The sequence below is a fragment of the Arsenophonus nasoniae genome, assembly GCF_004768525.1.
GTDB lineage: Bacteria > Pseudomonadota > Gammaproteobacteria > Enterobacterales > Enterobacteriaceae > Arsenophonus > Arsenophonus nasoniae.
The window spans coordinates 3,797,131-3,854,801 of sequence record NZ_CP038613.1 but is presented as its reverse complement, the minus strand read 5'-3'; the positions used below and the strand labels follow the sequence as shown (position 1 = coordinate 3,854,801).

The following is a 57,671-nucleotide window of genomic DNA, read 5'->3' as shown; positions in this document are numbered from 1 at the left end:
GAGGCATTAGAAAGCAAGATATTTGCTATGATGAATGGAATAAAAATGTTGCTCCCTCGAATAATTTAAGAAAATGATATTCATAAATATACAGCAAATTTTGAACAGTTTAAGCGACTTTATTTTGCAGAATTAGAAAATAATCCTAATAGTTGGCAACATTTATTGCTTAAAACAAAATCAGACTGTTTGGTGCTTCTTTTTTTCAGCAAAGATAAAGATCATAATAATGCCGTAGGATTAAAATCATTATTTGGAAAATAAACTTAATAAAGTTTGATTATTATATTTTAGCTATCTAGTTAATTTTCTAATAGATAGTCCAGTTATTTTTAATTTTAAATATCCTATTAAAGCAATGTCATCATTCAGCTATCCAATTTATTCTGTTTACTATCGTTTTTATTTGCTTTTTTATTATTATTGTGGATTATATATTCATAATTGATTTATATTAATAAAAATAACAATAAAGAAGTTTATGAAACCAATACGCTACATAAACGTAGGTACTGGTTTATAAAATATTAACGCGTACCGTAAACGACAATGGTTTTACCGTGAGCAGAAATCAGATTTTGATCTTCTAGCATTTTTAAAATACGCCCCACTGTTTCGCGTGAGCATCCCACTATTTGACCTATCTCTTGACGAGTGATTTTAATTTGCATTCCATCTGGATGCGTCATCGCATCAGGTTGTTTGGCTAAATTTAATAATGTTTGTGCGATGCGGCCTGTGACATCTAAAAAAGCTAGATTACCGACTTTCTCAGAAGTTGTTTGTAAGCGTTTAGCCATTTGCGCTGATAACCGCATTAAGATATCTGGATTTACCTGTATTAATTGGCGGAATTTTTTATAAGAGATTTCAGCGACTTCACAGGCGCTTTTAGCTCTAACCCAAGCTGTTCGTTCTTGCCCTTCCTCAAATAATCCAAGTTCACCAATAAAGTCCCCTTGATTCAGGTAGGAAAGGATCATTTCTTTTCCTTCTTCATCTTTAATCAAAACAGCAACAGAACCTTTTACAATATAATAAAGCGTTTCTGCTTTTTCGCCCTGATGAATAAGAGTGCTTTTGGATGGATATTTGTGAATATGGCAGTGTGACAAAAACCATTCAAGAGTAGGGTCTGTGTGTGGTTTGCCGAAAAGCATTCGCGTAATCCTCTAATGTTATTGCAGCCTGAATACCAAAATACGAGTCTTCACAAGGCTGGCTTATCTTATAAAGTTCTAACATAGCATACTAACTTGTTTAGTTTGGAAACGTTAATATTAACTATAGGGTATATTGATTCGGAATTTTTGGTATTGATCTTAACCATACTATAAATGTGCTTTTGCTTTGTAGCATAATAAAAGCATCCTGTCTCTACTGTCTCGATTCAGCAATATTGTTTAAGCCAAAAAATTCATATTTTAGCAATAAGTTGATTAGTTTTATTGTATTTATTAATAAGTATCACTAAGTAAATATTACAATTAAAAATTAAACTCGAATAATAATATATTATTTCATAAGTTATCAAATTATAGCAAAATAAATATTAACACTATAAAATAATTACTTAATAAAATAATTAACAGGTAAACATTAACGTTATTATTATGATATACATAAAAGATAATTTTATGTATAGTTTGAATCTTAAAATGGTTGTAAGAATAAAAAATTGATATAAGTAAAAATATAATGCTGTATTGTTAACTTCTTTTATGGATAATTTTTTTATTAGTGACGAGCTTTTTTACTAATGGAGTCATAATTAACTCCAATGCTAAACCTAGCTTTCCACCTGGAACAACTAAAGTATTCATTGATGATATGAATGAATTATGTAGCATGGATAAAAGATAGGGAAAATCAATCTGGGTCAGACCATTAAATCGGATTACTATAAAACTTTCATCGGGAGAAGGAATCGCTTTAGCGGAAAAAGGATTAGAGGTATCAACGGTTGGAACACGTTGAAAGTTGATATGGGTGCGAGAAAATTGTGGGGTGATGTATTTAATGTAATCTCCCATTGAACGGATAACGGAATCCATCACGGCTTCTCTTGAATGCCCCCGTTCTGATGTATCACGAATTAGCTTTTGGATCCATTCAAGATTAACAATAGGCACAACGCCGACTAATAAGTCTACATGTTTAGCAACATTGTATTTTGATGTTACAATACCACCATGTAACCCTTCATAAAATAATATATCGGTATTTTTAGGTAAGGGTTCCCATGGCGTAAAAGTTCCAGGTTGAAGATTGTAGGGAACGGCTTCATCGTAGGTGTGTAAATAATGTCGACGTTTTCCTGTCCCTTTTTCGCCATACTCGATTAAACTTTGTTCTAACAAACCAAAATCATTGGATTCAGGCCCAAAATAACTAATATGACGGCTCTGTTCTTTAGCTTTACGAATAGCAACATCCATTTCAGGGCGAGTATAACGATGAAAGCTATCACCTTCAATGGTTGCTGCCGAAAGCTTTAATTGGGTAAAGATTTTTTGAAATGCAAGGCTAGTAGTGCTGGTGCCCGCACCACTGGAACCTGTTACTGCAATGATCGGATGATTAACTGACATATAAGTGGCTTCCATTACTCATTCAGATAATACAATGTTTTAACACATTAATTACAATGACGTAAAAATTTCTTTTTAGTTAGTGATGCATACAGTTATTTAAGGATGTAATTGTGTTTTTGGCAAAATATTTATCGTTTCATGTAATTCAGACCAGACAAGCACAACACTTCCTAAACGCAATTGCTGCTTAATGTCGTCAACTTTTTCATCCAGCGTTTTTTCATCTTTACCGTAATCCGTTCCTTCTCGTAAAACAAAGCTTTCAATCAAATTATTTAACGTATCCGCTGTTAGCTGTTGCCATGGAATAATCATAAATTACGGCTCCAGATGTGGGGTTAACCAATCAGGTATGCGTTCCTCAAGCCACATTTTAGGCTGTTTTAATGTGCCACTAACAAACCCAACATGACCACCATGTTCTGTCATTTGATACTCTATATTAGCGGGTAATTGATTGATATCCGGTACAACTTCAGGCGCCATAAAAGGATCATCTTTTGCATGAATGATCAGTGTTGGCACACGAATATTCGGTAACCGGGGCAGAGCACTACATTGATGATAATAATCCGCCGCATCTTTAAAACCGTGTATTCTTGCCGTGACGACATTATCAAAATCACGTAGCCGTTTTAGTTTTTTTAGTTGTAGCAAATTAAGTGGTAATGAACCTGGGTAGCGAATGAGTTTGCGTGTTGCATTACGTTTTAGGCCATTGAGTAAATAACGTTCATAAAATTGTGAAATCCCTTTTTCTAAACGAATTGAACAAGGTTCTAACATTAAAGGAGCGGAAACAATCACTCCGGCATTAACATCAGCATATTGTCCGGTTTCTGCTAAATAGCAAGCTAACATATTACCACCCAGGGAGTAGCCAACAGCGGCAATGGGTACTTGACCGTAAATTGTTTTCTGCCATTTGAGGAAGTAACGGGCATCGGTAATTTCACCGGAATGATAAATACGTTTTTGCCGATTTGGTTCTCCACTACAGCCACGAAAATGCATAATGACACCGAGCCACCCTCTTTTTTTCGTCGCTTCCAACATGCCATGGGCATATGGACTTCTAAAGCTGCCTTCTAAGCCGTGAAAGATGACCAGTCGAGGTTTATGCTTTGCATATTTGGGATCTTCACTCCAAGCGAGATCAATAAAATCGCCATCAGGCAATTCGAGGCGTTGCCACAGTGGTTTGATTTGCGGCTTTTTCCTCACAATACGGGGCAATAGTGTTTGTAAATGAGGGTTTTTAGCCCAATTTATTGGTTGAAAATTTTTACTCATAATTGTAAATCTAAATAATTAATTTTACATATATTCTGATAATATATTGTTATTTTTAATGTGAAAAAAGATTAATCATAGTTAATCAAAGGATCTTAAATGAGTCATGGGCTGATTTTTGCACTATTTACTTTTTTATTTATTGTGGCGATTACGCCTGGTCCAAATAATTTATTATTTACGTCATCAGGTGCTCAGTATGGTTTACGGCGTTCAATACCTTTAATGTTCGGCGTAATATTTGGTATCCAAAGTATTCTATTTATTTCTGCTGGTGGCCTTGCTGTTCTTTTACTGGTTTCGCCGGTGTTACAAATTATAATGAAACTCGTTGGAAGTTTTTATTTATTATGGCTTGCTTGGAAACTCGCTACATCCCACCATGTGCAACTTAATACAGAGTCTCAAGTTGCTAAATCAATTAAATGGTATCAAGGGAGCTTATTACAATTCTTGAATCCCAAGGCATGGATGATGGGGCTTGGGGCGGTTAGTAGTTATAGTGTGGCTGATAACTACGTTAACTCGATTTTGATCATAAGTTTTGTTATGTTGATTGTCAATTTAATCGGTGGTTTTGTCTGGGTCGGCTTTGGTTCGTTAATTGGCACCCTGCTTCGTGGGCGTAATGCTTGGTTTATTTTTAATATTACAATGAGTATTTTTACTCTCGCTTGTATTCCTTTTATTTGGTTGCAATAGCGATGCAAAAAAGGGAATCCCCTTTTTTGCATTAATTTAGATCGATATTTTTACTAGCGAACAAATAAGTAAAAATAAAACCAAATAAATAGGAAATCAGTAAGCCAGCAATATAAATAAGTATTCCGTTAAAAATACCGGTTGTCGATGTCATCAATGGAATAGCAATTAATCCGGATGGGCCGAAAACTGAATTGAGTCCAATTGGTTGACCTAACCAGGCAACTAATCCAATAAAAAAGCCACCAGCGGCTCCCCCTAAACAAGCGGTTATAAAAGGTTTAATGCGCGGTAGCGTCACACCATAGATTAAAGGCTCAGCAATACCTAATATACCTGGGATTATTGCCCCACGTATCTGATTACGTAAGCTAGAATCTTTAGCTGATTTGATATAGAGCGCAAATGCTGCACCAATCTGACCGCCGCCAGCCATAGCCAGGATTGGGAAAAGAGGATTGAAACCTTGTGTCTCCATTAATGCGAAATAAACCGGTATAAAACCTTGATGAACGCCAAAAACAACCGCGATCAAAAATAGACCAGCTAATATAGCAGTACCAAATGGATTGCCATTTAAGTGTATAAATAACCAGGACATACCAGTAAACAAATAACTGCCAATTGGCATAATAATGGTATAGGTAATGGCGCCAACAATAAGTAATGTGATTGCTGAAGTCAGTATCATATCTAAGTTGGCAGGAATGATTTTCCTGATTTGTTGTTCAACCCAGGCACCACAGATACAAGCGAGTAAAATACCAATAATGTTACCCCGAGGATCAATGGTATAATTGAAAAAGGTACTCATATTGGAGAAAAAGCCTGTTGTTGCGTGTGGATCGTAGCCTAGAATAAAAAGTGACGCAATAATGGCACCATTAACACCTGAACCGCCGAAAACTTTTTGCGTATTGTAACCAATTAGGATCCCTAGAAAAGCATAAAGCCCTTTGCTAAAGACAGACATATAGAGTATTAAGTGAACAAGAAAAGTCTGTTGTGCTGCTTCAGTTGGCAGACCCGCTGGATAGTATACTTGTTTGGCCAATGTTGCGAAGCCAAGTAATAAACCAACAGCAATGAAACCCGGTATCAGTGGGGTAAAGATGGTGGCAAAAGTGGATAAAAATTTATGAACGACACTAGTTTGTTTAGTTTTTAATTGTTTTTTGTTGTCGGCAGCAATTTTTTGCAAATCATTGCGAGTGGGTAATATTGTTTCTGTCTCAGTGCTGTTTGCTAATAATTGTTTCATCATATTATTAGCTGTTTGCGCATTACCTGGACCTAATACAATTTGTAGTTGTTTATCACTTTCAATAATTCCTAATACGCCAGGAATTTGTTTGAGGCGATTTTTATCAACTAATTGTATGTCATGCAACGTTATGCGTAAGCGTGTCATACAGTTGCCGTATTGAATAATATTTTTAGCACCGCCAATAGTTATCAGTATTTCTTTTAGCATTTCATTAGTTATTTTTGCCATGGTACTTTTCCTTTAAAACGATTATTGATGGCCAGTATGCTGTTTTAAGGCGGCACGAATAAAACCATGATTATCAGCTAGTGTTTGTTTAGCTTGTTGGGCATTAAAGCCGGTAAGGATCATAACGATAGCGGTTTTACAATGATTATTACATTCAATAAGAGCATGTTCTGCTGTTGCTCGGTCACACTCCGTTGCAGCCATGACAATCTGTTTTTGTCGTTCAATAAGTTTAGCATTGGTTGCTTCTACATCTACCATTAGGTTACCGTATACTTTTCCAATCCGTATCATGGCACCTGTAGTGATCATATTAAGAACTAGCTTTTGCGCTGTACCGGCTTTCATTCGTGAAGAGCCAGTAATCACTTCTGGTCCGACAATTGGTGTTATTGCAATATCTGCTATGTTGACCATTTCACTGTTGGGGTTACAACTAATACAAGCAACGGTTGCTCCTGTCGTTTTAGCATAGTTCATTGCACCTAGCACATAGGGTGTGCGGCCACTTGCAGCGATGCCAACTAAAACATCTTTTTGATTGAAATTAAAAGCTTTAAGATCATCAGCACCAAGCTGTGGATTATCTTCAGCATTTTCTACCGCTTGAAGAATCGCCAGGTGTCCACCTGCGATTAGGCCGACTACCATGTCACGAGGGGTGCCATAGGTTGGTGGACACTCACTTGCATCTAAAATGCCTAAACGGCCTGAAGTGCCAGCACCACTGTAAAACAGTCTACCACTATGCTGAAAAGCATAGGCAACTTTGTCAATAACAAGCGCAATTTCAGTGAGCGTTTGTTCAACAGCAATCGGCACTTTCTTATCTTCCTGGTTAATGATTTTTAATATATCTAAGGTTGATAATGTATCAATGTTATTGCTAATAGGGTTACGACTTTCTGTTACCATTTTGTTTAGATCTAATGTCATTTGATGTTTCCTATATGCCAATTTTAAGAAATATTAAGGAATTATTTATTCTTTATATGTGTTATTGATCACAAAGCGATCTATTCTTATTTAATGGTAATAAGGGAATAAGAGAAAAATGAAAATAATATTTTGCTAGCTAATTTATTGTTTAAACAGCCATTAATTGATTAGAATAATGAATAATAAAATAGGAATAATTTATCATAATTATTTTAATCGGTGATCCTGATATTATGAATAATCTTAAGTATAGCATGGCGATATTGAGTAAAATTTCATGGTTGTTACCTCAGTTAGCGTTAAATCAGCAGAAAATCGCAACCTTTATTCTTGAACAACCACAAACGGTATTACTACTTTCATCACAACAAATCGCTGAACAAATAGGTGTCAGTCAATCCGCTATTGTTAAATTTAGTCAGAAAGTTGGTGTCAAGGGATTCCCGGCTTTAAAGCTGGCTATTAGTGAAGAGTTAGGGCGTAAGCAAGTACTCACTGAGCGATCACATAACGTTATTCATAATCAGATAGCTAGCAATGATAGTTTGATGGTTATTGCACAGAAACTGGCACAAGAAAAAATTGATTCTGTCATGGAAACAACACGACAAATTAATTATCCGATTTTTAATAAAGTTGCTACATTGGTTAATAATGCACAAAGAGTACAGATTGTTGGCATTGGTGGGTCAGGCTTAGTAGCCAAAGATCTCTATTATAAATTGCAAAAAATAGGTATTACTACGCTAGTTGATTTAGATCACCATGTTCAGATAACGACAGCGCTAACCCTTACTGCAAAAGATATTCAGATTGCTATTTCATTTAGTGGGAAGCGAAAAAATATTTGTGAGGCAGCAGCAATTGCTAAGCAGCATGGAGCTAAGGTGATTGCTATTGTTGGTAATAAACAACAAAAACCATTAGTGAAATTAGCTGATTATGTATTGGAAAGTGTTGCAGGTGAAAATGAATGGCGTAGTTCATCAATTTCTTCTCGTGCTGCACAAAATACGCTGACCGATTTATTATTCCTAGCGCTATTACAAAAAAGGGAGGAAAAAGCCCGATCGTTAATCATAAATGCCCGTTTAATGATCAATAAATTAGATGAGTAGTGACTGATGGCACTAACCTCATTCAAGTTTCTCTTAATCATACTTTATTGATTATATAAAAAAGAGCAGCGTTGAATTGAGTTATGCCTGATATTCGAACTCTTTTATCATATTTTCCAGTGTTTCTTGCCGTGCTAGCCACTCGGTTTCGACTTCCTCTAATGTTAATTTTGTTTCAGTTTGCTGTCTGAGGTAATTGCTAAGCTCAGATTTACGATTATGGTTATAAATATCACTGTCAGCCAGTTTTTGTTCAATTTGAACTAATTGATTAGATAAACTTGTTACCTTTTGTTCTAACATTGATAACTGTTTTCTGATTGGTTGCGTGCGTTGGCGGAATTCTGCTTCACGTCGTTTTTGTTCTTTACGATCTTGGGCAGTTAAGTTACCTGATAGCATCTTATCTTGTAACTGTTCCTGACGAATTTGTTGGTGCTGTTGTTTATTCTGGTCTATTAACCATTTTTGATAATCCGCCAGATCACCGTCAAAAGGTTCAACCTGACCTTGATGAATGCGGTAAAACTCATCGGTTGTTGAGCGTAGTAAATGGCGATCATGAGACACAACAATTAAGGCACCATCAAATGCAATCAATGCTTCTGTTAATGCCTGTCGCATATCCAAATCTAAATGGTTAGTTGGTTCATCAAGTAGCAGAAGATTGGGCCGCTGCCAGACAATCAAGGCTAATACTAATCTTGCTTTTTCCCCGCCGGAAAAATGTATACAAGGCTCATTTACCTTGTCGCCTTTAAAGCCAAAGCCACCAAGATAGTCGCGCATATATTGTTCAGTTTCTTGCACAGCAAGGCGACTAAGGTGTTGTAAAGGCGATTCATCTATGCGCAAATAATCTAATTGATGTTGCGCAAAATACCCGAGCTTAATGCCTTTAGCTAAGGAAATTTCCCCCTGTTGAGGTAATAGATCACCAGAAAGTAACTTGATTAAAGTTGATTTACCCGCCCCGTTACGGCCGAGTAAACCAATTCTTGAGCCAGGAACCAGATTAAGTTTAATCGATTTTAAGATCACTTTGTTGCCATAACCAGCGCTAACTTTTTCCATTTTAAGCAAAGGATTAGGCAAACAATCGGGTGCTCGAAACGAAAAATGAAATGGATTATCAACATGAGCAGGGGCAACTAACTCCATACGCTCTAGCATTTTAATCCGGCTTTGTGCTTGTTTAGCTTTTGACGCTTTATAACGAAAGCGATCAATATATTTTTTTAAGTGAGTCACTTTTTCCTGTTGATTGTCGTAAAGCGCTTGTTGTTGCGCTAATTTAGTCGCTCTTTGTTGCTCAAAGGAAGTATAATTACCCGTATATTCAAATAAATTTTCTTGCTCGATATGCAGCACTTTCTCAATGATAGGATCGAGAAAATCTCTATCGTGGGAAATCAGAATTAACGTACCGGGATAATTTTTAAGCCATTTTTCTAACCAAATAACCGCATCTAAATCTAAATGGTTAGTTGGTTCATCCAGTAACAAAAGATCAGAACGGCAAATTAACGCTTGCGCTAGATTTAGTCGCATCCGCCATCCGCCGGAAAAGGCACTAACAGGTTCTTCTATTTGTAATTGGGAAAAACCTAAACCGTGTAATAAACTAGCGGCACGAGCATGAATGGTCCAGGCATTGATCGCATCCAATTGACCATGTATTAATGCAATAGCATGACCATCATTTTCATCATTTGCTTGTTGCAATCGTTTTTCTAGTTTGCGGTATTCATAATCGCCATCAATGACATATTCAATGGCAGATTTTTTTAGGGCAGGTGTTTCTTGATTTACCCAAGCGAGAGCCCAAGTTGCTGGAAAAGTAATGCTTCCTGCTTCAGGTTGCATTTCACCTTTGATTGCAGAAAATAAAGTCGATTTTCCACAGCCGTTTTTGCCAATTAAACCTACTTTTTGGCCTGGTGTGATGGAAGCTGTTGCATTATTTAATAAAACCCGAATACCGCAGCGTATTTGTAGTGAAGAAAATACAATCATATAAACCGTATCTTGATAATATATTAAATCATTTATAATTTTAAAGAATATAAATGGCCTTTGGTGTGTATATTAACTAAAAATTGTGCTTCTGGCACGCTTTTGAGGAGCTAATTATGTCGCTACCACCCAAGATTCTCATTATCTATGCACATCCTGAACCTACTGAATCTGTGGCGAATAAAATGCTCATTGAATATGTGCAGGATTTAGACAATGTGGTAATACATGATTTATATGGCACTTATCCAGACTACTTTATTAATGCAAATTATGAACGAAATTTACTTTGTCAGCACGAAATTATCATTTTTCAGCATCCGCTTTATACCTATAGTTGTCCCTCTCTTTTGAAAGAGTGGTTTGATAGAGTATTAACGCGAAATTTTGTTTGTGAGCAAAGTAAACAATTGAAAGGGAAATATTGGCGCTCAGTTATTACCACTGGAGAGCCCCAGGAAGCTTATCAATATGGTGGTTATAACCGTTTTCCATTAACTGAATTGCTACGTCCTTTTGAACTTATTGCTTTAATGTGTGAAATGCAGTGGTTATCGCCAGTAATTATTTATATGGCAAGAAGACAGTCTCTTGAAGATATGCAGGAGTGTGCCAAAGCCTATCGTGATTGGCTAAAATCACCCTTAGAGCATGGAGGTTTATAATTGTGGAAGAATTTAGTTTATTCCGTTCTATTATGATATTCCTGCTCGCGGGTGTCATTATGGTTCCTATTGCTCAAAAAATTCGTCTAGGGGCGGTATTAGGATATCTATTAACGGGTATTGTCATTGGGCCATTTGTACTCGGTTTTATAAGAAATGTTGATGAAATTATGCATTTCGCTGAACTTGGTGTCGTTTTTTTGATGTTTTTAATTGGCCTGGAGCTTAATCCAACTAAATTATGGACATTAAGGCGTTCAATTTTTGTTATTGGCACTGCTCAAGTGATCATAACAGCAGCATTAATTACTGGTTTGCTTATTATTATTCATTTTTCTTGGCAAGCCGCAGTTGTAGGTGGGCTGGGCCTAGCCATGTCATCAACAGCAATTGCCTTACAGATTATGCATGAAAGGAACATGAATAATACCGAAAGTGGGCGGTTAGGTTTTTCTGTTTTACTTTTTCAAGATATGGCAGTGATCCCTATATTGGCACTTATTCCATTTCTTGCCAGTGGAACAGCAGATAACGATTGGTATCAAATTGGGTTGAAAGTGGTTGCCTTTGTTGGTTTGTGGATTGGAGGGCGCTATTTATTACGGCCATTATTTCATTTGGTTGCTAAGTCCGGTATTCATGAAATATTTACTGCCGCTTCTTTACTTGTCGTATTAGGGGCGGCATTTTTTATGGAAAAACTGGGTTTTTCTATGGCGCTGGGCACATTTATGGCTGGTGTATTACTGGCTGATACAGAATTTCGTCATGAGTTAGAGATCGCCATAGAGCCTTTTAAAGGATTACTGTTAGGTTTATTTTTTATTTCTGTTGGCATGTCACTTAATTTAGCGATCCTTTGGTCACATTTATTAGAAATAGTTGTCGGTGTTGTGATCTTGGTAATATTAAAATTTGCTATTCTCTATATTTTAGGTTGGTTAGTGCAGGTACGTCGCTCTTCACGTCTACTTTTTGCTGGGGTGTTGAGTCAGGCCGGTGAATTTGCATTTATTATCTTTTCTACGGCGATTAATGTCAAAGTAATGAATAATGAACAGATGTCATTGCTATTAGTTATTGTTACATTATCTATGATGACAACGCCACCATTAATGCAGCTAATCAGCAAATTACTAACTCACTGGTATAATGTGCGTAATGAGCCGATTGAAAAACCTTTTGTTGAGGATACCGATCCGCAAGTTATTTTGGTAGGGTTTGGGCGCGTTGGTCAAGTTGTTGGTCGTTTATTAATGGCCAATAAAATTCGTATTACGGTATTAGAACAAAATGTTAGTGCAATTCATACGATGCGACGCTATGGCTATAAAGTTTATTATGGTGATGCGCAAGATTTGCAATTATTGCGATCGGCGGGTGCGGCAAAAGCCAGTGTGATTGTTATTACCAGCGATAACCCAGAAGAAGTGCTGGGGATCGTTCATTTATGTCAGGCTAATTTTCCTAATCTTCATATTATAGCCAGAGCACGAGGGCGTTTTGAAGCGCATCAATTACGAGAAAATGGGGTGACAGATTTTTGCCGAGAGACGTTTGTCAGTGCTCTTGAGATGGGTGAAAGGACATTGATAAATCTAGGTATACATCCTCATCAGGCTCATCGAGCAAAACAGCATTTTCGTCGACTAGATGTTAAAATATTTAAAGAAAACTCCCCCAAAGCGGGTGAGGGAGAAATTGGTCAAGCGACTCGAATCAAAGAGGCGCGTAGAGAGCTTGAATAATTGTTTGAAATAGAAATAACGCAAGAGCGGGGTCAACCCAAAAGTTGGGATTAACATAAGATTAATTAGTGAGATAGTGGATGTCTGTAATACGTAAAAGATTTATTGCTGGCGCTGTTTGTCCTCAGTGCCAATCTCAAGATACGCTGATGCTTTGGCAAAAAAATGCATTTGATTACGTTGAATGTAAAAAGTGTCATTATAAACAATCTCAAACGGTAGATGGCATGGATAGTCATAGCAAAGATAAAAATCTGCGAATAGATATTCTTACTTTGTAATAAAAATAACGTTTTTTATAAGTTTCAATACAGTTGTACTTTTTTTTTGTACAATCGGAAAAATTTTTATCCACGGCGTTGTAGGAGATGTAATGAAAAAAATAGCGAAAGATTTAGTGGTGAGCCTGGCTTATCAAGTGAGAACAGAAGATGATGTATTAGTTGATGAGTCATTGGCCAGTGCGCCACTTGATTATTTGCATGGTCGTGGTTCTTTGATTTCAGGTTTAGAAAAGGCACTTGAAGGACGCAGTGTTGGTGAACAGTTCGATATTGAGATCCAAGCTGATGACGCTTATGGTCAATATGATGATAATTTAGTTCAGCGTGTACCAAAAGATGTTTTTGTGGGTGTCGATGAGTTACAAGTGGGTATGCGTTTTTTAGCTGATACCGATATGGGATCAGTACCCGTAGAAATTACGGGTATTGAAGGTGATGAGGTTATCGTGGATGGTAATCACATGTTAGCTGGGCAGAATTTAAAATTTAATGTTGAAATTATCGCCATCCGAGAAGCAACTGAGGAAGAATTAGCACATGGGCATGTCCATAGTGAAGATGGACATGAGGGTGGTTGTTGTAATGGTGAACATCATGGTGAGAAAGAGTGTTCTCATGGGGATGGTGGTTGTGGTTGTCATTAAGTTGACATAATAATCCCGTAGATTGAAATAGATCAGCGAGAAAATAAGCTCGCTGATTTTCTGACTGATTAATAGTGTGGTGGTGGAGTTTCTTCAGTAATTGGCGCTAACGGTGATGATTGTGTGGCTTTCAATCGTTCAGTCACCAGTTGCATATGTTCTTTTAACTTAACCATTTCAAGTTGTTGTTCGACAACCACTTGATTAAGTGCTTCAATGGTGATCTCTTGAAAAGATAATTTACTTTCCAAATCTTCTAGTCTTTCTTCATATTTTTTAAGTAAATCCATTTGAACCTCCTGTCGGGAGTGAAATACATAGATTGGATATTCGTTATAATGCCTATAGATAAAGCCTTAGAGAAGTTTTTTCTATAATGATTTACCATGTAACTACTTTTTATTGGCGTGGTTTAACTATATTTAATCCCCTAACTTATTGTATTATCTCGCAGTTGATTAGCTAACACACTTTACTATGACTTGATTGAAATAAATAAAATTAATTGGAGAACTGAATGAAATCACTATTTAAAACGACGCTGTTAGTGACAACTTTGTCTATGGTACTAAATACGTCGCAAGTATTCGCTGCTGAGGCAAATAAAAAATTTGATAATGAAGAGCAGCGTAGCGCTTATGCATTAGGAGCATCACTTGGTCGTTACATGGATAATTCTTTAATGCAGCAAAAATCTATCGGTATTAATCTTGATAGGCAACAGCTTTTAGCGGGTGTACAGGATGCATTTGTTAATAAAAGTAAACTTAGTGATCAAGAAATAGAAACAACATTAAAAGCATTTGAACAAAAGGTACGTGCTGCTGCTCAGGCAAAAATGGAAGAAGAGAGTAAAAAGAATGGTAAATTGGGTGATGAGTATCGCGCCAAATATCTCAAAGAAGAAAAAAGTGCAGTAAAAACAAAAAGTGGATTAATTTATAAAATTGAAAAACCAGGCGAAGGAGCAAAACCAACTGATAAAGATACTATAGTAGTAAATTACGAAGGTCGCTTAATTGATGGCTCGGTATTTGATAGTTCTTATAAACGTAATGAACCGTTAACAATTGCATTGGACTCAGTGATCCCTGGATGGACAGAAGGTTTGCAACAATTGAAAAAAGGCGGCAAAATCCAACTTATTATTCCACCAGAACTGGGTTATGGTAAATCTGCAGCAGCCGCAATTCCAGCAAATTCAACGTTGATCTTTAATGTTGAATTATTAGATATCAAACCGACTAACAAATAATTGAGTGGAAAAAGAGGCAGAGTTAGACTCTGTCTTTAGCATTTTATTATATTAAAAAATAATAGTTACGGTTTATTTATATAATTTATAATGAGTGACAATATGAGTGCGGTAATAGAAATTGCGCATTATCAATAAATATCTCGAATATAATTTAATGCATTTCTATAAATGTTAATATTATTTAATTTACTTAAAATAGTATCAACAGGTTTTTTTGTGATTTTTGTCTAAATTAAATGATTAAGTTACTTTTTTGTTGATGTCCTGTGAGACAGGCCAAAGGTCTGACACAAGATCCCTTGACGATCGGTCTTTGTGGTTTTAACGTCTTAGATTCTTTTTACCGTAAGTCTAGCGTATTAATGATTGCTAAATAAATTGCACATTAATAATAAGATCGGTGTTTACTCACATAATCGTTTAATAAAGTTTCGTCAATATGTGGAGGATGGAGTCTGAATGTCTAACCTATTATATTCTAATGATAGCTGTGATAATGATTTACTGGATGCTCAACCGTTTGATGGTGTAGATTATGCGATTTTGAAATCTTATGAATCTATGGTTGATGGTTTGGCTATGTTAATTGGTGGGCATTGTGAAATTGTTCTTCATTCACTTGAAGATTTAAAATGTTCAGCGGTCAGAATAGCTAATGGCGAACATACAGGCCGAATGATTGGTTCGCCAATTACCGATTTAGCTTTACGTATGCTTCATGATATGACCGATATTGATTCCAGTGTCTCGAAAGCTTATTTTACGCGTGCAAAAAGTGGCGCTTTAATGAAATCAGTCACTATTGCCATCCGTAATCCCAGGCGGCGGGTTATTGGTTTACTCTGTATTAATATGAATCTAGATGTGCCATTTTCGGAGATAGTCAAAACATTTGTGCCGGAAAAAAACCATGAAGTTGCTTCTAACGTAAATTTTGCCTCTTGTGTTGATGATCTTGTTGCTCAGGCATTGGAATTTACCATAGAAGAAGTTAATGTTGATCGCAATGTACCCAATAATATGAAAAACAGACAAGTCGTACTCAATTTATATGAAAAAGGAATTTTTGATATTAAAGATGCAATTAATCAGGTTGCTGATCGTTTGAATATTTCTAAGCATACTGTTTATCTTTATATACGGCAGTTTAAAAGTGGTGAGTAAATAAATGTGTGCTTCTACTTTGAATAAGTCTTTGACTTATTGCCTATTAGTGACAGGGCCTGCTTATGGAACTCAGCAGGCCACCAATGCTTGGCGATTCGCGAATGCTTTGATTATGGAAGGGCATATATTGAAAACCGTTTTTTTCTATCGAGAGGGTGTTTATAACGGTAATCAATTAATTTCTCCGGCTAGTGATGAATTTAATTTACTTATGGGTTGGAAAACATTAGCACAGCAGACAGGATGTCAATTGAATATCTGTGTTGCCGCTGCTTTGCGACGTGGTATTATTGATGAAACTGAGGCCAAAAATAGTGGCTTACCCTGCGCTAATTTAGATAAAGATTTTGTCTTGAGTGGGTTAGGTAGTTTGGCTGAGGCCATGCTCATCTGTGATCGCACAGTCCAATTTTGAGATAAATATGAAAAAAATAGCATTTGTATTTATGAAAACACCTCATGGAACTTCGAGTGGTCGTGAAGGATTAGATGCTTTACTTGCGACTTCTGCATTAACTCAAAATATTGGTGTTTTCTTTATTTCTGATGGCGTCTGTCAATTATTGGCAAAACAAAATCCTAATAAACTTTTGGCGCGTGATTATATTGCAACCTATAAATTACTACCATTATATGATATTAATGCTTGCTATATCTGTCAGGAAGATCTAGAAACAAGAGGATTTTCTTCTGACAGTTGTTTTATCCTACCAGCAACAGTTATTTCTGCTGATAGACTTAGGCGTAACTTAGCAGATTATGATGTAATTCTGACTTTCTAGTTAAATAGAAGGCTAACATGCTATATACCATTTCGACTTCCCCTTATTATAGTGACTTTAATTCATTAATTAACCTATTAACGGAGCAGGATGAGGTACTATTACTCCAGGATGGTGTTTTGTTAGGACATAAAATAGTATCGAGTAATAAAGATAATAATTATTTAATACAATTAAAGGATAAAGGGATTCGTGTTTTTGCTTTACAAGATGATGTAGAAGCAAGGGGCTTAATGCCATATATGTCATCTTATGTCCGTCAAATATCTTATGTTGATTTTGTGCAATTAACGGTAAAACATCCACAATATTTTGCTTGTTAATGGATGATCCTTTGTATATTTCTTGACACCTGTCTCTGTCAGCAATAAAATTTCGCGTCCTCGTGTTTTATCATGACGATAAACGAGGAAAATATCCGTGTTTACGAAGCAAAAAACCAGGAGCTTTTTTAATGGCAACAATTAATCAGCTGGTTCGCAAACCACGTAGCTCGACAGTTGTGAAAAGCAACGTTCCAGCACTGGAAGCTTGCCCGCAAAAACGTGGTGTATGTACTCGCGTATATACTACCACCCCTAAAAAACCTAACTCAGCATTGCGTAAAGTATGCCGTGTTCGTTTAACTAATGGTTATGAAGTGTCTTCTTATATTGGTGGTGAAGGCCACAACTTGCAGGAGCACTCAGTAATCTTGATTCGTGGTGGTCGTGTCAAAGACTTACCAGGTGTGCGTTATCACACTGTTCGCGGTGCACTGGACTGTTCTGGTGTAAAAGATCGCAAACAAGGTCGTTCTAAATACGGCGCTAAGAAGCCGAAAGCTTAATGGTTCTCCGTTAAGTAAGGCCAAACATTTAATTTTTAATGTCAAAATAAACTCATAGAGTTTTGGACAACCCTGAATTTAACAACGGAGTATATCCATGCCACGTCGTCGTGTAATTGGTCAACGTAAAATTCTGCCAGATCCAAAGTTTGGGTCAGAATTATTGGCTAAATTTATTAATATTTTGATGGTAGATGGTAAAAAATCTACTGCAGAAGCAATTGTATATAGTGCGCTTGAGGCCCTGGCTCAACGTGCTGGAAAAGATCATTTAGAAGCCTTTGAAATTGCTCTGGATAATGTTCGTCCAACAGTGGAAGTGAAATCACGCCGTGTAGGTGGTTCAACTTACCAGGTTCCTGTTGAAGTTCGTCCTGTCCGTCGTAATGCATTAGCAATGCGTTGGATTGTTGAAGCTGCTCGTAAACGCGGTGATAAATCGATGGCTTTGCGCTTAGCAAACGAATTATCTGATGCGGCTGAAAATAAAGGCACTGCTGTTAAAAAACGTGAAGATGTTCATCGTATGGCAGAAGCTAACAAGGCGTTTGCACACTATCGGTGGTAGCTTTTGCTAGTTATGTTTCGTAAGGGTAACTTGGTGTTACCCTTATACGAATTGAACGTTCACGAGAGAGGAAAAAATGGCTCGTAAAACTCCCATTACGCGTTATCGCAACATCGGTATTAGTGCCCATATTGATGCTGGTAAGACCACCACAACCGAACGTATCCTATTTTATACTGGCGTGAGCCATAAAATTGGTGAAGTTCATGATGGCGCAGCAACAATGGATTGGATGGAGCAGGAGCAGGAGCGTGGTATTACTATCACTTCAGCGGCAACTACTGCTTTCTGGTCTGGTATGGGTAAACAGTTTGACGAACACCGTATCAACATCATTGATACACCAGGACACGTTGACTTCACGATTGAAGTAGAACGTTCTATGCGCGTTCTTGATGGTGCGGTAATGGTTTATTGTGCAGTTGGTGGTGTCCAACCACAATCTGAAACAGTTTGGCGTCAGGCAAATAAGTATCAAGTACCCCGTATCGCATTTGTTAATAAAATGGATCGTATGGGTGCTAATTTTTTGCGTGTTGTTGAACAGATTGAAACACGTCTGGCAGCAATACCCGTTCCACTTCAGTTACCTATTGGTGCTGAAGAGTCATTCACTGGTGTTATTGATTTAGTTAAAATGAAAGCAATCCAGTGGAGTGACAGTGATCAAGGCGTTACTTTCGTTTATGAAGATATTCCAGCAAACATGCAAGCTCAAGCTGAAGAGTGGCATGGTAAACTGATTGAAGCTGCGGCCGAAGTATCAGATGAGTTGATGGAAAAATATTTTGGTGGCGAAGAGCTGTCTGAAGAAGAGATCAAACAAGCATTACGTAAGCGCGTATTGAATAATGAAATTATTCTGGTTACGTGTGGTTCGGCCTTTAAAAATAAAGGCGTGCAAGCAATGCTTGATGCGGTTATTGAATATTTACCTGCACCTACTGATATTCCTGCAATTAAAGGTGTTTTAACTGATGGTAAAAACACACCAGCGGAACGTCATGCAAGTGATGATGAGCCTTTTTCAGCATTGGCATTCAAAATTGCAACTGACCCATTTGTTGGTAATTTGACTTTCTTCCGGGTTTACTCTGGTGTCGTTAACTCAGGGGATACCGTTCTTAACCCAGTTAAAGATAAAAAAGAGCGTTTTGGTCGTATCGTTCAGATGCATGCTAATAAACGTGAAGAAATTAAAGAAGTCCGAGCGGGTGATATTGCTGCCGCTATCGGTCTCAAAGATGTGACTACCGGTGATACTCTATGTGGTATGGATGCGCCAATTATTTTGGAGCGTATGGAATTTCCACAGCCCGTTATCTCGGTTGCTATTGAACCAAAAACTAAAGCTGACCAAGAAAAAATGGGTATTGCTTTAGGTCGTTTGGCTCAAGAAGATCCATCCTTCCGCGTGTCAACAGATGAAGAATCTGGTCAGACAATTATTGCTGGTATGGGTGAGTTGCATCTGGAAGTATTGGTTGATCGTATGCGTCGTGAATTTAAAGTTGAAGCGAACGTTGGTAAACCACAAGTAGCATACCGTGAGACTATTCGTAAGTCTGTTGAGCAGGAAGGTAAGTTTGTTCGTCAGTCTGGTGGTCGTGGTCAATTTGGTCATGTATGGATACGCGTTGAACCTTTGGAAGCAGGCCATGAAATTGGTTATGAATTCCACAATGAAATCGTTGGGGGCGTTGTACCTAAAGAGTACATACCTGCGGTGGATAAGGGCGTTCAAGAACAGATGAAAAATGGTGTTCTGGCGGGCTACCCCATTGTTGATGTCAAAGTGGCATTGTATGATGGTTCCTATCATGAGGTTGATTCCTCGGAAATGGCATTCAAAATTGCAGGTTCTATGGCCTTCAAAGAAGGCTTCATGAAAGCAGGTCCAGTTTTACTGGAGCCAATCATGAAAGTTGAAGTTGAAACGCCTGAAGACTATATGGGTGACGTAATTGGTGACCTGAACCGTCGTCGTGGTATGATTGAAGGTATGGAAGATACAGCAACTGGTAAGACAGTTCGTGCTCAAGTACCATTGTCAGAAATGTTTGGTTATGCCACAGATCTGCGTTCACAAACTCAAGGTCGTGCTTCTTACTCTATGGAATTTTTGAAGTATAATGAAGCACCAACCAATGTTGCTCAAGCAATTATTGAGGCTCGTAAAGCTAAGTAATTGGCTTTCGGTTTAACTATTTAATCTGGTTCTCTCTTATTGTTTGAGAGAACTCTATAAGGAATAGAGTCGTGTCTAAAGAAAAATTTGAACGTAATAAACCGCACGTTAACGTTGGTACAATCGGCCACGTTGACCATGGTAAAACCACTTTAACCGCTGCAATCACCACCGTATTAGCGAAAACTTATGGCGGTAATGCGCGTGCATTTGATCAAATTGATAATGCACCAGAAGAAAAAGCGCGCGGGATCACTATTTCTACTTCTCACGTAGAATATGATACACCTAAACGCCATTATGCCCACGTAGATTGCCCAGGCCACGCAGATTATGTAAAAAACATGATCACCGGTGCGGCACAAATGGACGGCGCAATTTTAGTGGTAGCGGCAACTGATGGTCCAATGCCACAAACGCGTGAGCATATTTTATTAGGTCGCCAAGTAGGTGTTCCTTATATCATCGTTTTCCTGAATAAATGTGATATGGTTGATGATGAAGAGTTGCTAGAACTGGTTGAAATGGAAGTGCGTGAGCTGCTTTCTCAGTATGATTTCCCAGGCGACGACACGCCAGTAATCAGAGGTTCAGCGTTGAAAGCGCTGGAAGGTGTTGCTGAGTGGGAAGCGAAAATTATTGAGTTAGCGGAAGCGTTAGATAGCTATATCCCAGAGCCAGAGCGTGCAATAGATAAACCTTTCTTGTTGCCAATCGAAGATGTGTTTTCGATCTCAGGTCGTGGAACGGTAGTAACAGGTCGTGTAGAGCGTGGTATTGTTAAAGTTGGTGAAGAAGTAGAAATCGTTGGCATTAAAGAGACGACGAAGACGACATGTACCGGCGTAGAAATGTTCCGTAAACTGTTAGACGAAGGTCGTGCAGGTGAAAACGTAGGTGTTTTATTACGTGGTACCAAGCGTGAAGACGTCGAGCGTGGTCAAGTATTGGCCAAACCAGGCTCAATCAAACCGCATACTCAATTTGAATCAGAAGTTTATATTTTGAGCAAAGATGAGGGTGGACGCCACACACCATTCTTTAAAGGTTACCGTCCCCAGTTTTATTTTAGAACGACAGATGTAACGGGCACAATCGAATTGCCAGAAGGCGTCGAGATGGTAATGCCTGGCGATAATATCAACATGAAAGTGACATTGATAGCGCCAATCGCGATGGATGAAGGGCTGCGTTTTGCGATCCGCGAAGGTGGTCGTACAGTCGGTGCGGGTGTTGTTGCTAAAATTATTGCTTGATCTTTAAAGCAATAATTGTAAAAAGGGCATCATCTGATGCCTTTTTTATACTAGCTTAGATAACTTAAGAACCTATCTCATCAATAGTTTATATGGTCAATTATTGGTGAGATAGGCTCTGATATAAAGAATTATTGGATGTCTCTCAATAGTTGAATGTCATACTGGTTTATGGCGTAAAGTGAGATACAATAGTGGTATGTTTTATTTCGGTCAAATTTGAATTGTTTTACGAGGCAAATTGACTTTTTATTATATCATAGTAACGGGTTGATTTATGAGTGCGAATAGCGATGCTCAAGAAAGCGGACGTAGTTTTGATGTAGCAAAATGGGTATTAGTCGCGATTCTTTTAGTTATTGCTATTGTTGGTAATTATTATTTCCGACAATACAATCTTGCATTACGTGTCATAGCAGTTGTTGCTATTGCCGCGCTTGCTGGTGGCATTGCATTGTGGACAGCAAAAGGAAAAGCAACTTTAGCATTTGCTCGCGAAGCTCGTATTGAAATGCGTAAAGTAATTTGGCCAACGCGCCAGGAAACATTACAGACAACATTAATTGTTGCGGCAGTTACTGCTGTTATGGCACTAATTCTTTGGGGATTAGATGGTATACTGGTGCGTTTAGTTTCATTTATTACAGGCCTGAGGTTCTAAAATGTCGGAATCCCCTAAAAAACGCTGGTATGTTATTCAAGCATTTTCTGGTTTTGAGGCTAGAGTGGCCCAGTCATTGCGTGAGCATATCAAGTTACATGCTATGGAAGATAAGTTTGGTGAAGTGATGGTGCCAACGGAAGAAGTGATGGAAATTCGAAGTGGCCAACGTCGTAAAAGTGAACGCAAATTCTTTCCAGGATATGTTTTAGTTCAAATGACTATGGATGATGATAGCTGGCATTTAGTGCGTAGTGTACCACGTGTTATGGGTTTTATTGGTGGTACACCAGATCGCCCAGCTCCTATTAGCGATAAAGAAGTTGATGCGATTATGAATCGCTTGCAGCAAGTAGGGGATAAGCCACGACCAAAAACCTTGTTTGAGCCAGGAGAAATGGTTCGTGTTAGTGATGGTCCATTTGCAGACTTCAACGGTGTGGTTGAAGAAGTTGACTATGAAAAGAGCCGTCTCAAAGTATCGGTTTCTATTTTCGGTCGCGCAACACCGGTGGAGTTAGATTTCAGCCAAGTAGAAAAAGTGTAATACACTTGACAACTTGCTTGTAAAAGGCGGGAAATTTGGCTACAATTCCGCGCTTTTATTTTTTGTGGCCTGAAAATTGTACAGGTCATTATATACACAGGGGAGCTTCATAATTGAAGCGACATTACCCAATTAGAGGAAATTATGCATGGCTAAGAAAGTACAAGCCTATGTTAAGCTGCAAGTCGCAGCAGGCATGGCTAATCCTAGTCCTCCTGTTGGTCCAGCGTTGGGTCAGCAAGGTGTGAATATCATGGAATTTTGTAAAGCGTTTAATGCTAAAACAGATAGTTTAGAAAAAGGCTTGCCAATTCCAGTTGTAATTACTGTCTACTCAGACCGTTCATTTACATTTATAACCAAGACACCGCCTGCCGCCGTATTATTGAAAAAAGCAGCTGGTGTTAAGTCAGGTTCAGGCAAACCAAATAAAGAGAAAGTTGGCAAAGTAACCAGCGCACAAATTCGTGAAATTGCAGAAACTAAAGCTGCGGATATGACAGGGGCTGATATTGAAGCGATGATGCGTTCAATTGAAGGTACTGCTCGTTCCATGGGCTTGGTAGTGGAGGGTTAATCAATGGCTAAACTAACCAAGCGTATGCGCACTATCCGTGAAAAAATTGATGCAACTAAACACTATGATATTTCTGAAGCCATTACACTTTTGAAAGAGTTAGCGACTGCTAAATTTGTAGAAAGCGTTGATGTCGCTGTTAATCTTGGCATTGATGCACGTAAATCTGATCAAAATGTTCGTGGCGCAACGGTTTTACCGCATGGTACAGGTCGCTCTGTTCGTGTTGCTGTATTTACTCAAGGAGCGAATGCTGAAGCAGCTACCGCTGCTGGAGCTGAATTAGTTGGCATGGAAGATTTGGCTGATAAAATTAAAGCGGGCGAAATGAACTTTGATGTTGTTATTGCTTCGCCAGATGCTATGCGCATTGTTGGCCAGTTAGGTCAGATTTTAGGGCCTCGTGGTTTAATGCCAAACCCTAAAGTTGGTACAGTAACGCCAAATATCGCTGAAGCGGTTCAAAATGCCAAAGCGGGACAGATCCGTTATCGTAATGATAAAAACGGTATCATTCATACCACTATTGGTAAGGTTGACTTTGACGATAGTAAATTGAAAGAAAATCTTGAGGCACTATTGGTTGCGTTGAAAAAAGCAAAACCATCTTCTGCTAAAGGTGTTTATATTAAGAAAATTAGCCTATCTACCACGATGGGAGCAGGGGTTGCCGTTGATCAAGCAGGATTATCTGCGTCAGCGTAATTTTTGAATATCATTTTTTGCTTTACCTTTGTGTTAAATTTGTATAGAATTTGACACCCTGTGTTTGTTATCATCTATTTTATTAAGCGATAACAAACCCTAAATTTAGGTTGGTGCCTGGCCTTATCCAGGCCCCGTCCAAGACCGTAGGTGTAAGTGATTACTTAATATCCTACGTAGACGGTGACAGAGCCACTAAGATTAATTTCTGGATTCTGCTCACCGTATTTAACGCTCAAACATATGGGATGTTTTGAGTGATGTGAGTCCCGGGATAACCCGGTTAATCCAGGAGCAAGAAGCTAATGGCACTAAATCTTCAAGACAAACAAGCGATTGTTGCTGAAGTCAGCGAAGTAGCCAAAGGTGCGCTGTCTGCAGTTGTCGCGGATTCCCGCGGTGTAGCTGTAGATAAAATGACTGAACTGCGTAAAGCAGGTCGCGAAGCCGGTGTTTATCTTCGTGTTGTTCGTAATACGTTGATGCGCCGCGTTGTTGAAGGTACTACTTACGAGTGCCTTAAAGAAGCGTTTATTGGTCCAACCTTGATTGCTTTTTCTAACGAACATCCGGGCGCAGCAGCTCGTTTGTTTAAAGAATTCGCGAAAGCGAATCCAGCATTCGAGATTAAAGCAGCAGCCTTTGAAGGAGAGTTTATTCCAGCGAATCAAATTGATCGTTTGGCAACTCTTCCAACTTACGAAGAAGCAATTGCGCGTCTGATGTCAACCATGAAAGAAGCCTCTGCAGGTAAATTGGCTCGCATTATGGCGGCACTACGTGATCAGAAAGAAGCTGCTTAAGCCTATTTCTGTCGTTGCTTTTTAACGTATAAAATATTTCTGAATTTTAGGAACCCTTGTTATGTCTATAACTAAAGAACAAATTCTTGATGCAGTTGCAGCTATGTCTGTAATGGATGTTGTTGAACTGATCACTTTGATGGAAGATAAATTTGGTGTTTCTGCTGCAGCAGCAGTAGCAGTCGCTGCACCAGGTGCTGCTGAAGCAGCTGAAGAAAAAACTGAATTTGATGTTATCTTGTCTGCTATCGGTGCTAACAAAGTTGCGGTTATTAAAGCTGTTCGTACGGCAACTGGTTTAGGACTAAAAGAAGCTAAAGACATGGTAGAATCAGCGCCAGCAACAATTAAAGAAGCAGTAAGCAAAGAAGAATCTGAAACATTGAAGAAATCGCTGGAAGAAGCGGGTGCTTCTGTTGAAGTTAAATAAGCTTTGCTTTAAGTTGGCAGCCTAATTTTATAGGCTGACGGCTGGTGATTTTTTAGTCACCAGCCTTTTTGCGCTATAAAGTGTATTAGGGTATCAGTAATATTTCACACTGTTTAGTTACTGATTTATCCTTTCAATGCTTTTTGCTATTGACGACTTAATATACTGTGTTTATGACTCTGACAATTAAAGCTTAGTAGTCATATGATGCAATGAAATGATTTAAGAGTAATAGCAATAGGTATTATGGAAAATAATCTGTTTTCCGTTCCAAAAAATAGTGTTGCAGATGCTGTCCTTTAGGACGGACAGAGTGGGCCACTGATCAGCAAGCTGAGGAACCCTATGGTTTACTCCTATACCGAGAAAAAACGTATTCGTAAGGATTTTGGCAAACGTCCGCAAGTTTTGGATGTTCCTTATCTTTTATCTATCCAACTTGACTCGTTTGCTAAGTTTATCGAGCAAGATTTAGAAGGTCAGAATGGGCTGGAAGCAGCATTCCGTTCTGTATTTCCAATTCAAAGCTATAGCGGCAATGCTGAATTGCAATATGTTAGCTATCGTCTTGGTGAACCTGTATTTGATGTTAAAGAATGTCAGATCCGTGGTGTCACTTATTCTGCTCCTTTACGGGTTAAATTACGTCTTGTTATTTACGAGCGTGAAGCACCAGAAGGCACAGTAAAGGATATAAAAGAGCAAGAAGTTTACATGGGTGAAATTCCACTCATGACAGATAATGGTACTTTTATTATCAATGGTACAGAGCGTGTTATTGTTTCTCAATTACATCGCAGTCCTGGTGTATTTTTTGATAGTGATAAAGGTAAAACCCATTCTTCAGGTAAGGTGTTATATAATGCACGCATTATTCCTTACCGTGGTTCATGGTTAGATTTTGAATTTGACCCTAAAGATAATCTTTTCGTTCGTATTGATCGCCGTCGTAAATTACCGGCGACCATTATTCTACGTGCGATGGATTATGGTACCGAAGAAATCCTTAATCTCTTTTTTGAGAAGACGATTTTTCAAATCCGTGATAATAAGCTGTTAATGACGTTAATACCCGAGCGTTTGCGTGGTGAAACAGCTTCTTTTGATATTGAAGCCAACGGTAAAGTCTATATTGAAAAAGGACGCCGCATTACAGCACGTCATATTCGTCAGCTAGAAAAAGACAAAATTACTAGTATCGAAGTGCCTGTTGAATATATTGCAGGTAAAGTGGTCGCTAAAGATTATATTGATGAAAGTACCGGCGAGTTAATCTGTACAGCTAATACAGAGCTTTCTCTGGATATGTTGGCACGTTTAAGTCAAGGTGGTTATAAAACCATTGAAACCTTATTTACTAATGACTTAGATCATGGCGCATATATCTCAGAAACATTGCGTACTGATCCAACCAATGATCGTTTAAGTGCGTTAGTTGAAATTTACCGTATGATGCGCCCAGGCGAACCACCTACGCGCGAAGCGGCAGAAAATTTGTTTGAGAACTTATTCTTTTCTGAAGAGCGTTACGATCTTTCTGCTGTAGGGCGGATGAAGTTTAATCGTTCACTCGATCGTGATGCAATTGAAGGCTCAAGTATCTTAAGCAAACAAGATATCATTGATGTGATGAAAAAACTCATTGATATTCGCAATGGTAAAGGTGAAGTTGATGATATTGACCATTTAGGTAACCGACGTATTCGTTCGGTTGGTGAAATGGCTGAAAATCAATTCCGAGTTGGTTTAGTGCGAGTCGAGCGTGCGGTTAAAGAGCGTTTGTCATTAGGTGATTTAGATGCATTAATGCCTCAAGACATGATTAACGCGAAACCAATTTCTGCTGCGGTTAAAGAGTTCTTTGGCTCAAGTCAATTGTCGCAGTTTATGGATCAGAATAATCCACTCTCTGAAATCACCCATAAACGTCGTATTTCAGCATTAGGCCCAGGTGGACTAACACGTGAGCGAGCGGGTTTTGAAGTTCGTGACGTACACCCAACCCACTATGGGCGTGTATGTCCAATTGAGACGCCTGAAGGGCCGAATATCGGTTTGATTAACTCATTGTCTGTCTATGCACAAACCAATGAGTATGGTTTTTTGGAAACACCTTATCGCTTGGTACGGGATGGTATCGTAACTGATGAAATTCATTATTTATCAGCGATTGAAGAAGGTAACTACATCATTGCTCAGGCAAATACTGTTTTAGATGATGATGGTCGGTTCGTTGAAGAATTAATTACTTGCCGCAATAAAGGTGAATCCAGTCTATTTAGTCAAGAACAAGTAGAATATATGGACGTTTCAACCCAACAGGTTGTATCTGTTGGTGCTTCATTAATTCCATTCCTTGAGCATGATGACGCCAACCGTGCATTGATGGGTGCGAACATGCAACGTCAGGCAGTACCGACGTTACGTTCAGATAAACCACTCGTTGGAACGGGTATGGAACGTGCTGTTGCTGTTGACTCTGGAGTAACCGCAGTTGCTAAACGTGGTGGTACCGTCCAGTATGTAGATGCTTCACGTATTGTTATCAAAGTTAATGAAGATGAGATGTATCCTGGTGAAGCCGGCATTGATATTTATAATCTGACAAAATATACGCGTTCTAATCAGAACACTTGTATTAATCAGATGCCATGTGTTGCGCTGGGTGAGCCGATTGAGCGTGGCGATGTTTTGGCTGATGGCCCATCGACAGATTTAGGTGAATTGGCACTTGGTCAAAATATGCGCGTTGCGTTCATGCCCTGGAATGGTTATAACTTTGAAGATTCCATTTTGGTCTCTGAACGAGTGGTACAAGAAGATCGTTTTACTACCATTCACATTCAGGAATTAGCTTGTGTATCGCGTGATACTAAGTTAGGGCCAGAGGAGATTACTGCAGATATTCCTAACGTAGGGGAAGCGGCACTATCTAAATTGGATGAATCAGGGATTGTTTATATCGGTGCAGAAGTAACGGGCGGCGACATTCTGGTTGGTAAGGTAACACCGAAAGGTGAAACCCAATTAACGCCAGAAGAGAAACTGCTGCGCGCTATTTTTGGTGAAAAAGCTTCTGACGTCAAGGATTCTTCACTGCGGGTACCAAATGGGGTATCAGGAACGGTTATTGATGTACAAGTCTTTACCCGCGACGGTGTAGAGAAAGATAAACGTGCATTAGAAATTGAAGAAATGCAGCTTCGGGATGCGAAGAAAGACTTAACGGAAGAGTTGCGTATCTTTGAAGCCGGTTTATTTGCCCGTATCAGAGCAGTACTAACTAATGGCGGTATTGAAGGTGAGAAGCTGGATAAATTACCGCGTGAGCGTTGGTTAGAATTATCGTTTAAAGATGAAGAAAAACAAAATCAGTTAGAGCAATTGGCTGAGCAGTATGATGAGCTTAAAGCTGAATTTGAGAAGAAGCTAGAGGCTAAACGTCGTAAGATCACTCAAGGTGATGATTTAGCACCAGGCGTATTGAAAATCGTTAAGGTTTATTTGGCAGTAAAACGTCAAATTCAACCAGGCGATAAAATGGCTGGTCGGCATGGTAACAAAGGGGTTATTTCCAAAATTAACCCAGTTGAAGACATGCCTTACGATGAAAGTGGTAACCCTGTTGATATCGTTTTGAACCCACTGGGCGTACCATCACGTATGAATATTGGTCAGATTCTGGAAACCCATTTGGGTATGGCTGCTAAAGGTATTGGCGATAAGATCAATACCATGCTGAAACAACAGCGTGAAGTAGCTAAATTGAAAGAATTTATTCAGAAAGCTTATGACTTAGGAGATGATCCTCGTCAAACAGTTGATCTCAGTACCTTTTCTGATGAAGAAGTTCTGCGGTTAGCACATAATTTGAAGAAAGGTATGCCAATTGCAACACCGGTCTTTGATGGTGCAAAAGAAAAGGAAATCAAAGAACTATTGACTTTAGCTGAGTTGCCGACTTCTGGTCAGATTACATTGTATGATGGCCGTACAGGCGAGAAATTTGAACGTCAGGTAACAGTTGGTTATATGTATATGCTGAAACTGAATCATCTTGTTGATGATAAAATGCATGCACGTTCAACAGGCTCCTACAGTCTGGTTACTCAACAACCGTTGGGTGGTAAAGCACAGTTTGGTGGTCAGCGTTTTGGTGAGATGGAAGTTTGGGCTCTGGAAGCATATGGTGCCGCTTACACCTTGCAAGAAATGCTTACCGTTAAATCCGATGATGTGAACGGACGTACTAAGATGTATAAAAACATCGTAGACGGCAACCATCAGATGGAACCAGGGATGCCGGAGTCTTTCAATGTATTATTGAAAGAGATCCGCTCGTTGGGTATTAACATCGAACTGGAAGACGAGTAATAAGTGATGTTGTAAAGCCTAAGTTGCTACTTAGCTTTACGAATTGTTACACTGGGTTTAGGAGGAAGTGGCTAAAACCGCTTCCTCGCAGGTTTAACTCCGACAGGAGCCATTCCGTGAAAGACTTATTAAAGTTTCTGAAAGCACAGACTAAAACCGAAGAGTTTGATGCGATCAAGATTGCTCTGGCCTCTCCAGATATGATCCGTTCATGGTCATTTGGTGAAGTGAAAAAGCCAGAAACGATTAACTACCGAACGTTCAAGCCTGAACGTGATGGTCTTTTCTGTGCACGTATTTTCGGGCCAGTTAAAGATTATGAATGTTTGTGTGGTAAATACAAACGATTAAAACACCGAGGTGTGATTTGTGAGAAATGTGGTGTTGAGGTCACTCAGACTAAAGTACGTCGTGAGCGTATGGGGCATATTGAGTTGGCTTCACCGACAGCACATATCTGGTTCTTAAAATCATTACCATCACGAATTGGCTTGTTGCTTGATATGCCTTTGCGTGATATTGAGCGGGTGCTCTATTTCGAATCCTATGTTGTGGTCGAAGGGGGTATGACAAGCTTAGAACGTGGACAGATCTTGACTGAAGAGCAATATCTTGATGCTTTAGAAGAGTTTGGTGATGAATTTGACGCCAAAATGGGCGCGGAAGCGATCCAATCTTTGCTAAAAAATCTTGATTTGGAGCAAGAGTGTGAAGTATTGCGTGAAGAGTTAAATACAACTAACTCTGAAACTAAACGTAAAAAATTAACTAAGCGTATCAAACTACTAGAAGCGTTTATTCAGTCTGGTAATAAGCCTAAGTGGATGATTCTGAATGTATTACCGGTATTACCGCCGGATTTGCGTCCGCTTGTTCCGCTAGATGGCGGCCGCTTTGCTACTTCTGATTTAAATGATTTATATCGTCGCGTTATTAACCGTAATAATCGCTTAAAGCGTCTATTGGATTTGGCGGCGCCTGATATCATTGTACGTAATGAAAAACGCATGCTGCAAGAAGCAGTTGACGCATTGCTAGATAATGGTCGTCGTGGACGAGCGATTACTGGTTCGAATAAACGTCCATTGAAATCTTTGGCCGATATGATCAAAGGTAAGCAAGGGCGTTTCCGCCAGAACTTACTCGGTAAGCGAGTTGATTATTCAGGCCGTTCCGTTATCACGGTAGGTCCTTATCTTCGCTTGCACCAATGTGGTTTGCCTAAGAGAATGGCATTAGAATTATTTAAGCCATTTATTTATGGTAAATTGGAATTACGTGGATTAGCGACAACGATCAAAGCGGCTAAGAAGATGGTTGAGCGTGAAGAAGCCGTTGTGTGGGATATTCTCGATGAAGTGATTCGTGAACATCCAGTTATGCTAAACCGCGCGCCAACACTGCATCGTCTCGGGATCCAGGCATTTGAGCCTATTCTGATTGAGGGTAAAGCCATTCAGTTACACCCATTAGTGTGTGCTGCTTATAACGCTGACTTTGACGGTGACCAGATGGCTGTTCACGTCCCGCTGACTTTAGAAGCACAGTTAGAAGCACGAGCCTTAATGATGTCGACAAATAATATTTTGTCGCCAGCCAGTGGTGAACCTATCATTGTACCTTCTCAAGACGTGGTGCTTGGTTTGTACTATATGACACGTGATTGTGTAAATGCTGAAGGTGAAGGCATGGTATTGTCTGGACCGAAAGAAGCTGAGCGGGTTTATCGTGCAGGCTTAGCATCCTTACATGCTCGCGTTAAAGTACGTATTACAGAAGAAGTGCGTGATGGTGAAGGTAATGTTGAGACTGGAACTCAGTTAGTTGATACCACTATTGGTCGTGCTATCTTATGGATGATCGTACCAAAAGGTCTGCCATACTCATTGGTTAATCAGCCGTTGGGTAAAAAAGCAATTTCTAAAATGCTTAATACTTGTTACCGCGTTTTAGGCTTAAAACCAACGGTTATCTTTGCTGACCAGATCATGTACACCGGTTTTGCTTATGCAGCTCGTTCTGGTGCTTCTGTTGGTATTGACGATATGGTGATACCGGAGAAGAAAGCCAGCATCATTGCTGAAGCTGAAGCTGAGGTTGCTGAAATTCAAGAACAGTTCCAGTCGGGCTTAGTTACTGCGGGCGAACGTTATAACAAAGTTATTGACATTTGGGCTGCGGCTAATGAGCGCGTCGCAAAAGCGATGATGGAAAATTTATCCACTGAAACCGTTGTTAATCGCGATGGCCAAGATGAGCAACAAGTTTCGTTCAACAGTATCTTTATGATGGCTGACTCAGGTGCGCGTGGTTCTGCGGCACAGATCCGGCAGTTAGCAGGTATGCGTGGTTTGATGGCGAAGCCGGATGGTTCGATTATTGAGACACCAATCACAGCTAACTTCCGTGAAGGTCTGAACGTATTGCAATACTTCATTTCAACGCACGGTGCACGTAAAGGTCTAGCCGATACAGCCTTGAAGACAGCAAACTCAGGTTATTTAACCCGTCGTTTAGTTGATGTTGCACAAGATCTGGTTGTCACTGAGGATGATTGTGGTACTCACGGTGGTATTTTAATGACACCGGTTATTGAAGGTGGTGATGTTAAAGAACCTTTACGTGAACGTGTCTTGGGCCGCGTCACAGCGGAAGATATATTAGTACCTGGTACAGCTGATATTTTAATACCACGTAACACCTTATTAAGCGAAAAATGGTGTGACGAACTAGAAGCCAATTCTGTTGATAGCGTAAAAGTGCGTTCTGTTGTAAGTTGTGAAACTGATTTCGGTGTTTGTGCGAAATGTTATGGACGTGATTTAGCGCGTGGCCATATCATCAATAAAGGTGAAGCAGTTGGTGTTATTGCAGCTCAATCAATCGGTGAGCCTGGCACACAGTTGACAATGCGTACATTCCACATTGGTGGCGCGGCATCACGTGCTGCTGCGGAATCGAGTATTCAGGTACGTAACAAAGGTAATATCAAACTGGTTAATGCCAAGTTTGTAAAAAATTCTGAAGGTCACTTAGTTATCACTTCTCGTAATACAGAATTGCGCGTAGTAGATGAATTTGGTCGAACTAAAGAAAGCTATAAAGTACCTTATGGCGCACACCTTAATAAAGGTGATGGTGACGGTGTTAATGGTGGTGAAACCGCTGCGAACTGGGATCCACATACCATGCCAGTTATCAGTGAAGTTGCGGGTATTATTCGTTTCTCTGATATGGCAGATGGACAATCTATTATACGTCAGACAGACGAACTAACGGGTTTATCATCAATTGTTGTGCTTGATACAGCTGAGCGTACTGCGGGTAGTAAAGATTTACGTCCTGCATTGCGTGTTGTTGATGCGAAAGGCAATGATGTATTAATTCCGGGTACTGACATGCCAGCGCAATATTTCTTGCCTGGTAAAGCGATTGTTCAATTGGATGATGGTGCGGCGATTAATATTGGTGATACCTTAGCGCGTATTCCACAAGAATCGGGTGGTACCAAGGATATTACGGGTGGTTTACCACGGGTTGCAGATCTTTTCGAAGCGCGTCGACCAAAAGAACCGGCTATTCTGGCTGAAATTAGTGGTATTATTTCTTTTGGTAAAGAAACTAAAGGTAAACGTCGCTTAGTAATCACACCGACAGATGGTGGTGATGCATACGAAGAGATGATCCCTAAATGGCGTCAGCTTAATGTCTTTGAAGGTGAGCGTGTTGAGCGTGGTGATGTGATTTCTGATGGTCCGGAATCACCGCATGATATTTTACGTTTGCGTGGAGCGCATGCTGTTGCTCGTTATATCACGAACGAAGTCCAAGAAGTTTATCGTCTACAAGGCGTTAAAATTAACGATAAACATATTGAAGTTATCGTTCGGCAGATGTTACGTAAGGTGACAATTGCTGATGCTGGTAGCTCTGAATTCTTGGAAGGTGAACAAGTAGAGTATGCTCGCGTTAAAGTAGCGAACCGCAAATTAGAGCAAGAAGGTAAAGTGCCTGCGACCTTTAGTCGTGATCTGCTAGGTATTACCAAAGCGTCTCTGGCGACAGAGTCCTTTATCTCAGCAGCGTCATTCCAGGAAACAACCCGAGTGCTTACTGAAGCGGCGGTTGCTGGAAAACGTGATGAACTTCGTGGTTTGAAGGAGAACGTCATTGTTGGCCGTCTAATTCCTGCCGGTACAGGCTATGCCTATCACCAAGATCGGATGCGTCGCCGTCACATGGTTAATGAACCGATTGAGTCATCACAAGTTAGTGCTGATGAGGCAACGGCGAATTTGGCAGAATTGCTAAATGCGGGTTTTGGTAACCAAGACCACGAATAATGCAGCTTGATCTGAAAAAAATGCCCTCATAACGAGGGCATTTTTATAGCTATATTATGGAGAATATTAAATTAATGATACGCTGCCGTTATATTACTTTATATACATTAAGTATTTTTATTTCTTTTTTTCTCAGTTTTCCACTTTATGCGGAAAACAGCATGGTTCCCTTGTTAGAAAAGCGTCTTAATGCTGAGTTCAGTAAACCAATGAAAGTTAACCAAGATAGTGTGATTTATGCAGTTGTAGGAGGAAAAATACGGCAAGCTGGTTGGTTATTGAAAAACTCGGTTTTACTTATGCAACCCGCGAAAAATAATTTTTACCGTTTTCATTTTGGCAATAGTGAGGGTTATATTACTCAGCAACAAGCTTCTGAGGCAAAAAAAATCAGTTTCCTGCTGATAGTTTAAAACAATTAGATAAGCCAGTTTATGACTATTTAGTGACGACAAAACAAACAACTATCTATGAAGATGCAGATGAAAAAAGCAAGATTATTGGTTTTCTTTCCGCTAATTTACGTTCCCCAGTCCTGAATCGAATAGCGAAGAATGTTAAGCACAACTCATCATCCCTGAACTCTTGGTTTATTATTGATCTTGGTGGCAGACTGGCTTTTATTGATGGTCAGGATGTTTCATTAGATAAAGGGATCCCAATTCTGACTTATCATCATTTACTGCCTGATAATGAAAATAAATTATTTCGTCATACCTCAACTACCACCTCGGTAGCTGCCTTTAAAGCACAAATGGATTACTTAAAACAAGCAGATTATCAGACAATTACGTTAGATGAAGTTGATGGTTATTTAAAGAAAAAAATTAATTTACCGGGTAAGGTAGTCAGTATAACCTTTGATGATGGTTTAAAATCAGTTTATCGCTATGCCTATCCTATCTTAAAAGCTCATGGTCAGGTGGCAACGCTATTCGTTATCTCCTCACGTATTAAATTTCATTGTCACCGATCATGCAAAACTGATCCACTAACGATCATCTAAAACTGATCCACTTGGTATTATTCGCACATTTTTGTACGGATAATTTATGTTAACCAAGGAGATATTTGTGGATATTCATGTTCGCTTTGCACAAGGACAAAGCCTTCGAAAAATTGCCAGTGAGTTGGGTATATCCCGTAACACCGTAAAACATCATTTACAACAACAGACAATGCCAACTTATGCTAAAAGAAGTCAACAACCGACTAAATTATCCCCCTTTAAACCTTATTTGCTTCAGCGAATTGAACTGGCTAAACCTGATTGGATCCTGCAACAGTCTTATTTGATGAGGTAGTTGAAAACGGCTATCAAGGTGGTATTGCTCAATTACGCCGATTTGTTTGTCAATTTAAACCAAGCATTGTTCCCGAAGTAGTCGTCCGTTTTGAAACACAGCCAGGTCAACAAATGCAAATCGACTTCACCAGCATCCGGCGAGGTAAAAAATCGCTGAAAGCGTTTGTTGCAACGCTAGGCTATTCGCGTGCGAGTTATGTAAAGTTCTTTGATAATGAACGAGCAGAATCGTGGCAGCAAGGTTTAAGAGAAGCTTTCGACTACTTTGGTGGTGTACCACAGGAAGTATTGTGTGATAACGCAAAATCCTCATCATCGAACGGGATGCTTATGCAGAAGGTGATCATAAATTACATGTCGAAATGCTTCAAATGTCGAAAGATTACGGGTTTAAATTGAAGGCTTGCAAGCCCTACAGGGCAAAACGAAAGGGAAAGTAGAGCGCTTTAACCACTATTTAAAAACAGCTTTATCGTGCCATTAAACACCGACCTTCGTGCTCATAATCTTGAACTGGATATTGAAATAGCTAATGCAAAAGTGGGTCCATGGTTACAACGCGTTGCCCATCAGCGAATTCATGGAACAACGTTAGAGAAGCCAGCAGATAGATTAGCTAAGGAAGTTAAGTCTCTTCTACCCTTACCAGCAAGGGTTTGCCAATCTATCCCACAGACTAATACGCTTAATATCCCTATCGTACCGCCCCTTGAATCTGTCAGTTTGCAACACTCAATCAGCGTATACGAAGCATTACTGGGAGGTGAACATGTTATTGCATGAACAAATTGAACACCTGTGTGAGTCATTGAAATTAAATTCTATTCCGACTCATTGGTCATCACTTGCCGAAAATGCATTGCCCAAGACAAAAGCTACGGAGAGTTTTACTGTCCCTGTTAAAATGTGAGCAACAACAACGAGATGAACGAACTCGTAATCTTTTGAGTCGGATGGCAGGATTCCCAGCACATAAAGAACTTAATACGTTCGATTTTAAGTTTGCAACGGGGATCCCAAACAACACATACAGGAATTAAGCGCATTAACGTTTATTGAACGTAATGAAAATGTCGTGTTGCTTGGCCCAAGCGGTGTAGGCAAAACGAATTTAGCTATTGGGTTAGGATTAAAAGCAGTACAGGCCAAGAAGAAAACCCGCTTTACCACGGCAGCTGAACTGATGTTGCAACTCTCAACTGCCAAACGACAAAATAAGCTCAAACAATATCTATCACGTTCGGTGATGGCCACGAAGTTGTTGATTATCGATGAGATTGGATACCTGCCGTTTGGGCGAGAAGAAGCAAACCTGTTTTCAATGTGATTGCCAAGCGTTATGAGCATGGCAGTGTCATATTGACGAGTAACCTATCATTTGGGCAATGGCCAAGTGCTTTTGCTGATGACGCAACATTAACTGCCGCTATGCTTGATCGTTTACTTCATCATTCGCATGTACTGCAATTAAGCGGTGAAAGCTACCGATTGAAAGATAAGCGGCGCTCAGGAGCAATAACTGAGTAAAACAGTGGATCAATTTTGATTGATCGGATTTAGATAAAAAGTGGATCAGTTTTCGGTGATCGTTGACACATGATCAAAAGTGGGATCCGCATGGTTTACAATTTATGAGTAGACATGAGTTGAAAGACAGTCGTGATGTTTTTGATATTCAATCTCACTCCCATTTTCTGCATCGATTAGATAATAAAAACCAACCGATTATTTTTAGCCGTTCTTATCGTACGGTAAAGCTTGATTTTAGCCGTTCCCGGCGTGAATTAGCACCGTTTAATCCCTTTCAACGTTACTTAGCCTATCCTTTTGGTGCATATAATAAACAAGTAATGGATGCAGCCGAGGCTTCGGGTATGACTTTGGCATTGACGACTATTCAAGGTAAAGTGAAACTGGGTGATAATCCTTATGCCTTAAAACGGTTATATGCATTGCGCAATGATCCAATAGAAAAATTTGCGCAAATGGTGGGTAATGGAGAGCAACAAGTTATTAATAAAGATATTATTATTGATCAATAAAGACGAGTTATTAAGCTAGTACTGAAAGTTAGACCGTAAATAGACATATGTTATTCTATTTGGCAGGTTGGAGGAAACTAATTAAAAAATTAACAGCTTGATTCAGTAAAGCGATTATCACCACCGATTAAGGTGGTGTTTTATTAACGTCCTAAATGGTTATCCCAATCTTTCCAAACAGGTTGAAGTCCAGCATTGAGCATGATTTGGGCGATGGTTTCTGCACTGCGGTTATCATAGGTAGCAAATTGTTCCAACGCTTGATGATTGTCAGCATAACCACCGGGTTGGGTTCTTGAACCCGCGCTAAGGTTATTGATAACCAGCGGAATAATATTATCACGAAAAAAAGGGGATTCGCGGGTGGATAATGAAAGCTCTACTTCAGGTGCCAATAAACGGAAAGCGCAAATTAATTGCACTAATTCTGCTTCGTGAATGGTAGATGCAGGCTGAATACCACCGATACAGGCGCGTATTCGTGGGAAAGAAATAGAATAGCGGCTTTTCCAATATTTTTTCTGCAGATAAAATAGATGGCTTGCCACTAGATAATAGTCAACCCGCCAATTATTGGATAAGCCGATTAGTGCCCCTAAGCCAATTTTATCAATACCGGCCTGACCTAGGCGATCCGGTGTTTCTAGCCGCCAAAAAAAATCTTGTTTTTTTCCACGTAAATGGTGTTGCTGATAAGTTGGTTGATGATAAGTTTCCTGGTATACCAGTACACCATCTAAGCCAATTTTTTTCAGCTCCCTATATTCTGCTATTGTTAATGGTTGAACCTCCATTAATAGCGAACTAAAATATTGTCTAATTAATGGCATATGTTGGCGAAAATAGCTCATTCCCACTTTGCTTGGATGTTCACCGGTCACAAGCAATAAATTATTGTATCCAATGGAACGTATCGCCTCGCATTCTGCCATAATCTCTGTTTCGTTAAGTGTTTTTCGTTTGATCGGATTGTGCATAGAAAAACCACAATAAGTACAATCATTAGCGCATAGATTAGACAGATAAAGTGGCACATAAAGGCTAACAGTATTACCAAAACGCTGACGGGTTAATTTTTGCGCTTTTTGAGCAATAACTTCCAAATAAGGATAGGCCGCGGGTGAAATGAGAGCCATAAAATCCTTCAATGACAATCTATCTGAGCAAATGGCTTTTTCAACCTCTTGAGCCGATTTACTGTTAATTTGTATCGCCAGTTGATGCCAATCAAGTTGCTGGTAAATTTCAGTAAAAGCCGTCATTATTGAAATACCTCAAGGAATTGTGTCAAAGGGCTGGAAGGTGCGGCTTGATGGTGTTGCGCTGCAAGTCCGGCAGCTTGTACTATATCACCGGCTTCAGTGGCAATACGAAAGGCGTGTGCCATGGCAACAGGATCATTAGCAACAGCAATAGCAGTATTTACCAGTACAGCGTCGGCGCCTATCTCTAACGCGGCTAATGCATGACTGGGCGCCCCAAGTCCTGCATCGACAACAACAGGGATCGAGGCTTGCTCAATAATGATTTGTAGAAAATCATAGGTAATTAATCCTTTATTGGTACCAATAGGTGCACCAAGAGGCATCACAGCAGCGCAACCAACCTCCTCTAAATGTCGGCATAAAACTGGATCGGCATTACAATAAGGTAAAACAATAAAATCTTCTTTTACCAACAATTCAGCCGCTTTTAACGTCTCAATCGGGTCGGGTAATAAATATTTTGTATCTGGGTGGATCTCAAGTTTTATCCAGTTGGTAGCTAATGCATCACGAGCTAGGCGAGCAGCAAATAAAGCTTGTTGTGCATTTTTAGCACCCGAAGTATTCGGTAATAATTTGACGCCGATTTTTTGTAATGGCAGCAAAATGTCATCATTTTTATTAATTAAATCAACTCGTTTCATCGCTATGGTGACTAATTGACTGCCGGAAGCTTGAATGGCTTGAGTCATCAATGATGAATTAGCAAATTTTCCACTACCCATAAATAAACGAGATTGAAAAACGGTATCAGCAATTTTTAACATAAATTAGCCTCCGGCAATCGCCTGGAATAACAGGATGTTATCTTGATGGTTAATATAGTGATGATTCCAATTTTCACGCGGAATAATGATCTGATTAATTGCTAGTGCAATACCTAACGAATTAAGTTTCAGATAATCAAATAACTGGATAATCGTGATCGAACTGTTAATTTCGATTAGTCGATCATTTAGCATAATGTGCATATTTATCTCCCGCTTCCACAAACTAAACAGCTTTTCGCTTTGCTAAGTTGCAAGGTATGCCAGCTATGTTGTTTACCATCGAATAATTTCAGTTTCCCACTGAGTGAGGAAGGTAAATTGACTAATAATTTAATCGCTTCTAAGGCTTGCAGTGTACCGATAACTCCAACCACCGGCCCTAAAACTCCGGCCGTGCGACAGTTGCGATAAGGTTCATTCATGTCAGGATAAAGACAAGCGTAGCAACCTTGTCTATAGGGAGGTTCAAGAACTAACAATTGACCATTGAAACCTAACGCACTGCCACTAATGAGTGTCTTTTTTTCCGCCACACACACCGCATTAATTGCCTGGCGAGTTGACATATTATCAGTACAATCCAATATCAAATCGGTATTGCGAACCAGCGTTTGCAGGGAATGATAGTTTTGTTTTTTGGCAAATGTTTTCACTATGGTTTGTGGATTGAGCTGATTAAGTTGTTTTGCTGCTAATGTGACTTTAGACTGCGAAATATCTTGCGTATGGTAAAGAATTTGTCGCTGTAGATTTGAAATATGCAGTTTATCATTATCGGCCAACCAGAGTTCGCCGACCCCGGCAGCAGCTAAATAAAGTGCTGCTGGTGAACCTAGTCCGCCCAATCCCACAATAAGCACTTTGCTTGTTGTTAATTTTTGTTGGCCTTGATAACCGATTTCTTCAAGTAATAGTTGGCGGCTATAGCGCATAAAAATAGCATCATTAAGCATGGATTATTTCCTTACCTTCGATCAAATGTAATAGCTGAGTAACAACTTTGTACCAGCTAGGCGATTTTGTGATCGCACTAACCATGGCAATACCTCCTACGCCCGTTGCAAGCACTGCCGGAACGCGTGCTAAAGAGATACCGCCTATAGCAATAGTTGGGTAATCTGGTGTGGCATTTACTTGCTGTTTTAGGCTGATTAATCCTTGCGGTGAGGAAGACATTAATTTTGTGCGAGTAGGAAAAATATGGCCTAATGCAATATAAGAGGGTCTTAACTGCTTTGCCCTGGCGAGTTCTTGTTGATTATGCGTTGAAATCCCTAAGCGCAAGCCCGCTTTTTTTAGGCGATTTAGATCAGCGAAATTAATATCCTCTTGCCCTAAATGGACGCCGTAGGCACCATATTTTATAGCTAATTGCCAATAATCATTAATAAAAAGGCGAGCTTGATATCGCTGGCTTAGCATAATCGCCTGCTTAATATCTGCTTCAAGGTTGTTGGCTAATGGATCTTTGATCCTTAATTGAACAGTGGTAACGCCGACGTTTAACAAACGCTTTATCCACTCGACAGAATCAACGACTGGATACAGACCAAGTTTTTGTTCTGTCGATGCAAACGCGTGCTCAGACCATTTTGTCATCGGAAATCGTCTCCATGCTGTGGTATAGCTCACTGCCCTGGGCGCGAAATGTTGCCGATATGTGTGCCATTTGTGCGGCATGTTCACGGACTTCTTGCGAAATTTTCATGGAGCAAAATTTAGGGCCACACATTGAGCAAAAATGGGCCACTTTACCCGCTGCTTGTGGCAGTGTTTCATCATGGTAGGCACGGGCGGTTTCAGGATCGAGAGCGAGATTAAATTGATCTTGCCAGCGGAACTCAAATCGTGCTTTGGATAAGGCGTTATCTCGAATTTGCGCCCCAGGATGGCCTTTGGCGAGATCAGCGGCATGAGCGGCAATTTTATAGGTAATCAGTCCTTGTTTGACATCTTCTTTATTAGGTAAGCCTAAATGTTCTTTTGGCGTAACATAACAGAGCATGGCACAACCAAACCAACCAATTAAAGCCGCACCGATACCAGAGGTAAAATGATCATAACCTGGCGCGATATCGGTGGTTAAAGGCCCTAAAGTATAGAATGGCGCTTCATGACAATGGGTTAATTCTTCCGTCATATTACGGCGGATCATTTGCATTGGGATATGACCAGGGCCTTCAATCATAACTTGAACATCATATTGCCAGGCTATCTTAGTTAATTCGCCTAATGTATATAATTCAGCAAATTGCGCTTCATCATTGGCGTCTTGTAAAGAGCCAGGTCGTAATCCATCGCCAAGGGACAAAGAGACATCATAAGCGGCACAGATTGCACAGATTTCCTCAAAATGGCTATACAAAAAGTTTTCCTGATGATGGGACAAACACCATTTCGCCATAATTGAGCCACCGCGAGAAACAATACCGGTCAATCGATTGGCGGTCATTGGCACATAACGTAATAAAACACCGGCATGGATAGTAAAATAATCTACACCTTGTTCGGCTTGCTCAAGAAGGGTGTCGCGAAATATTTCCCAGCTCAAATTTTCTGCAACGCCATTAACTTTTTCCAATGCTTGGTAGATTGGCACTGTACCAATAGGAACAGGGCTATTACGCAACAGCCATTCTCTCGTTTCATGGATGTAACGGCCGGTCGATAAATCCATTACAGTATCGGCTCCCCAATGTGTCGCCCAGATTAGTTTTTCAATTTCTTCTTCAATCGATGAAGTTACGGAGGAATTGCCGATATTAGCATTGACTTTCACCAAAAAATTTCGACCAATAATCATTGGCTCGGATTCAGGATGGTTAATATTGGCTGGAATAATGGCACGTCCAGCAGCAACTTCTTGTCGAACAAATTCAGGGGTAATGTTGTTTGGCAGAGTAGCATTAAAGCTTTGACCAGGATGTTGTTGAGTTAATATTGTACTATTGATACGCTCCCGTCCCATATTTTCGCGGATCGCAATAAATTCCATTTCAGGTGTGATTATCCCTTGACGAGCATAGTGCAATTGCGTGACTCTTTTGCCGATTTTGGCCCTTAATGGTTGTAGGCGGTAATTGAAACGTAGATGATTCAATCCAACATCAGCGAGTCGTTGTTGGGTAAAATAAGAGCTTGGTTTTTTAACTGGCTCAGTATCATTGCGATCGGAAATCCAATGTTGGCGGCATTTTTTTAAACCTACTTTAATATCCACAGTGATATTAGGATCGCCATAGGCACCTGAAGTATCATAAACAGGTATTGCCTCATTCTCTTCAAATAAAGGATTATCTTTTGTACCACCAACCAAAGTCGGTGAAAGTTGAATTTCACGCATAGGAACTTGGGTATTATAGTGATAACCTGTTAAATAGATCCGTTTTGAGTGGGGAAAACTGATATTTTGTAGGTTATCGAGAAAACGTTGTGCCGCTTCTCGTTGTGTTTTTCGTGGGGAAGTGGTATTTGTTTTAACGCCAATATCACTGGTTGCAATAATATTCTTAGACATAGCAAATTCCTAAAATCATTACAAAGAGTTCACATAAAAGAGATAAATTGTATTGAGAAATTGCTTGTCTGGAGCTCGGTGAGAGTAATAGTATAATAATTGCGCTACTTACTTTTGATAAGTCAAAATCGCAGGTTGATTACTCTTGTTCCCTTCGCAGGTATTAGCCTGATCAGGTTCCGCGGATCCCGAATTAACGGTCTCAGCCTGTAGATAATGTTGAACCTACTAGGCACTCCGACAAGATAATGCCAGTATATAAGAGAGATAATGAAAACTTCAATGGTTAACTTCTTCATCAAATAGCCGTTAACCAGAATAGTTACTCGATATTGATGAAAATGGGTTAGCCTATATTCACTGGGATCAAGCAAGACATACATTTAAAATTCACTAATCAATAAGATATAGAAGAACTGAGTTATATGATTAGAAAACAATTAACTGGAACAGAAACAGGTTGGTGGGTTGTTAGTTCTGGTGGTCGAATTTGGTTACCAAAGGGTGATTTACCGAAAGGTTCAGCTCAATTTTGGTTACTAATAGGAAAAGAAGCACTCGCTATTGGTGAATGGCAAGCGGAAACGATTTGGTTAATTATGGCAAAATCACCTACGGATATGTGTTCACCGCGACGCCTTGCCAGCCAAGATGAGGGGCTATTTAAACTGGTTGGACGTGGTATTCAACTGGCAGAATTTTATCGTTCGCACCATTATTGTGGCTATTGCGGCAACAAAATGACAACCAGCTTAACCGAATGGGCCTGCTTGTGTGGTCATTGTCATGAGCGCTATTATCCGCAAATTGCACCTTGTATTATTGTTGCTATTCGGCGTGCTGATCATATCTTATTAGCACAACATCGGCGCCATAAAAAAAAGCCAATATTTACTGTATTAGCAGGATTTGTTGAACTAGGTGAAACAATTGAAGAAGCGGTTAAAAGGGAGGTAAAAGAAGAAAGTAATATTGAGATTAGCAACATTCGTTATATTGCTTCCCAACCATGGCCTTTTCCTCATTCATTAATGATAGGTTTTCTAGCTGATTATGCGAGTGGTGAAATACAGGCTAATCCTGATGAGTTAATTAGTGCGGACTGGTATCATCATAATAAATTACCGCTAATACCGCCTCCTGATACCATTGCTCGCCGTTTGATTGAAGATACACTGGCTTTATGTCGACAAGAGAATAATGACTTATATAAATAACAGTATTAATCACGCTATAACTAAGTTGTTGCGCATCTAGGCAACAATAAAAAGGCAAATATACGATGATAATGGCAATTTCTCATTGCCATCTAATGGAGCTAATAATGTCTGCATTAACAAATGATCGCTACTTACGTGCGCTATTACGGCAACCTGTTGATACAACTCCGGTATGGATGATGCGCCAGGCAGGTCGTTATTTACCTGAATATCGAAAAATTCGTGAGCAAGCTGGTGATTTTCTTTCACTATGCAAAAATACCGAGTTAGCCTGTGAAGTGACATTACAACCTCTACATCGTTTTCCATTAGATGCGGCGATTCTTTTTTCAGATATTCTTACTATTCCTGATGCGATGGGGTTAGGTCTCTATTTTTCAGTAGGAGAAGGACCTAGGTTTCAGCGTCCTATTGGTTGTTTAGCTGATATAGAGAAACTGCCAATTCCTGATCCAGAACAAGAATTAGTTTACGTAATGAATGCAATACGTGCTATTCGCAAAGCGTTACAAGGCAAAGTGCCATTAATCGGTTTTTCTGGTAGTCCATGGACATTGGCAACTTATATGGTCGAAGGAGGAAGTAGTAAGGCGTTTACCCGTATTAAGAAGCTGATGTATACAGAGCCAAAAACGTTACATTTATTATTGGATAAATTGACGCAAAGTGTCATTCTCTATCTCAATGCTCAGATACGGGCAGGAGCTCAATCAGTGATGATTTTTGATACTTGGGGTGGTGTATTAACTGGGCGTGATTATCATCAATTTTCTTTACATTACATGCATCAGATTATTGATTCGCTATTGCGAGAACATGAAGGCCGTAAAGTTCCAGTAACATTATTTACTAAAGGTGGTGGTCAATGGTTAGAAGCAATGGCTGCGACCGGTTGTGACGCGTTAGGTATTGACTGGATGACAGATATTAAAGAGGCTCGCTCTCGTGTAGGAGATAAGGTGGCTTTACAGGGAAATATGGAACCTTCTATATTGTATGCATCAAAAGAACGTATTGAGCTTGAAGTTAAAACCATTTTAAAGCAATTTGGTCAAGGAAGTGGCCATGTATTTAATTTAGGTCATGGTATCCATCAGGACATTCCACCTGAACATGTTAAAAATTTTATTAATTCAGTACACAAATTATCAGAACAATATCATCAATAATTAAGGTTTATCCAAAGAAAGAAAATGCCAATAAATAATAATTGTTATATTTTTTTATTGTTTATTAAATCCAAATTGAATATTTACAATTATTTAAATATATTTTTTTATATTTTGTGTTATAAAACAAATAATAAAATATATTTATATAAATTTTTTTAAGTAAAAATAAATATGATTGATACCCAATTATTACGTCAGGAACAGACCATAAAAGCAAAACAAATTATTCTTACGGATAATTTTGCTATTCCTAATCTTATTGCTGGTGCTGATGTTGGATTTGAAGAAAAAGGTAGTGTAACCCGAGCCGCAATGGTTGTTATGCATTGGCCTTCACTCGCTATTGTTGAATATCATATTGCTCGTATACCGACTGAATTCCCTTATATTCCAGGCTTACTCTCTTTTCGGGAGTATCCTGCACTATTGGCTGTTTGGGAAAAACTGCAACATAAGCCTGATCTTATTATGATTGATGGCCAAGGAATTGCCCATCCTCGTCGTTTTGGTGTTGCGAGTCATTTGGGTCTTTTATTAGATATCCCAACGATTGGTATAGCAAAAAAACGTCTATGTGGTCACCATGAGGCTTTAGATGAAAGAGTAGGAAGCAGCCAACCATTGAATGATAATAATGAACAAATTGGTTGGGTATTTCGTAGTAAAAAAAGATGTAAACCACTTTATATCTCACCTGGGCATAAAATCAGTTTAAACGCTTCACTATTATGGGTTAAGCATTGTATTAAAGGTTATCGTTTACCTGAACCTACTCGTTGGGCTGATGGAATCGCTTCTAATAGAGCGTTTTTTAATCGAACGAAACAGAATTTAGCATAATTAAAGTTAAAATATGTGGAACCTATTGATTTTCAGGTAAACTTCAGCGTAAAACGTAAGTGAGTAGAAATTTGATGTTAAGAAACCCCATTCATTTGAGGTTGGCAAAATTAAATAGTTGGCAGCATATTACTTTCATGGCTTGTTTATGTGAGCGTATGTATCCTAATTATCAATTATTTTGTAAACAAACGAGCTTTTTAAATCCAATACGTTATCGTATTATTTTAGATTTAATCTGGGAATCGCTGATTATTAAAGATAGTAAAATTGATTTTGATAATCAGTTGGAAAAATTAGAGGAAATTATTCCCGTTGCAAATAATTTTGATATTTACGGGGTCCATCCTGCTATTGATGCATGTATCGCTTTAAGTGAAATAATTCATTCTTACTTAAGTGGGGAAACATTAGACGGTGCTATTGAAGTAAGTAAAATTTCGATTCGAACTATCGCAATGTTTGAGATGACTCGGACAGGTAAAGAGATGTCTGATGAGGAACTGAAAGAATTGCTTACCATTGAAGAAGAATGGGATATTCAATGGGAGATATACCGTTTACTTACCGCTTGTGAAGAGCGGGATGTAGCGCTGATTAAAGGATTAAAATCCGACCTCCGTGAAGTAGGGATCAGCAATATTGGCATTAAGGTTACCTAATTTCCGTTCATAGTGTTTAAAAACGTGATTTGGTACCATAAATGCTGACTTTTAACGCTTCACATTCGCCCATACTATGTTCTACAGTGAAGGCGGAGAGGAGTGCTTTCGGGACGTATATTAAGAATTAATAAGTTCTACATATCCAACGTACTCGATGCTATGCAAATGATAAACACACTGTGTAAGGATAACTTATGAATAAGACTGTAAATGAGACCATGAAAAAGGGTGATGTAGTTCAATATGTCATGCAAAAAGCAAACCTGAATAAGACTCAAGCTAAAAATGCGTTAGAAGCACTCATCGAATGTATTACAGATGCACTGAAAGAAGGTGAGCAAGTTCAGTTCGTTGGTTTTGGTACTTTTAGGACTAATCATCGAGCAGCGCGTATTGGTCGTAATCCTAAAACAGGTGCAGAACTCAAAATTGAAGCGGCTAACGTACCAGTATTTGTTGCTGGAAAATCACTGAAAGAAGCAGTTAAGTAATTCAGTTGCCAAATAGAATATTCAGAGGGGGTATTAAACCCCTTTTATTGATTGGGCGTATCCTCATTTTACTTGGCGCTATTTCACTACTTGGCGCTTGCACCAGTCAATCTAAAATTCCCGAATTTAGCGCTAGTGGATTTATTTCCGATGCCGGCGTCGTTCGGCTATGGCGGTTAAATGATCAAAACAGTAACCCGCAGGTAATCGTTGCTGTATATAGTCCTTACCAAGGAAAAAATACGACCATTACTTTTTTTGAATATCGTCAAGGTAAACTTTGGCAAATTCGACATCAATCTTTTGACAATAAAAATAAAGAACAACAGCAGCTAAGATTTGATCAAAATGACCATGTTATTTTTATGCAGCGCAAAGTAAATGATAACAAAGTTTCTCTAACTGAGGATGATATAGTTCGCTGGCGCTTTGAATCAGACCGTTTAATTGAGCTCAGCACCACACTTATTGCTGGTAATGTTCATCTCTACCAAGGGTATTGGCGTGAAGGAGAAATTATAACTTGTAGCGGTGAAAAACGTGATGTATCGTTTACTGCTCAGGCCGAAAATCGGTTGCTGCGAAGAGCGAAGACGAGTTTAGGTGACTTAGCGATTGCTTGGTTAGAAGCGCCACAAGGCAACGAGTTATTGCTCGTTGCCAATGAGAATTTCTGTCTGTGGGCACCAACAAAAGACAAACTTTAACGGTTTTATTTTAAACGAGCCAATGCACGATAACCGATATCATCCCGATAGAAACAACCCGCCCAAGATATTTTTTCTGCTTGCTGATAAGCAGTTTTTTGTGCATCAAGAATTGTATTGCCAAGGGCGGTAACACAAAGTACACGGCCACCGGCCGTGATAACTTGATTTTGCTTTAACTCTGTCCCGGCATGAAAAATTTTGCATGATGCTGATGGTTTATCAGTAATTCCGTGAATAATATCACCCTTGCGATAATTAGCTGGATAACCTTCAGCGGCCATAACAATACCTAAGGCAGGGCGTTCATCCCAAGATGATATTTTACCCGCTAACTCTCCTTTTGCGCCGGCCAGACAAAGTGCTACCAGATCGGATTGTAAACGCATCATAATGGGTTGGGTTTCTGGATCACCAAAACGACAATTAAATTCAATAACTTTCGGGTTTCCCAGTTTATCTATCATTAATCCTGCATATAGAAAGCCTTGATATCGCCGACCTTCAAGCATCATACCTTGTACTGTAGGATAAATAATTTGATCCATTACACGCTGATGAATAATGTCTGTGACAACAGGAGCCGGAGAATATGCGCCCATGCCACCTGTATTTGGTCCGCTATCATTATTACCGACACGTTTATGATCTTGGCTTGTTGCCATGGGAATGACATTTTCACCATCAACCATTACAATAAAACTGGCTTCTTCGCCGTCAAGAAATTCCTCAATAACAATACGATGACCTGCCTGGCCAAAGGTGTTACCGGCAAGCATGTCTTGAACAGCATTTTTTGCTTCTTCTAAGGTCATAGCAACAACGACGCCTTTACCCGCGGCTAGCCCATCCGCTTTAATAACAATCGGGGCACCTATTTTGTCTAAGTAGGCTAGAGCCGGTTCAACCTCAGTAAAATTCTGGTAAGCGGCGGTTGGAATATGATGGCGAGTAAGAAAATCTTTCGTAAAAGCTTTAGAGCCTTCTAATTGTGCTGCATTTTGACTGGGACCAAAGATCGTTAAACCAGCATCTTGAAAAGCATCAACAACGCCGAGAATTAAGGGGATTTCTGGTCCAACGATCGTTAAACCAATATTATTATTTTTGGCAAAATCGACTAACCCTGCAATATCGGTTACTGAAATATTAATATTGGTTAGTTTTTTTTCTAGAGCAGTGCCGGCATTACCGGGTGCCACATAAACCTTGTCAGCGAGAGGTGATTGTGCTGCTTTCCATGCTAAAGTATGCTCACGACCACCATTGCCAATAATTAAAATATTCATGTCATTGCTCTCTAGATTAGTGGCGGAAATGGCGCATATCAGTAAAAATCATCGCGATATCATGTTCATTAGCTGCGGCAATGATTTCATCGTCACGAATTGAACCACCTGGTTGGATAACACAGGTTATGCCAGCTGTAGCGGCGGCATCAATACCATCTCGAAATGGAAAGAAAGCATCAGATGCCATTGCACATCCTACAAGATCCAAACTTTCATCCTGCGCTTTTAATGCTGCGATTTTTGCTGAATAAACACGGCTCATTTGTCCAGCACCAATACCAATTGTCATATTATTTTTGGCATAAACAATCGCATTGGATTTTACAAATTTTGCCACTTGCCAACAAAACAGCGCATTTTCTATCTCTTGTTCACTTGGCTGACGTTTGGAAACGACACGCAGCGAAGCTTTGGTAATTATGCCTAGATCGCGATCTTGCACCAGTAAACCGCCATTTACGCGTTTGAAATCTAAACTTGCAACAGCAAAATGCCATTGACCACATGCTAGAACACGCACATTCGGCTTGCTTGCAAGTATTGTTAAGGCAGCGTCATTAACAGCGGGGGCAATAATGACTTCAACAAATTGGCGCTCAATAATAGTTTTAGCCGTATTTGCATCTAATTCACGATTAAATGCAATAATACCACCAAATGCAGAGGTTGGATCAGTCTTAAAAGCATGATCGTAAGCGGTACAGATATCGGTACTAATTGCAACGCCGCAAGGATTCGCGTGTTTGACTATGACACAAGCAGGTTTGGTAAAACTTTTTACGCACTCCAAGGCTGCATCAGTATCAGCAATATTATTATAAGAAAGCGATTTGCCTTGTAGCTGTCTTGCTGTAGAGATAGAGGCCTCGACTCTATTTTCTTCTATATAAAAAGCAGCAGCTTGATGACTATTTTCGCCGTAACGCATATCCTGCTGCTTAATAAAATTCAGGTTTAATGTACGAGGAAATTTACCTGAAGGCTGGTTGAGCTCGCCATAATAAGAAGGTACTAACTTACCAAAATAGTTAGCAATCATTCCATCATAAGCTGCAGTATGTTCAAAAGCTTTAACTGCCAAGTCAAAGCGAAACATATCAGTTAGCGAATTTTGATGATTATCCATCTCTTCGATGATCTTGGAATAATCCTGACTATTAACCACAATAGCGACATCTTTATGATTTTTGGCGGCCGAACGGATCATGGTTGGCCCACCAATATCAATGTTCTCAATGGCATTTTCCAGCGTACAATCTGGCTTTGCAACCGTTTCAGCAAAAGGGTAAAGATTAACAACAACCATATCAATTGGCGTAATATGATGTTGTCGCATTATTTCATCATCTTGCCCGCGCCGACCGAGAATACCGCCATGTACTTTTGGATGAAGTGTCTTGACGCGGCCGGCCATCATTTCTGGCCATCCTGTATAATCGGAAACCTCTATAACAGTTAATCCGGCCGCTAGCAATAATTTAGCTGTACCGCCGGTAGAGATAAGTTCAACTTTACGTTGAGATAAAGCTTTGGCAAATTCAACAATATCTTCTTTGTCAGAAACACTCAGTAGAGCACGCTGAATAGGGCGGAGTTGTGGCATGAAATAGATCCCTTGGAATAATAAAATGTTTTAACACATTGATTAAATTTTATGGCTATTTGCAATTACAAATGATATTCGAGAATAACGGCTTTTAATTAAATATTTTTTGTTGCAAACTCAATTGTAACGCAAACGTTTGCGTATTTCGCTAAATTTTTTATCATTTTATTTTTGTGGATAACTCTGTTAATAATTCGGTATAATATAACGCTTTGCTGTTTAATTGATCAAATAAACAAAATTATGCAAAATAAGCTTGCTAGCCGCGTAAAACTCCCTATAATGCGCCCCCACTGAGTCAGTATAGAACCAATCACTTGAAGTGGATTTTAGCGACGCAGGGTAAAGAAAAGTAGAAATAACTACTTGACTTTACAGGTGAAAAGCGTAGTATACGCCCCCTCGCGACTCCAGTCGCACGCTCTTTAACAATTAATCAGACAATCTGTGTGGGCACTCGCAAGACATCATCAAAAACTATTTGAAGATTAAGTCTTAAAGAGTGACAAACAGTTAATTCATATATGAACTAATAAGCAGTAACGTTATTTTAGCCGACGGAGAAGGCGATAAAAGGCCGACAAAGTGGCAAAAAAAGCGTTACGGCCAGTAAAACATTCTTTGAGCATCAAACTTTTAATTGAAGAGTTTGATCATGGCTCAGATTGAACGCTGGCGGCAGGCCTAACACATGCAAGTCGAGCGGCAGCGGGAAAGCTGCTTTCTTGCCGGCGAGCGGCGGACGGGTGAGTAAGGTATGGGGATCTGGCCGAAGGCGGGGGATAACCACTGGAAACGGTGGCTAATACCGCATAATCTCTAAGGAGCAAAGTGGGGGACCTTCTGGCCTCACACCTTCGGATGAACCCATATGAGATTAGCTAGTAGGTGGGGTAAAGGCTCACCTAGGCGACGATCTCTAGCTGGTCTGAGAGGATGATCAGCCACACTGGGACTGAGACACGGCCCAGACTCCTACGGGAGGCAGCAGTGGGGAATATTGCACAATGGGCGCAAGCCTGATGCAGCCATGCCGCGTGTATGAAGAAGGCCTTCGGGTTGTAAAGTACTTTCAGTCGTGAGGAAGGTGTTAAGGTTAATAAGCAGCAATTGACGTTAGCGACAGAAGAAGCACCGGCTAACTCCGTGCCAGCAGCCGCGGTAATACGGAGGGTGCGAGCGTTAATCGGAATTACTGGGCGTAAAGGGCACGCAGGCGGTTAATTAAGTTGGATGTGAAATCCCCGGGCTTAACCTGGGAATGGCATTCAAGACTGGTTAGCTAGAGTCTTGTAGAGGGGGGTAGAATTCCATGTGTAGCGGTGAAATGCGTAGAGATGTGGAGGAATACCGGTGGCGAAGGCGGCCCCCTGGACAAAGACTGACGCTCATGTGCGAAAGCGTGGGGAGCAAACAGGATTAGATACCCTGGTAGTCCACGCTGTAAACGATGTCGATTTGGAGGTTGTGGTCAAGAACTGTGGCCTCCGGAGCTAACGCGTTAAATCGACCGCCTGGGGAGTACGGCCGCAAGGTTAAAACTCAAATGAATTGACGGGGGCCCGCACAAGCGGTGGAGCATGTGGTTTAATTCGATGCAACGCGAAGAACCTTACCTACTCTTGACATCCAGAGAAGCTTTTAGAGATAGAGGCGTGCCTTCGGGAACTTTGAGACAGGTGCTGCATGGCTGTCGTCAGCTCGTGTTGTGAAATGTTGGGTTAAGTCCCGCAACGAGCGCAACCCTTATCCTTTGTTGCCAGCGATACGGTCGGGAACTCAAAGGAGACTGCCGGTGATAAACCGGAGGAAGGTGGGGATGACGTCAAGTCATCATGGCCCTTACGAGTAGGGCTACACACGTGCTACAATGGCGTATACAGAGAGAGGCGAGCCTGCGAGGGGAAGCGGAACTCAGAAAGTACGTCGAAGTCCGGATTGGAGTCTGCAACTCGACTCCATGAAGTCGGAATCGCTAGTAATCGCGGATCAGCATGTCGCGGTGAATACGTTCCCGGGCCTTGTACACACCGCCCGTCACACCATGGGAGTGGGTTGCAAAAGAAGTAGGTAGCTTAACCTTCGGGATGGCGCTTACCACTTTGTGATTCATGACTGGGGTGAAGTCGTAACAAGGTAACCGTAGGGGAACCTGCGGTTGGATCACCTCCTTACCGAGATAGATGGAATGTGAGTGTTCACACAGATTGTCTGATGAAATCGAGCGTAAAGCCAATTTAAGATTGACTGAAGACCTTGAAGTCCCCTTCGTCTAGAGGCCTAGGACATCGCCCTTTCACGGCGGTAACAGGGGTTCGAATCCCCTAGGGGACGCCACTTCAGTGATGAGAAAGGCGGCGCATCAATATTTTGGTGTGGTGTTTGAAGCTCAGGCTAGCGGGCTGTGCACTTTACTCAATAATGATTAAGTCAATTCAACGAGTTGATTTAACAATTATGCTCTTTAACAATCTGGAACAAGCTAAAAATTGAAACACACATTATTAAGAAAAATAATGTGGAGAACTCTCAAAACTCCAACGCGAAGTGTATTCGCTGTCAGGAAGGCAGGCGTTATGAGTGAGCAGTCAGGAATTCGAGGCGGCCAGCGCGCAGTCAGCGCAGCGTACAAAAAGTACGTGAGCATGGTGAGCACTGCCCAACAAAGAATTGCTGCACGCGCAGCCATAACCTATCAGAACGACAGTGAAATAAAGACACCTTCGGGTTGTGAGGTTAAGCGAATGAAGCGTACACGGTGGATGCCTAGGCAGTCAGAGGCGATGAAGGACGTGCTAATCTGCGAAAAGCGTCGGTAAGCTGATATGAAGCGTTATAGCCGGCGATGTCCGAATGGGAAAACCCAGTGCATTAATGCACTATCGTTTGATGAATTCATAGTCAAACGAGGCGAACCGGGGGGAACTGAAACATCTCAGTACCCCCGAGGAAAAGAAATCAACCGAGATTCCCCTAGTAGCGGCGAGCGAACGGGGAGTAGCCCAGAGTCAGCATCGATATTAGCATCAGGAGAAGGGTCTGGAAAGGCCAGCCATAAAGGGTGATAGCCCCGTATCCGAAGGTGTTAGTATCGTGAGCTCGAAGAGTAGGGCGGGACACGTGTTATCCTGTCTGAATAAGGGGGGACCATCCTCCAAGGCTAAATACTCCTGACTGACCGATAGTGAACCAGTACCGTGAGGGAAAGGCGAAAAGAACCCCGGCGAGGGGAGTGAAAGAGAACCTGAAACCGTGTACGTACAAGCAGTGGGAGCCCCATCACTCAAGTGCCTCGGCAGTTGGGTGATGGTATACCATCACAATAACAGCGCAGGCTTTGCCAACAAGGTTGTTCGGTTTTTTCAAGCCGCAGCGCAGTGTAGCTAGAAGTACACGAGCAGCGGAAGTTAAAAAAGCGGGCAAGATTGGCCGCAAAGACAAGCGGGACATTTGAGGATGGGGTGACTGCGTACCTTTTGTATAATGGGTCAGCGACTTATATTCTGTAGCAAGGTTAACCGTATAGGGGGAGCCGTAGGGAAACCGAGTCTTAACTGGGCGTCAAGTTGCAGGGTATAGACCCGAAACCCGGTGATCTAGCCATGGGCAGGTTGAAGGTTGGGTAACACTAACTGGAGGACCGAACCGACTAATGTTGAAAAATTAGCGGATGACTTGTGGCTGGGGGTGAAAGGCCAATCAAACCGGGAGATAGCTGGTTCTCCCCGAAAGCTATTTAGGTAGCGCCTCGTGAATTCATCTTCGGGGGTAGAGCACTGTTTCGGCTAGGGGGGTCATCCCGACTTACCAACCCGATGCAAACTCCGAATACCGAAGAATGTCATCACTGGAGACACACGGCGGGTGCTAACGTCCGTCGTGAAGAGGGAAACAACCCAGACCGCCAGCTAAGGTCCCCAAGTCATGGTTAAGTGGGAAACGAAGTGGGAAGGCTTAGACAGCCAGGATGTTGGCTTAGAAGCAGCCATCATTTAAAGAAAGCGTAATAGCTCACTGGTCGAGTCGGCCTGCGCGGAAGATGTAACGGGGCTAAACCATGCACCGAAGCTGCGGCAGCAACAGCAATGTTGTTGGGTAGGGGAGCGTTCTGTAAGCCGTTGAAGGTGGACTGAGAGGTCTGCTGGAGGTATCAGAAGTGCGAATGCTGACATAAGTAACGATAAAGCGGGTGAAAAACCCGCTCGCCGAAAGACCAAGGGTTCCTGTCCAACGTTAATCGGGGCAGGGTAAGTCGACCCCTAAGGCGAGGCTGAAAAGCGTAGTCGATGGGAAACGGGTTAATATTCCCGTACTAAGGGTTACTGCGAAGTGGGGACGGAGAAGGCTAGGCTATCCGGGCGACGGTTGTCCCGGTTTAAGCGTGTAGGTGGGTCGTGCAGGCAAATCCGTACGACTATAACACTGAGGCGTGATGACGAGCCACCAAGGTGGTGAAGTAGTTGATGCCCAGCTTCCAGGAAAAGCCGCTAAGCGATAGGTAATCCTTAATCGTACCCCAAACCGACACAGGTGGTTAGGTAGAGAATACTCAGGCGCTTGAGAGAACTCGGGTGAAGGAACTAGGCAAAATAGTGCCGTAACTTCGGGAGAAGGCACGCTGGCGTTAGGTGAAATGGTTAACCCATGGAGCTGAAGCCAGTCGCAGATACCAGCTGGCTGCAACTGTTTATTAAAAACACAGCACTGTGCAAACACGAAAGTGGACGTATACGGTGTGACGCCTGCCCGGTGCTGGAAGGTTAATTGATGGGGTAAGCCGTAAGGCGAAGCTCTTGATCGAAGCCCCAGTAAACGGCGGCCGTAACTATAACGGTCCTAAGGTAGCGAAATTCCTTGTCGGGTAAGTTCCGACCTGCACGAATGGCGTAATGATGGCTAGGCTGTCTCCACCCGAGACTCAGTGAAATTGAACTCGCTGTGAAGATGCAGTGTACCCGCGGCAAGACGGAAAGACCCCGTGAACCTTTACTATAGCTTGACACTGAACATTGAGCCTTGATGTGTAGGATAGGTGGGAGGCTAAGAAGTGTGGACGCCAGTTCGCATGGAGCCAACGTTGAAATACCACCCTTTAATGTTTGATGTTCTAACTTAGGTCCGTTATCCGGGCTGAGGACAGTGTCTGGTGGGTAGTTTGACTGGGGCGGTCTCCTCCCAAAGTGTAACGGAGGAGCACGAAGGTTGGCTAATCACGGTCGGACATCGTGAGGTTAGTGCAAAGGCATAAGCCAGCTTGACTGCGAGCGTGACGGCGCGAGCAGGTACGAAAGTAGGTCTTAGTGATCCGGTGGTTCTGAATGGAAGGGCCATCGCTCAACGGATAAAAGGTACTCCGGGGATAACAGGCTGATACCGCCCAAGAGTTCATATCGACGGCGGTGTTTGGCACCTCGATGTCGGCTCATCACATCCTGGGGCTGAAGTAGGTCCCAAGGGTATGGCTGTTCGCCATTTAAAGTGGTACGCGAGCTGGGTTTAGAACGTCGTGAGACAGTTCGGTCCCTATCTGTCGTGGGCGAAGGAAGATTGAGGGGGGCTGCTCCTAGTACGAGAGGACCGGAGTGGACGCACCACTGGTGTACAGGTTGTCATGCCAATGGCATCGCCTGGTAGCTAAGTGCGGAAGAGATAACCGCTGAAAGCATCTAAGCGGGAAACTTGCCTCAAGATGAGTCTTCCCTGACAGTAATGTCCTATAAGGGGTGTTCGAGACGAGGACGTAGATAGGCTGGGTGTGTAAGCGTAGCGATACGTTGAGCTAACCAGTACTAATGACCCGAGAGGCTTAACCTGACAACACCGAAGGTGTTTTGAGAAGAGAGAAGAATTTTAGCTTGTTCAAGAGTCTATCCTGACGAGATATTACGCGAAGGAGCGTGAACTGGCGCTGTTGATGGTGAGCACCTACTGAGGTAGGCGAGTGAGCCGAAAGGCTAGCCGAGATGGCAGCGTACTGAAACGGGATAGGTAAAAAAGAATTTGTCTGGCGGCAATAGCGCGGTGGTCCCACCTGACCCCATGCCGAACTCAGAAGTGAAATGCCGTAGCGCCGATGGTAGTGTGGGGTCTCCCCATGTGAGAGTAGGGAGCTGCCAGACTTTAATTATGTTAAGAAAGCCACCTAAGGGTGGCTTTTTGACGTTTTATTGTTTGATTTTATAACGCTTATCTATTCCCTGTATATCTACACTAATAGACTATATAATTAATATATATGAATTGAGTTTTGATATATGTATTCTGATAATCATATTGAATTAAAAAATTATAATACTTTTAGTCTTGATGCCAAGGCGCAAGCAATATACTCAGCTACTTCAGTAGAAGAATTGCTTATGCTATGGAAAAATGCACTATTGAAAGGGTTGCCTGTTTTATTATTGGGCGGCGGGAGTAATGTTCTCTTCATTAGTGATTTTGATGGCCTAGTCATTTTAAATCGGATTACGTCACTGGTGATAACTGAATCATCTCAGGAATGGTTTATTCATGTCGGCGCAGGAAATAATTGGCATCAATTGGTTAAAGAGCTTATAAAAAGTGGCATTTATGGATTGGAAAATATGGCTTTAATACCAGGATCTGTAGGGGCTGCGCCTATACAAAATATCGGTGCTTATGGCATGGAATTTAAAGATGTATGTCACTATGTCGATATTGTTGATATAAATAATGGTAAACAATATCGTTTAGATGCCACTGAATGTCAATTCGGTTACCGAGATAGTATTTTTAAACATAAATATCGTGAAAACTTTGCTATCGTTTCAG

50 protein-coding genes, 1 tRNA gene, 3 rRNA genes, 3 pseudogenes and 1 riboswitch (2 of these 58 only partly in view) are annotated in these 57,671 nt (G+C 40.5%); of the genes and pseudogenes, 41 read left to right on the top strand and 16 right to left on the bottom strand.

All coding sequences use genetic code 11. From position 1 onward, the window contains the following. Window positions 1-77: the 3' portion of a DUF488 domain-containing protein gene (locus tag ArsFIN_RS28320; protein WP_276324668.1), read on the top strand. 82 nt of this gene lie to the left of the window's left edge; the window shows 77 of its 159 coding nt (coding positions 83-159); its start codon lies beyond the left edge, outside the window; the stop codon is at window positions 75-77. A 1-nt stretch (window position 78) separates the two neighbouring features. After that, the gene (locus ArsFIN_RS28315; protein WP_276324669.1) at window positions 79-264 is read left to right on the top strand and encodes a DUF488 family protein, N3 subclade; all 186 of its coding nucleotides are present in this window, start codon (window positions 79-81) and stop codon (window positions 262-264) included. Between the two features lie 263 nt (window positions 265-527). On the opposite strand, the gene crp is transcribed toward ArsFIN_RS28315, so the two are convergent. From crp to ArsFIN_RS19450, 4 genes are all read right to left on the bottom strand, one after another. Next, window positions 528-1,160 (bottom strand): cAMP-activated global transcriptional regulator CRP, encoded by a 633-nt coding sequence (gene crp / locus ArsFIN_RS19465; protein ID WP_026822973.1) that lies wholly within the window; start codon window positions 1,158-1,160, stop codon window positions 528-530. Between the two features lie 549 nt (window positions 1,161-1,709). Beyond that, window positions 1,710-2,591 (bottom strand): phosphoribulokinase, encoded by an 882-nt coding sequence (locus ArsFIN_RS19460; protein ID WP_026822974.1) that lies wholly within the window; start codon window positions 2,589-2,591, stop codon window positions 1,710-1,712. Window positions 2,592-2,690: 99 nt separating this feature from the next. Continuing rightward, window positions 2,691-2,909 (bottom strand): YheU family protein, encoded by a 219-nt coding sequence (locus ArsFIN_RS19455; RefSeq protein WP_026822975.1) that lies wholly within the window; start codon window positions 2,907-2,909, stop codon window positions 2,691-2,693. A 3-nt stretch (window positions 2,910-2,912) separates the two neighbouring features. Then, window positions 2,913-3,887, bottom strand: coding sequence for a hydrolase (locus ArsFIN_RS19450; RefSeq protein WP_026822976.1), 975 nt, complete (start codon window positions 3,885-3,887; stop codon window positions 2,913-2,915). 99 nt (window positions 3,888-3,986) lie between these two features. Here ArsFIN_RS19450 and ArsFIN_RS19445 point away from each other — a divergent pair, with 99 nt between their 5' ends. Further along, window positions 3,987-4,589: a LysE family translocator gene (locus tag ArsFIN_RS19445; protein WP_026822977.1), complete on the top strand. Its 603-nt coding sequence runs from the start codon at window positions 3,987-3,989 to the stop codon at window positions 4,587-4,589. A gap of 31 nt (window positions 4,590-4,620) precedes the next feature. Here ArsFIN_RS19445 and murP read toward each other — a convergent pair whose 3' ends face one another. Both murP and murQ read right to left on the bottom strand, forming a co-directional pair. Beyond that, window positions 4,621-6,084, bottom strand: coding sequence for a PTS N-acetylmuramic acid transporter subunit IIBC (gene murP, locus ArsFIN_RS19440; protein WP_026822978.1), 1,464 nt, complete (start codon window positions 6,082-6,084; stop codon window positions 4,621-4,623). A gap of 21 nt (window positions 6,085-6,105) precedes the next feature. Continuing rightward, the gene (gene murQ / locus ArsFIN_RS19435; RefSeq protein WP_026822979.1) at window positions 6,106-7,020 is read right to left on the bottom strand and encodes an N-acetylmuramic acid 6-phosphate etherase; all 915 of its coding nucleotides are present in this window, start codon (window positions 7,018-7,020) and stop codon (window positions 6,106-6,108) included. A gap of 257 nt (window positions 7,021-7,277) precedes the next feature. Between murQ and ArsFIN_RS19430 the strand changes: the two genes are divergently transcribed. Then, the gene (locus ArsFIN_RS19430) at window positions 7,278-8,141 is read left to right on the top strand and encodes a MurR/RpiR family transcriptional regulator (RefSeq protein WP_026822980.1); all 864 of its coding nucleotides are present in this window, start codon (window positions 7,278-7,280) and stop codon (window positions 8,139-8,141) included. An 81-nt stretch (window positions 8,142-8,222) separates the two neighbouring features. On the opposite strand, the gene ArsFIN_RS19425 is transcribed toward ArsFIN_RS19430, so the two are convergent. Next, window positions 8,223-10,157 (bottom strand): ABC transporter ATP-binding protein, encoded by a 1,935-nt coding sequence (locus ArsFIN_RS19425; RefSeq protein ID WP_026822981.1) that lies wholly within the window; start codon window positions 10,155-10,157, stop codon window positions 8,223-8,225. A gap of 116 nt (window positions 10,158-10,273) precedes the next feature. Between ArsFIN_RS19425 and kefG the strand changes: the two genes are divergently transcribed. The 4 genes from kefG to slyD all read left to right on the top strand — a co-directional run bounded on the left by kefG (window position 10,274) and on the right by slyD (window position 13,498). Next, a complete protein-coding gene (gene kefG / locus ArsFIN_RS19420; RefSeq protein ID WP_026822982.1) occupies window positions 10,274-10,822 on the top strand; it encodes a glutathione-regulated potassium-efflux system ancillary protein KefG in 549 nt (182 codons plus the stop codon). 32 nt (window positions 10,823-10,854) lie between these two features. Beyond that, window positions 10,855-12,570 (top strand): glutathione-regulated potassium-efflux system protein KefB, encoded by a 1,716-nt coding sequence (kefB, locus tag ArsFIN_RS19415; RefSeq protein ID WP_246067297.1) that lies wholly within the window; start codon window positions 10,855-10,857, stop codon window positions 12,568-12,570. An 80-nt stretch (window positions 12,571-12,650) separates the two neighbouring features. Beyond that, window positions 12,651-12,851: a YheV family putative zinc ribbon protein gene (locus ArsFIN_RS19410; protein WP_026822983.1), complete on the top strand. Its 201-nt coding sequence runs from the start codon at window positions 12,651-12,653 to the stop codon at window positions 12,849-12,851. 92 nt (window positions 12,852-12,943) lie between these two features. After that, entirely contained in the window at window positions 12,944-13,498 is a 555-nt protein-coding gene (slyD, locus tag ArsFIN_RS19405; protein WP_034249712.1) for a peptidylprolyl isomerase, read from the top strand. Between the two features lie 68 nt (window positions 13,499-13,566). On the opposite strand, the gene ArsFIN_RS19400 is transcribed toward slyD, so the two are convergent. After that, window positions 13,567-13,788, bottom strand: coding sequence for a SlyX family protein (locus ArsFIN_RS19400; RefSeq protein WP_026822985.1), 222 nt, complete (start codon window positions 13,786-13,788; stop codon window positions 13,567-13,569). A 227-nt stretch (window positions 13,789-14,015) separates the two neighbouring features. Here ArsFIN_RS19400 and fkpA point away from each other — a divergent pair, with 227 nt between their 5' ends. The 22 genes and pseudogenes from fkpA to ArsFIN_RS19290 form a co-directional block, all read left to right on the top strand. Next, a complete protein-coding gene (fkpA, locus tag ArsFIN_RS19395; RefSeq protein WP_051297034.1) occupies window positions 14,016-14,753 on the top strand; it encodes an FKBP-type peptidyl-prolyl cis-trans isomerase in 738 nt (245 codons plus the stop codon). Window positions 14,754-15,215: 462 nt separating this feature from the next. Beyond that, complete coding sequence (locus ArsFIN_RS19390; RefSeq protein ID WP_026822986.1) at window positions 15,216-15,920, top strand: helix-turn-helix transcriptional regulator; 705 nt, start codon at window positions 15,216-15,218, stop codon at window positions 15,918-15,920. A gap of 4 nt (window positions 15,921-15,924) precedes the next feature. Then, window positions 15,925-16,338, top strand: a complete 414-nt coding sequence (gene tusD, locus ArsFIN_RS19385; protein WP_034249713.1) for a sulfurtransferase complex subunit TusD — start codon at window positions 15,925-15,927, stop codon at window positions 16,336-16,338. 7 nt (window positions 16,339-16,345) lie between these two features. Beyond that, the gene (gene tusC / locus ArsFIN_RS19380; protein WP_026822988.1) at window positions 16,346-16,705 is read left to right on the top strand and encodes a sulfurtransferase complex subunit TusC; all 360 of its coding nucleotides are present in this window, start codon (window positions 16,346-16,348) and stop codon (window positions 16,703-16,705) included. Between the two features lie 17 nt (window positions 16,706-16,722). After that, window positions 16,723-17,028 carry a sulfurtransferase complex subunit TusB gene (gene tusB / locus ArsFIN_RS19375; RefSeq protein ID WP_026822989.1) on the top strand — a complete coding sequence of 102 codons (306 nt, stop codon included), beginning with the start codon at window positions 16,723-16,725 and terminating at the stop codon, window positions 17,026-17,028. Between the two features lie 131 nt (window positions 17,029-17,159). Then, window positions 17,160-17,534, top strand: coding sequence for a 30S ribosomal protein S12 (gene rpsL, locus ArsFIN_RS19370; RefSeq protein WP_026822990.1), 375 nt, complete (start codon window positions 17,160-17,162; stop codon window positions 17,532-17,534). 97 nt (window positions 17,535-17,631) lie between these two features. Continuing rightward, the gene (gene rpsG / locus ArsFIN_RS19365; RefSeq protein ID WP_026822991.1) at window positions 17,632-18,102 is read left to right on the top strand and encodes a 30S ribosomal protein S7; all 471 of its coding nucleotides are present in this window, start codon (window positions 17,632-17,634) and stop codon (window positions 18,100-18,102) included. 76 nt (window positions 18,103-18,178) lie between these two features. Next, window positions 18,179-20,290 carry an elongation factor G gene (fusA, locus tag ArsFIN_RS19360; protein WP_026822992.1) on the top strand — a complete coding sequence of 704 codons (2,112 nt, stop codon included), beginning with the start codon at window positions 18,179-18,181 and terminating at the stop codon, window positions 20,288-20,290. Between the two features lie 71 nt (window positions 20,291-20,361). Further along, complete coding sequence (gene tuf, locus ArsFIN_RS19355) at window positions 20,362-21,546, top strand: elongation factor Tu (protein ID WP_135678135.1); 1,185 nt, start codon at window positions 20,362-20,364, stop codon at window positions 21,544-21,546. A 277-nt stretch (window positions 21,547-21,823) separates the two neighbouring features. Then, window positions 21,824-22,207 (top strand): preprotein translocase subunit SecE, encoded by a 384-nt coding sequence (secE, locus tag ArsFIN_RS19350; protein WP_026823562.1) that lies wholly within the window; start codon window positions 21,824-21,826, stop codon window positions 22,205-22,207. 1 nt (window position 22,208) lies between these two features. Next, window positions 22,209-22,754 carry a transcription termination/antitermination protein NusG gene (gene nusG / locus ArsFIN_RS19345; RefSeq protein WP_026823563.1) on the top strand — a complete coding sequence of 182 codons (546 nt, stop codon included), beginning with the start codon at window positions 22,209-22,211 and terminating at the stop codon, window positions 22,752-22,754. 148 nt (window positions 22,755-22,902) lie between these two features. Further along, window positions 22,903-23,331 (top strand): 50S ribosomal protein L11, encoded by a 429-nt coding sequence (gene rplK / locus ArsFIN_RS19340; RefSeq protein ID WP_026823564.1) that lies wholly within the window; start codon window positions 22,903-22,905, stop codon window positions 23,329-23,331. Between the two features lie 3 nt (window positions 23,332-23,334). After that, the gene (gene rplA / locus ArsFIN_RS19335) at window positions 23,335-24,036 is read left to right on the top strand and encodes a 50S ribosomal protein L1 (RefSeq protein ID WP_026823565.1); all 702 of its coding nucleotides are present in this window, start codon (window positions 23,335-23,337) and stop codon (window positions 24,034-24,036) included. A gap of 305 nt (window positions 24,037-24,341) precedes the next feature. Beyond that, window positions 24,342-24,839, top strand: coding sequence for a 50S ribosomal protein L10 (gene rplJ, locus ArsFIN_RS19330; RefSeq protein ID WP_026823566.1), 498 nt, complete (start codon window positions 24,342-24,344; stop codon window positions 24,837-24,839). 61 nt (window positions 24,840-24,900) lie between these two features. Next, the gene (gene rplL, locus ArsFIN_RS19325; RefSeq protein WP_026823567.1) at window positions 24,901-25,269 is read left to right on the top strand and encodes a 50S ribosomal protein L7/L12; all 369 of its coding nucleotides are present in this window, start codon (window positions 24,901-24,903) and stop codon (window positions 25,267-25,269) included. A 345-nt stretch (window positions 25,270-25,614) separates the two neighbouring features. Beyond that, window positions 25,615-29,643: a DNA-directed RNA polymerase subunit beta gene (rpoB, locus tag ArsFIN_RS19320; protein ID WP_026823568.1), complete on the top strand. Its 4,029-nt coding sequence runs from the start codon at window positions 25,615-25,617 to the stop codon at window positions 29,641-29,643. 116 nt (window positions 29,644-29,759) lie between these two features. Further along, window positions 29,760-33,986 (top strand): DNA-directed RNA polymerase subunit beta', encoded by a 4,227-nt coding sequence (gene rpoC, locus ArsFIN_RS19315; RefSeq protein WP_026823569.1) that lies wholly within the window; start codon window positions 29,760-29,762, stop codon window positions 33,984-33,986. 56 nt (window positions 33,987-34,042) lie between these two features. Continuing rightward, window positions 34,043-34,399, top strand: coding sequence for a hypothetical protein (locus ArsFIN_RS19310; protein WP_135678133.1), 357 nt, complete (start codon window positions 34,043-34,045; stop codon window positions 34,397-34,399). Window positions 34,400-34,431: 32 nt separating this feature from the next. Then, window positions 34,432-34,992, top strand: a complete 561-nt coding sequence (locus ArsFIN_RS19305; protein WP_051297112.1) for a polysaccharide deacetylase family protein — start codon at window positions 34,432-34,434, stop codon at window positions 34,990-34,992. A 46-nt stretch (window positions 34,993-35,038) separates the two neighbouring features. Further along, window positions 35,039-36,075, top strand: a pseudogene (gene istA, locus ArsFIN_RS19300) (IS21 family transposase). Next, a pseudogene (istB, locus tag ArsFIN_RS19295) lies at window positions 36,062-36,819 on the top strand (IS21-like element helper ATPase IstB). Before istA ends, istB begins: the two co-directional pseudogenes overlap by 14 nt. Window positions 36,820-36,893: 74 nt before the next feature. Then, a pseudogene (locus ArsFIN_RS19290) lies at window positions 36,894-37,334 on the top strand (polysaccharide deacetylase family protein); the annotation flags it as partial. A 143-nt stretch (window positions 37,335-37,477) separates the two neighbouring features. On the opposite strand, the gene thiH reads toward ArsFIN_RS19290, so the two are convergent. From thiH to thiC, 6 genes are read right to left on the bottom strand one after another with little or no spacing between them, the layout of a single operon-like run. After that, window positions 37,478-38,596: a 2-iminoacetate synthase ThiH gene (thiH, locus tag ArsFIN_RS19285; RefSeq protein WP_026823518.1), complete on the bottom strand. Its 1,119-nt coding sequence runs from the start codon at window positions 38,594-38,596 to the stop codon at window positions 37,478-37,480. After that, window positions 38,596-39,366 (bottom strand): thiazole synthase, encoded by a 771-nt coding sequence (locus tag ArsFIN_RS19280; protein WP_026823517.1) that lies wholly within the window; start codon window positions 39,364-39,366, stop codon window positions 38,596-38,598. The genes thiH and ArsFIN_RS19280 overlap by 1 nt, the downstream gene beginning before the upstream one ends. 3 nt (window positions 39,367-39,369) lie before the next feature. Beyond that, on the bottom strand, window positions 39,370-39,570 hold the full coding sequence (thiS, locus tag ArsFIN_RS19275) for a sulfur carrier protein ThiS (RefSeq protein ID WP_026823516.1): 201 nt from the start codon (window positions 39,568-39,570) through the stop codon (window positions 39,370-39,372). 2 nt (window positions 39,571-39,572) lie between these two features. Continuing rightward, complete coding sequence (locus ArsFIN_RS19270; protein WP_026823515.1) at window positions 39,573-40,322, bottom strand: HesA/MoeB/ThiF family protein; 750 nt, start codon at window positions 40,320-40,322, stop codon at window positions 39,573-39,575. Next, window positions 40,315-40,968 (bottom strand): thiamine phosphate synthase, encoded by a 654-nt coding sequence (thiE, locus tag ArsFIN_RS19265; RefSeq protein WP_026823514.1) that lies wholly within the window; start codon window positions 40,966-40,968, stop codon window positions 40,315-40,317. Before thiE ends, ArsFIN_RS19270 begins: the two co-directional genes overlap by 8 nt. Continuing rightward, a complete protein-coding gene (gene thiC, locus ArsFIN_RS19260) occupies window positions 40,952-42,886 on the bottom strand; it encodes a phosphomethylpyrimidine synthase ThiC (protein WP_026823513.1) in 1,935 nt (644 codons plus the stop codon). The genes thiE and thiC overlap by 17 nt, the downstream gene beginning before the upstream one ends. Before the next feature lie 132 nt (window positions 42,887-43,018). Beyond that, a riboswitch (TPP riboswitch) is annotated at window positions 43,019-43,136 on the bottom strand. A gap of 175 nt (window positions 43,137-43,311) precedes the next feature. On the opposite strand from thiC, the gene nudC reads away from it, so the two are divergent. From nudC to ArsFIN_RS19230, 6 genes are all read left to right on the top strand, one after another. Then, the gene (nudC, locus tag ArsFIN_RS19255) at window positions 43,312-44,103 is read left to right on the top strand and encodes an NAD(+) diphosphatase (protein WP_026823512.1); all 792 of its coding nucleotides are present in this window, start codon (window positions 43,312-43,314) and stop codon (window positions 44,101-44,103) included. 107 nt (window positions 44,104-44,210) lie between these two features. Continuing rightward, window positions 44,211-45,275, top strand: coding sequence for a uroporphyrinogen decarboxylase (gene hemE, locus ArsFIN_RS19250; RefSeq protein WP_026823511.1), 1,065 nt, complete (start codon window positions 44,211-44,213; stop codon window positions 45,273-45,275). 174 nt (window positions 45,276-45,449) lie between these two features. Continuing rightward, on the top strand, window positions 45,450-46,118 hold the full coding sequence (nfi, locus tag ArsFIN_RS19245; protein WP_026823510.1) for a deoxyribonuclease V: 669 nt from the start codon (window positions 45,450-45,452) through the stop codon (window positions 46,116-46,118). A 74-nt stretch (window positions 46,119-46,192) separates the two neighbouring features. Continuing rightward, window positions 46,193-46,780 (top strand): YjaG family protein, encoded by a 588-nt coding sequence (locus ArsFIN_RS19240; RefSeq protein WP_026823509.1) that lies wholly within the window; start codon window positions 46,193-46,195, stop codon window positions 46,778-46,780. Between the two features lie 221 nt (window positions 46,781-47,001). After that, window positions 47,002-47,274 (top strand): HU family DNA-binding protein, encoded by a 273-nt coding sequence (locus ArsFIN_RS19235; protein WP_026823508.1) that lies wholly within the window; start codon window positions 47,002-47,004, stop codon window positions 47,272-47,274. Between the two features lie 5 nt (window positions 47,275-47,279). Beyond that, the gene (locus ArsFIN_RS19230; protein ID WP_246067296.1) at window positions 47,280-47,981 is read left to right on the top strand and encodes a DUF1481 domain-containing protein; all 702 of its coding nucleotides are present in this window, start codon (window positions 47,280-47,282) and stop codon (window positions 47,979-47,981) included. Window positions 47,982-47,986: 5 nt separating this feature from the next. Here the strand turns inward: ArsFIN_RS19230 and purD are convergent, their stop codons facing one another. Together purD and purH are read right to left on the bottom strand one after the other, a co-directional pair. Next, the gene (gene purD, locus ArsFIN_RS19225; RefSeq protein WP_026823506.1) at window positions 47,987-49,270 is read right to left on the bottom strand and encodes a phosphoribosylamine--glycine ligase; all 1,284 of its coding nucleotides are present in this window, start codon (window positions 49,268-49,270) and stop codon (window positions 47,987-47,989) included. A 16-nt stretch (window positions 49,271-49,286) separates the two neighbouring features. After that, entirely contained in the window at window positions 49,287-50,876 is a 1,590-nt protein-coding gene (purH, locus tag ArsFIN_RS19220; RefSeq protein ID WP_026823505.1) for a bifunctional phosphoribosylaminoimidazolecarboxamide formyltransferase/IMP cyclohydrolase, read from the bottom strand. A 640-nt stretch (window positions 50,877-51,516) separates the two neighbouring features. Here purH and ArsFIN_RS19215 point away from each other — a divergent pair. The 5 genes from ArsFIN_RS19215 to murB all read left to right on the top strand — a co-directional run. After that, window positions 51,517-53,053: ribosomal RNA gene (locus tag ArsFIN_RS19215) — 16S ribosomal RNA — on the top strand. Between the two features lie 87 nt (window positions 53,054-53,140). After that, window positions 53,141-53,216 (top strand) — tRNA-Glu (locus ArsFIN_RS19210). Window positions 53,217-53,613: 397 nt separating this feature from the next. Continuing rightward, window positions 53,614-56,693, top strand: a 23S ribosomal RNA gene (locus ArsFIN_RS19205). Window positions 56,694-56,882: 189 nt separating this feature from the next. After that, window positions 56,883-56,998, top strand: a 5S ribosomal RNA gene (gene rrf, locus ArsFIN_RS19200). The 16S, 23S and 5S rRNA genes sit together here with 1 tRNA gene alongside, the layout of an rRNA operon. A 135-nt stretch (window positions 56,999-57,133) precedes the next feature. Next, window positions 57,134-57,671 carry the 5' portion of a UDP-N-acetylmuramate dehydrogenase gene (gene murB, locus ArsFIN_RS19195; RefSeq protein WP_026823930.1) on the top strand. It continues 503 nt past the right edge of the window, so only the first 538 of its 1,041 coding nucleotides appear in the window; the start codon lies at window positions 57,134-57,136; its stop codon lies off the right edge, out of view.

Bases quoted from the DNA above. Each gene is read 5' to 3' on its own strand.
- tusD (WP_034249713.1), top strand. From the start codon at position 15,925: ATGTGTGCTTCTACTTTGAATAAGTCTTTGACTTATTGCCTATTAGTG.
- ArsFIN_RS19430 (WP_026822980.1), top strand. From the start codon at position 7,278: ATGGCGATATTGAGTAAAATTTCATGGTTGTTACCTCAGTTAGCGTTA.
- secE (WP_026823562.1), top strand. From the start codon at position 21,824: ATGAGTGCGAATAGCGATGCTCAAGAAAGCGGACGTAGTTTTGATGTA.
- thiC (WP_026823513.1), bottom strand. From the start codon at position 42,886: ATGTCTAAGAATATTATTGCAACCAGTGATATTGGCGTTAAAACAAAT.
- thiE (WP_026823514.1), bottom strand. From the start codon at position 40,968: ATGACAAAATGGTCTGAGCACGCGTTTGCATCGACAGAACAAAAACTT.
- murQ (WP_026822979.1), bottom strand. From the start codon at position 7,020: ATGACATTAGATCTAAACAAAATGGTAACAGAAAGTCGTAACCCTATT.
- fkpA (WP_051297034.1), top strand. From the start codon at position 14,016: ATGAAATCACTATTTAAAACGACGCTGTTAGTGACAACTTTGTCTATG.
- purD (WP_026823506.1), bottom strand. From the start codon at position 49,270: ATGAATATTTTAATTATTGGCAATGGTGGTCGTGAGCATACTTTAGCA.
- tusB (WP_026822989.1), top strand. From the start codon at position 16,723: ATGCTATATACCATTTCGACTTCCCCTTATTATAGTGACTTTAATTCA.
- ArsFIN_RS19310 (WP_135678133.1), top strand. From the start codon at position 34,043: ATGGAGAATATTAAATTAATGATACGCTGCCGTTATATTACTTTATAT.
- slyD (WP_034249712.1), top strand. From the start codon at position 12,944: ATGAAAAAAATAGCGAAAGATTTAGTGGTGAGCCTGGCTTATCAAGTG.
- thiS (WP_026823516.1), bottom strand. From the start codon at position 39,570: ATGCACATTATGCTAAATGATCGACTAATCGAAATTAACAGTTCGATC.
- purH (WP_026823505.1), bottom strand. From the start codon at position 50,876: ATGCCACAACTCCGCCCTATTCAGCGTGCTCTACTGAGTGTTTCTGAC.
- murP (WP_026822978.1), bottom strand. From the start codon at position 6,084: ATGGCAAAAATAACTAATGAAATGCTAAAAGAAATACTGATAACTATT.
- ArsFIN_RS19400 (WP_026822985.1), bottom strand. From the start codon at position 13,788: ATGGATTTACTTAAAAAATATGAAGAAAGACTAGAAGATTTGGAAAGT.
- rplL (WP_026823567.1), top strand. From the start codon at position 24,901: ATGTCTATAACTAAAGAACAAATTCTTGATGCAGTTGCAGCTATGTCT.
- nudC (WP_026823512.1), top strand. From the start codon at position 43,312: ATGATTAGAAAACAATTAACTGGAACAGAAACAGGTTGGTGGGTTGTT.
- kefB (WP_246067297.1), top strand. From the start codon at position 10,855: ATGATATTCCTGCTCGCGGGTGTCATTATGGTTCCTATTGCTCAAAAA.
- rplJ (WP_026823566.1), top strand. From the start codon at position 24,342: ATGGCACTAAATCTTCAAGACAAACAAGCGATTGTTGCTGAAGTCAGC.
- ArsFIN_RS19235 (WP_026823508.1), top strand. From the start codon at position 47,002: ATGAAAAAGGGTGATGTAGTTCAATATGTCATGCAAAAAGCAAACCTG.
- rplK (WP_026823564.1), top strand. From the start codon at position 22,903: ATGGCTAAGAAAGTACAAGCCTATGTTAAGCTGCAAGTCGCAGCAGGC.
- rpsG (WP_026822991.1), top strand. From the start codon at position 17,632: ATGCCACGTCGTCGTGTAATTGGTCAACGTAAAATTCTGCCAGATCCA.
- rpoB (WP_026823568.1), top strand. From the start codon at position 25,615: ATGGTTTACTCCTATACCGAGAAAAAACGTATTCGTAAGGATTTTGGC.
- kefG (WP_026822982.1), top strand. From the start codon at position 10,274: ATGTCGCTACCACCCAAGATTCTCATTATCTATGCACATCCTGAACCT.
- tusC (WP_026822988.1), top strand. From the start codon at position 16,346: ATGAAAAAAATAGCATTTGTATTTATGAAAACACCTCATGGAACTTCG.
- ArsFIN_RS19450 (WP_026822976.1), bottom strand. From the start codon at position 3,887: ATGAGTAAAAATTTTCAACCAATAAATTGGGCTAAAAACCCTCATTTA.
- nfi (WP_026823510.1), top strand. From the start codon at position 45,450: ATGATTGATACCCAATTATTACGTCAGGAACAGACCATAAAAGCAAAA.
- fusA (WP_026822992.1), top strand. From the start codon at position 18,179: ATGGCTCGTAAAACTCCCATTACGCGTTATCGCAACATCGGTATTAGT.
- ArsFIN_RS19425 (WP_026822981.1), bottom strand. From the start codon at position 10,157: ATGATTGTATTTTCTTCACTACAAATACGCTGCGGTATTCGGGTTTTA.
- rpsL (WP_026822990.1), top strand. From the start codon at position 17,160: ATGGCAACAATTAATCAGCTGGTTCGCAAACCACGTAGCTCGACAGTT.
- ArsFIN_RS19280 (WP_026823517.1), bottom strand. From the start codon at position 39,366: ATGTTAAAAATTGCTGATACCGTTTTTCAATCTCGTTTATTTATGGGT.
- nusG (WP_026823563.1), top strand. From the start codon at position 22,209: ATGTCGGAATCCCCTAAAAAACGCTGGTATGTTATTCAAGCATTTTCT.
- ArsFIN_RS19240 (WP_026823509.1), top strand. From the start codon at position 46,193: ATGTTAAGAAACCCCATTCATTTGAGGTTGGCAAAATTAAATAGTTGG.
- rplA (WP_026823565.1), top strand. From the start codon at position 23,335: ATGGCTAAACTAACCAAGCGTATGCGCACTATCCGTGAAAAAATTGAT.
- hemE (WP_026823511.1), top strand. From the start codon at position 44,211: ATGTCTGCATTAACAAATGATCGCTACTTACGTGCGCTATTACGGCAA.
- ArsFIN_RS19390 (WP_026822986.1), top strand. From the start codon at position 15,216: ATGTCTAACCTATTATATTCTAATGATAGCTGTGATAATGATTTACTG.
- ArsFIN_RS19455 (WP_026822975.1), bottom strand. From the start codon at position 2,909: ATGATTATTCCATGGCAACAGCTAACAGCGGATACGTTAAATAATTTG.
- ArsFIN_RS19270 (WP_026823515.1), bottom strand. From the start codon at position 40,322: ATGCTTAATGATGCTATTTTTATGCGCTATAGCCGCCAACTATTACTT.
- ArsFIN_RS19445 (WP_026822977.1), top strand. From the start codon at position 3,987: ATGAGTCATGGGCTGATTTTTGCACTATTTACTTTTTTATTTATTGTG.
- ArsFIN_RS19460 (WP_026822974.1), bottom strand. From the start codon at position 2,591: ATGTCAGTTAATCATCCGATCATTGCAGTAACAGGTTCCAGTGGTGCG.
- ArsFIN_RS19410 (WP_026822983.1), top strand. From the start codon at position 12,651: ATGTCTGTAATACGTAAAAGATTTATTGCTGGCGCTGTTTGTCCTCAG.
- crp (WP_026822973.1), bottom strand. From the start codon at position 1,160: ATGCTTTTCGGCAAACCACACACAGACCCTACTCTTGAATGGTTTTTG.
- thiH (WP_026823518.1), bottom strand. From the start codon at position 38,596: ATGACGGCTTTTACTGAAATTTACCAGCAACTTGATTGGCATCAACTG.